46 protein-coding genes, 2 tRNA genes and 2 pseudogenes (2 of these 50 cut by a window edge) are annotated in these 57,671 nt (G+C 40.3%); 27 read left to right on the plus strand and 23 right to left on the minus strand.

Annotated elements, in window-relative coordinates:
• Window positions 1-1,503, plus strand: partial view of a DNA helicase RecQ gene (gene recQ / locus ACSQ6I_RS21890; protein WP_438892382.1) — the 3' portion only. 672 nt of this gene lie to the left of the window's left edge; 1,503 of the gene's 2,175 nt are visible here — the last part of the coding sequence; its start codon lies beyond the left edge, outside the window; its stop codon occupies window positions 1,501-1,503.
• A 630-nt stretch (window positions 1,504-2,133) separates the two neighbouring features.
• Here recQ and ACSQ6I_RS21895 read toward each other — a convergent pair.
• Complete coding sequence (locus tag ACSQ6I_RS21895) at window positions 2,134-2,388, minus strand: hypothetical protein (protein WP_438892383.1); 255 nt, start codon at window positions 2,386-2,388, stop codon at window positions 2,134-2,136.
• A 301-nt stretch (window positions 2,389-2,689) separates the two neighbouring features.
• Here ACSQ6I_RS21895 and ACSQ6I_RS21900 point away from each other — a divergent pair, with 301 nt between their 5' ends.
• Both ACSQ6I_RS21900 and ACSQ6I_RS21905 read left to right on the plus strand, forming a co-directional pair.
• Window positions 2,690-4,669: an AMP-dependent synthetase/ligase gene (locus tag ACSQ6I_RS21900; protein ID WP_438892384.1), complete on the plus strand. Its 1,980-nt coding sequence runs from the start codon at window positions 2,690-2,692 to the stop codon at window positions 4,667-4,669.
• 188 nt (window positions 4,670-4,857) lie between these two features.
• Window positions 4,858-5,307 carry a YlqD family protein gene (locus tag ACSQ6I_RS21905; protein WP_015212904.1) on the plus strand — a complete coding sequence of 150 codons (450 nt, stop codon included), beginning with the start codon at window positions 4,858-4,860 and terminating at the stop codon, window positions 5,305-5,307.
• Between the two features lie 62 nt (window positions 5,308-5,369).
• Here ACSQ6I_RS21905 and ACSQ6I_RS21910 read toward each other — a convergent pair whose 3' ends face one another.
• Together ACSQ6I_RS21910 and ACSQ6I_RS21915 are read right to left on the minus strand one after the other, a co-directional pair.
• Window positions 5,370-5,897 carry a hypothetical protein gene (locus tag ACSQ6I_RS21910; RefSeq protein WP_438892385.1) on the minus strand — a complete coding sequence of 176 codons (528 nt, stop codon included), beginning with the start codon at window positions 5,895-5,897 and terminating at the stop codon, window positions 5,370-5,372.
• A gap of 88 nt (window positions 5,898-5,985) precedes the next feature.
• Window positions 5,986-6,108, minus strand: a complete 123-nt coding sequence (locus tag ACSQ6I_RS21915) for a hypothetical protein (RefSeq protein WP_438892386.1) — start codon at window positions 6,106-6,108, stop codon at window positions 5,986-5,988.
• A 408-nt stretch (window positions 6,109-6,516) separates the two neighbouring features.
• Between ACSQ6I_RS21915 and ACSQ6I_RS21920 the strand changes: the two genes are divergently transcribed.
• Window positions 6,517-7,830, plus strand: a complete 1,314-nt coding sequence (locus ACSQ6I_RS21920; RefSeq protein ID WP_438892387.1) for a dihydrolipoamide acetyltransferase family protein — start codon at window positions 6,517-6,519, stop codon at window positions 7,828-7,830.
• 217 nt (window positions 7,831-8,047) lie between these two features.
• Window positions 8,048-9,772: a cation:proton antiporter gene (locus tag ACSQ6I_RS21925; RefSeq protein WP_438892388.1), complete on the plus strand. Its 1,725-nt coding sequence runs from the start codon at window positions 8,048-8,050 to the stop codon at window positions 9,770-9,772.
• A gap of 248 nt (window positions 9,773-10,020) precedes the next feature.
• Here ACSQ6I_RS21925 and ACSQ6I_RS21930 read toward each other — a convergent pair.
• Together ACSQ6I_RS21930 and ACSQ6I_RS21935 are read right to left on the minus strand one after the other, a co-directional pair.
• A pseudogene (locus ACSQ6I_RS21930) lies at window positions 10,021-10,740 on the minus strand (RtcB family protein); the annotation flags it as partial.
• Window positions 10,741-11,099: 359 nt separating this feature from the next.
• A pseudogene (locus ACSQ6I_RS21935) lies at window positions 11,100-11,561 on the minus strand (RtcB family protein); the annotation flags it as partial.
• A 250-nt stretch (window positions 11,562-11,811) separates the two neighbouring features.
• On the opposite strand from ACSQ6I_RS21935, the gene ACSQ6I_RS21940 reads away from it, so the two are divergent.
• The 5 genes from ACSQ6I_RS21940 to ACSQ6I_RS21960 all read left to right on the plus strand — a co-directional run bounded on the left by ACSQ6I_RS21940 (window position 11,812) and on the right by ACSQ6I_RS21960 (window position 16,462).
• Complete coding sequence (locus ACSQ6I_RS21940; RefSeq protein ID WP_438892389.1) at window positions 11,812-12,561, plus strand: HAD family hydrolase; 750 nt, start codon at window positions 11,812-11,814, stop codon at window positions 12,559-12,561.
• Window positions 12,562-12,603: 42 nt separating this feature from the next.
• Window positions 12,604-12,676: transfer RNA gene (locus tag ACSQ6I_RS21945), tRNA-Ala, on the plus strand.
• 863 nt (window positions 12,677-13,539) lie between these two features.
• On the plus strand, window positions 13,540-14,028 hold the full coding sequence (locus tag ACSQ6I_RS21950; protein ID WP_438892390.1) for a DUF6978 family protein: 489 nt from the start codon (window positions 13,540-13,542) through the stop codon (window positions 14,026-14,028).
• A gap of 163 nt (window positions 14,029-14,191) precedes the next feature.
• Window positions 14,192-15,535, plus strand: a complete 1,344-nt coding sequence (locus ACSQ6I_RS21955) for a DUF1828 domain-containing protein (protein WP_438892391.1) — start codon at window positions 14,192-14,194, stop codon at window positions 15,533-15,535.
• A gap of 351 nt (window positions 15,536-15,886) precedes the next feature.
• Complete coding sequence (locus ACSQ6I_RS21960) at window positions 15,887-16,462, plus strand: hypothetical protein (RefSeq protein ID WP_438892392.1); 576 nt, start codon at window positions 15,887-15,889, stop codon at window positions 16,460-16,462.
• A 156-nt stretch (window positions 16,463-16,618) separates the two neighbouring features.
• Here ACSQ6I_RS21960 and ACSQ6I_RS21965 read toward each other — a convergent pair whose 3' ends face one another.
• Window positions 16,619-18,805, minus strand: a complete 2,187-nt coding sequence (locus ACSQ6I_RS21965; protein ID WP_438892393.1) for a DNA phosphorothioation-associated putative methyltransferase — start codon at window positions 18,803-18,805, stop codon at window positions 16,619-16,621.
• Between the two features lie 814 nt (window positions 18,806-19,619).
• Here ACSQ6I_RS21965 and ACSQ6I_RS21970 point away from each other — a divergent pair.
• The gene (locus ACSQ6I_RS21970) at window positions 19,620-19,835 is read left to right on the plus strand and encodes a hypothetical protein (RefSeq protein WP_015212825.1); all 216 of its coding nucleotides are present in this window, start codon (window positions 19,620-19,622) and stop codon (window positions 19,833-19,835) included.
• A 40-nt stretch (window positions 19,836-19,875) separates the two neighbouring features.
• Here the strand turns inward: ACSQ6I_RS21970 and ribD are convergent, their stop codons facing one another.
• The 4 genes from ribD to ACSQ6I_RS21990 all read right to left on the minus strand — a co-directional run bounded on the left by ribD (window position 19,876) and on the right by ACSQ6I_RS21990 (window position 23,575).
• Complete coding sequence (gene ribD, locus ACSQ6I_RS21975; RefSeq protein ID WP_438892394.1) at window positions 19,876-21,003, minus strand: bifunctional diaminohydroxyphosphoribosylaminopyrimidine deaminase/5-amino-6-(5-phosphoribosylamino)uracil reductase RibD; 1,128 nt, start codon at window positions 21,001-21,003, stop codon at window positions 19,876-19,878.
• 20 nt (window positions 21,004-21,023) lie between these two features.
• A complete protein-coding gene (gene mreD / locus ACSQ6I_RS21980) occupies window positions 21,024-21,662 on the minus strand; it encodes a rod shape-determining protein MreD (RefSeq protein ID WP_438892395.1) in 639 nt (212 codons plus the stop codon).
• A 23-nt stretch (window positions 21,663-21,685) separates the two neighbouring features.
• Window positions 21,686-22,471, minus strand: a complete 786-nt coding sequence (mreC, locus tag ACSQ6I_RS21985) for a rod shape-determining protein MreC (RefSeq protein WP_438892396.1) — start codon at window positions 22,469-22,471, stop codon at window positions 21,686-21,688.
• A 96-nt stretch (window positions 22,472-22,567) separates the two neighbouring features.
• A complete protein-coding gene (locus ACSQ6I_RS21990) occupies window positions 22,568-23,575 on the minus strand; it encodes a rod shape-determining protein (RefSeq protein WP_438892488.1) in 1,008 nt (335 codons plus the stop codon).
• Between the two features lie 374 nt (window positions 23,576-23,949).
• Here ACSQ6I_RS21990 and ACSQ6I_RS21995 point away from each other — a divergent pair, with 374 nt between their 5' ends.
• Window positions 23,950-24,312, plus strand: coding sequence for a single-stranded DNA-binding protein (locus ACSQ6I_RS21995; RefSeq protein WP_015212820.1), 363 nt, complete (start codon window positions 23,950-23,952; stop codon window positions 24,310-24,312).
• Between the two features lie 110 nt (window positions 24,313-24,422).
• On the opposite strand, the gene ACSQ6I_RS22000 is transcribed toward ACSQ6I_RS21995, so the two are convergent.
• Window positions 24,423-25,166, minus strand: coding sequence for an SIMPL domain-containing protein (locus ACSQ6I_RS22000; protein WP_438892397.1), 744 nt, complete (start codon window positions 25,164-25,166; stop codon window positions 24,423-24,425).
• 441 nt (window positions 25,167-25,607) lie between these two features.
• Here ACSQ6I_RS22000 and ACSQ6I_RS22005 point away from each other — a divergent pair, with 441 nt between their 5' ends.
• The 4 genes from ACSQ6I_RS22005 (at window position 25,608) to murI (ending at window position 32,908) form a co-directional block, all read left to right on the plus strand.
• Entirely contained in the window at window positions 25,608-27,059 is a 1,452-nt protein-coding gene (locus ACSQ6I_RS22005) for a cation:proton antiporter (protein WP_438892398.1), read from the plus strand.
• Window positions 27,060-27,742: 683 nt separating this feature from the next.
• Complete coding sequence (locus ACSQ6I_RS22010) at window positions 27,743-29,659, plus strand: N-acetylmuramoyl-L-alanine amidase (RefSeq protein ID WP_438892399.1); 1,917 nt, start codon at window positions 27,743-27,745, stop codon at window positions 29,657-29,659.
• 346 nt (window positions 29,660-30,005) lie between these two features.
• The gene (locus tag ACSQ6I_RS22015) at window positions 30,006-31,925 is read left to right on the plus strand and encodes an N-acetylmuramoyl-L-alanine amidase (RefSeq protein ID WP_438892400.1); all 1,920 of its coding nucleotides are present in this window, start codon (window positions 30,006-30,008) and stop codon (window positions 31,923-31,925) included.
• A 125-nt stretch (window positions 31,926-32,050) separates the two neighbouring features.
• Window positions 32,051-32,908 carry a glutamate racemase gene (gene murI, locus ACSQ6I_RS22020; RefSeq protein ID WP_438892401.1) on the plus strand — a complete coding sequence of 286 codons (858 nt, stop codon included), beginning with the start codon at window positions 32,051-32,053 and terminating at the stop codon, window positions 32,906-32,908.
• Between the two features lie 194 nt (window positions 32,909-33,102).
• Here the strand turns inward: murI and ACSQ6I_RS22025 are convergent, their stop codons facing one another.
• Window positions 33,103-33,291, minus strand: a complete 189-nt coding sequence (locus tag ACSQ6I_RS22025; protein ID WP_438892402.1) for a hypothetical protein — start codon at window positions 33,289-33,291, stop codon at window positions 33,103-33,105.
• 890 nt (window positions 33,292-34,181) lie between these two features.
• Between ACSQ6I_RS22025 and sds the strand changes: the two genes are divergently transcribed.
• The gene (sds, locus tag ACSQ6I_RS22030; protein WP_438892403.1) at window positions 34,182-35,153 is read left to right on the plus strand and encodes a solanesyl diphosphate synthase; all 972 of its coding nucleotides are present in this window, start codon (window positions 34,182-34,184) and stop codon (window positions 35,151-35,153) included.
• A 63-nt stretch (window positions 35,154-35,216) separates the two neighbouring features.
• Here the strand turns inward: sds and ACSQ6I_RS22035 are convergent, their stop codons facing one another.
• A complete protein-coding gene (locus ACSQ6I_RS22035; protein WP_438892404.1) occupies window positions 35,217-35,693 on the minus strand; it encodes a hypothetical protein in 477 nt (158 codons plus the stop codon).
• A gap of 169 nt (window positions 35,694-35,862) precedes the next feature.
• Between ACSQ6I_RS22035 and hetZ the strand changes: the two genes are divergently transcribed.
• The 5 genes from hetZ to gmk all read left to right on the plus strand — a co-directional run bounded on the left by hetZ (window position 35,863) and on the right by gmk (window position 42,345).
• Window positions 35,863-37,053 carry a heterocyst differentiation protein HetZ gene (gene hetZ / locus ACSQ6I_RS22040; protein WP_438892405.1) on the plus strand — a complete coding sequence of 397 codons (1,191 nt, stop codon included), beginning with the start codon at window positions 35,863-35,865 and terminating at the stop codon, window positions 37,051-37,053.
• Between the two features lie 150 nt (window positions 37,054-37,203).
• Window positions 37,204-38,049, plus strand: a complete 846-nt coding sequence (locus tag ACSQ6I_RS22045; RefSeq protein WP_438892406.1) for a PatU — start codon at window positions 37,204-37,206, stop codon at window positions 38,047-38,049.
• Window positions 38,050-38,328: 279 nt separating this feature from the next.
• Window positions 38,329-40,656: a transglutaminase TgpA family protein gene (locus ACSQ6I_RS22050; protein WP_438892407.1), complete on the plus strand. Its 2,328-nt coding sequence runs from the start codon at window positions 38,329-38,331 to the stop codon at window positions 40,654-40,656.
• Window positions 40,657-40,910: 254 nt separating this feature from the next.
• Complete coding sequence (remA, locus tag ACSQ6I_RS22055; protein ID WP_012410221.1) at window positions 40,911-41,177, plus strand: extracellular matrix/biofilm regulator RemA; 267 nt, start codon at window positions 40,911-40,913, stop codon at window positions 41,175-41,177.
• 556 nt (window positions 41,178-41,733) lie between these two features.
• Window positions 41,734-42,345, plus strand: coding sequence for a guanylate kinase (gene gmk / locus ACSQ6I_RS22060; protein WP_438892489.1), 612 nt, complete (start codon window positions 41,734-41,736; stop codon window positions 42,343-42,345).
• A gap of 83 nt (window positions 42,346-42,428) precedes the next feature.
• Here the strand turns inward: gmk and ACSQ6I_RS22065 are convergent, their stop codons facing one another.
• The 3 genes from ACSQ6I_RS22065 to ACSQ6I_RS22075 all read right to left on the minus strand — a co-directional run bounded on the left by ACSQ6I_RS22065 (window position 42,429) and on the right by ACSQ6I_RS22075 (window position 43,748).
• Window positions 42,429-42,950, minus strand: a complete 522-nt coding sequence (locus ACSQ6I_RS22065) for a photosystem I reaction center protein subunit XI (RefSeq protein ID WP_438892408.1) — start codon at window positions 42,948-42,950, stop codon at window positions 42,429-42,431.
• 116 nt (window positions 42,951-43,066) lie between these two features.
• Window positions 43,067-43,213, minus strand: a complete 147-nt coding sequence (gene psaJ, locus ACSQ6I_RS22070) for a photosystem I reaction center subunit IX (RefSeq protein WP_438892409.1) — start codon at window positions 43,211-43,213, stop codon at window positions 43,067-43,069.
• A 40-nt stretch (window positions 43,214-43,253) separates the two neighbouring features.
• Window positions 43,254-43,748 carry a Photosystem I reaction center subunit III gene (locus ACSQ6I_RS22075; protein WP_438892410.1) on the minus strand — a complete coding sequence of 165 codons (495 nt, stop codon included), beginning with the start codon at window positions 43,746-43,748 and terminating at the stop codon, window positions 43,254-43,256.
• A gap of 247 nt (window positions 43,749-43,995) precedes the next feature.
• On the opposite strand from ACSQ6I_RS22075, the gene tsaD reads away from it, so the two are divergent.
• Window positions 43,996-45,036 carry a tRNA (adenosine(37)-N6)-threonylcarbamoyltransferase complex transferase subunit TsaD gene (tsaD, locus tag ACSQ6I_RS22080; RefSeq protein WP_438892411.1) on the plus strand — a complete coding sequence of 347 codons (1,041 nt, stop codon included), beginning with the start codon at window positions 43,996-43,998 and terminating at the stop codon, window positions 45,034-45,036.
• 73 nt (window positions 45,037-45,109) lie between these two features.
• Here tsaD and ACSQ6I_RS22085 read toward each other — a convergent pair whose 3' ends face one another.
• Window positions 45,110-46,030, minus strand: coding sequence for an alpha/beta fold hydrolase (locus ACSQ6I_RS22085; RefSeq protein WP_438892412.1), 921 nt, complete (start codon window positions 46,028-46,030; stop codon window positions 45,110-45,112).
• A gap of 127 nt (window positions 46,031-46,157) precedes the next feature.
• The gene (locus ACSQ6I_RS22090) at window positions 46,158-46,877 is read right to left on the minus strand and encodes a hypothetical protein (RefSeq protein ID WP_015212803.1); all 720 of its coding nucleotides are present in this window, start codon (window positions 46,875-46,877) and stop codon (window positions 46,158-46,160) included.
• Between the two features lie 1,068 nt (window positions 46,878-47,945).
• Here ACSQ6I_RS22090 and ACSQ6I_RS22095 point away from each other — a divergent pair.
• The 4 genes from ACSQ6I_RS22095 to prmC all read left to right on the plus strand — a co-directional run bounded on the left by ACSQ6I_RS22095 (window position 47,946) and on the right by prmC (window position 51,034).
• Complete coding sequence (locus tag ACSQ6I_RS22095; protein WP_438892413.1) at window positions 47,946-48,473, plus strand: GNAT family N-acetyltransferase; 528 nt, start codon at window positions 47,946-47,948, stop codon at window positions 48,471-48,473.
• Between the two features lie 282 nt (window positions 48,474-48,755).
• A tRNA-Pro gene (locus ACSQ6I_RS22100) sits at window positions 48,756-48,829 on the plus strand.
• A gap of 481 nt (window positions 48,830-49,310) precedes the next feature.
• Window positions 49,311-50,114 carry a Tic22 family protein gene (locus ACSQ6I_RS22105; RefSeq protein ID WP_438892414.1) on the plus strand — a complete coding sequence of 268 codons (804 nt, stop codon included), beginning with the start codon at window positions 49,311-49,313 and terminating at the stop codon, window positions 50,112-50,114.
• Between the two features lie 2 nt (window positions 50,115-50,116).
• On the plus strand, window positions 50,117-51,034 hold the full coding sequence (gene prmC, locus ACSQ6I_RS22110) for a peptide chain release factor N(5)-glutamine methyltransferase (protein WP_438892415.1): 918 nt from the start codon (window positions 50,117-50,119) through the stop codon (window positions 51,032-51,034).
• A gap of 479 nt (window positions 51,035-51,513) precedes the next feature.
• Here the strand turns inward: prmC and ACSQ6I_RS22115 are convergent, their stop codons facing one another.
• From ACSQ6I_RS22115 to ACSQ6I_RS22135, 5 genes are all read right to left on the minus strand, one after another.
• A complete protein-coding gene (locus ACSQ6I_RS22115; protein WP_438892416.1) occupies window positions 51,514-53,256 on the minus strand; it encodes an Rqc2 family fibronectin-binding protein in 1,743 nt (580 codons plus the stop codon).
• 206 nt (window positions 53,257-53,462) lie between these two features.
• A complete protein-coding gene (locus ACSQ6I_RS22120; RefSeq protein ID WP_438892417.1) occupies window positions 53,463-53,735 on the minus strand; it encodes a hypothetical protein in 273 nt (90 codons plus the stop codon).
• A 102-nt stretch (window positions 53,736-53,837) separates the two neighbouring features.
• Entirely contained in the window at window positions 53,838-55,103 is a 1,266-nt protein-coding gene (locus ACSQ6I_RS22125) for a glycosyltransferase family 4 protein (protein WP_438892418.1), read from the minus strand.
• 1,168 nt (window positions 55,104-56,271) lie between these two features.
• A complete protein-coding gene (locus tag ACSQ6I_RS22130) occupies window positions 56,272-56,766 on the minus strand; it encodes an RNA recognition motif domain-containing protein (protein WP_015212794.1) in 495 nt (164 codons plus the stop codon).
• A 597-nt stretch (window positions 56,767-57,363) separates the two neighbouring features.
• On the minus strand, window positions 57,364-57,671 hold the final stretch of the coding sequence (locus tag ACSQ6I_RS22135) for a M48 family metalloprotease (RefSeq protein ID WP_438892419.1). The gene runs 1,915 nt beyond the window's last position; only the last 308 of its 2,223 coding nucleotides appear in the window; its start codon lies beyond the right edge, outside the window — the gene reads right to left on this strand; its stop codon occupies window positions 57,364-57,366.

Here is a 57,671-nt window from a genome sequence, read left to right on the forward strand (position 1 = left end):
GAAATATTAGAAATTGTTAGAGAAAATGAAGGTTCAGGAATTATCTATTGTTTAACCCGTAAAAAAGTTGATGAATTAACTTTTAAATTACAAAATGATAAGGTTGCAGCTTTACCATATCATGCGGGATTAAGTGATGATGAACGCTCTAAAAATCAAACTCGATTTATTCGGGATGATGTGCGGGTAATGGTAGCAACAATTGCTTTTGGCATGGGAATTAATAAGCCTGATGTGCGGTTTGTAATTCATTCTGATTTACCGCGTAATATTGAGGGTTATTATCAAGAATCAGGAAGGGCGGGGAGAGATGATGAACCTTCACGGTGTACGCTCTTTTTTAGTTTTGCTGATGTGAAAACGATTGAATGGAGTATTAATCAAAAAACAGATCCCCAAGAACAATTAATTGCTAAACAGCAACTACGACAGGTAATTGATTATGCAGAAGGGACAGACTGTAGACGCACTATTCAATTAGGTTATTTTGGGGAAAGATTTGCAGGGAATTGTGGCAATTGTGATAATTGTCGTTATCCCAAACCTGTACAAGATTGGACTATTGAAGCGATGAAGTTTTTATCTTGTGTGGCTAGATGTAAAGAAAGATATGGAATGCTTTATATAATTGATGTGTTGCGAGGCGCGAAAAACCAAAAAATTGCCCTCAATGGACATGATCAACTGTCTACTTATGGAATTGGTAAAGATAAAACTGTAGATGAGTGGAGGATGTTGGGGCGATCGCTCTTACATCAAGGTATACTAGAGCAAACCCCTGATGGTTACTCGGTTTTGAAGCTCAACCCCCTCAGTTGGGAAGTAATGCGAAAACAGCGTACTGTCTCAATTGCAGTTCCCATAGCCCAGAAAATCAGCTTCGATGAGGGGAATATTAAAGAGGCTGAAGTAGAAGTTCTGATGCACAGATTGCGATCGCTCCGCAAACAAATCGCTGATGAGCAAGCAGTCCCACCTTACGTCATTTTTCATGATTCTACCCTGAAATTAATGGCGCAAGTACAACCCAAAACCTTACATGAATTCGGTGAACTCTCAGGTGTAGGTAGTCACAAATTAGCTCAGTATGGCGCAAAGTTCTTAACCGAAATTCAAGCCTATCGTCAAGAACAAGGTTTACAGCCATTACCAATAAATCAAGTTGATTACGCACCATTGCCTAACTTCCCCTCTGATACCGAATTAACGACATTAGAGTTATATCAACAGGGCTTGAGCATAGAAGAGATTGCCCAAAAACGCAACATTCGTCCCACCACAATTATCCGTCACATCTCAGATTTAATTGAAAAAAATCAACCCGTAGATTTAAACAAATTAGTACCTCTAGAACATCAACAAAAGATTTGGCAAGTTTTAGAAGTACTAGGCGATATTTCCCTCACACCTATTCGAGATCATTTAGGTGAAAGTTACAGTTTTGACGAAATTCGCCTAGTGAGGGGAATTTGGCGACAGAAAAAACGTAATTCTAAGTCTTGACTGCTGACCAAATAGTTAGGGAAACAACTTTTTTCCTCATCCCCTTTACTTCTTATTGACCAATGACGATTATGTAGCACTTTCGCTTTGGTCTTGCGTACCAAAAATTACAGACAGTAGCTTAGGTAATACTAGACAAGCAGCAGTATTTAAGAGAGTCAAAAGTACACCATCCATGAAACTCATAGATAATCCCCCTTTATAAAAATTGGTTCTGATTACTAATTATTATTTTGAATCAAAACAGGTGTGAGTGATGACATCTAAATTTTTGAATTTCTTTTGGTATGTATAAGTGAATTAAATGGATTAAAAAAACTATTGAAATATTTATATAAAAATACATATCTTCAAAAAACTTAAACATTGCAGAGACGTTCCATGGGTAGGGATTCTCGGCTCTACATTCTTTTCTACCAGATGTCTATTGAGGTGAATGCGGGAGAGAGATTAGGGGAGAGGATTTATTTTCAAGTCAATCTAGGGTGAAAAATGCCCAACACCAAATACTTATCCTGTCAGAATTGATCAACCCTCCCCCTACTTGAAAACCAAAATTTTGTCAAAATAGTGTTGATTTACGACTGATTTTCCCATTAAAAATCTCAAATTAGCATTTATGAAATGACACTATTCCTGTCCATTAGGAGAACACTGGGAACAAAATCGAGGACTGAATTTACAGAACTGACTACCAGTCAACGAGTAAACTGTACAATAGGGGAAACTAGTAATTTCTATCCTAGCTGTATGTAGCCTAGATTCTATCAATGATGGCTGAAGAGGTTTGACTTGAGGAGCGAGAAGCATAGATAGAAACTTGGGTAAAGCTAGACAAGCAACAGCATTGATGACTGTGATTAATAATGCATCCATTAAACCCATAACTGATCACCTCCTTGATAATTGTAGTGATAACAGTAATTCGTAATTAAAGATTTCTGCGTTTGCATCTTAGATAATTACGAATTAGCAATTATTTGGACATTGTTGTAGGGCTGAAAGCAAAACTCATGGAACCTCATGACAACTGAACCATTGAATTTTACTTATATAAACTTAGTTTAACATAAAGTTTTGTAAATATGAATGTGACGATTACGCTATTGTTATACACAGTAGGGAAAGTGCCTATTAAATACTGTTATTAACAAGAACAACCCATTTACTGCTCAATCATTGTGTTATGACAAAAATACAACCTGCATCTTCTCTCTTATCTAACGTCACCGAGCGAGAATACCGAGAATTACAGCGTTTGGTAGATTATACAAATGTGCAATCGCTACCAGAAATTTGGCCTTTGGCGGCCAAGGAATTTGGTAATACTATTGCCCTCCACAACCCCCATGCTAAACCAGAAATCCAGATCACTTATGGTCAGTTAGCAGAACAGATTCAACGATTTGCATCCGGTTTGCAAGCGTTAATGGTGAATATAGGCAATAGTGAAACGCCTACATTTAACGATCGCATTTCCCTAATTGCTGACAATAGCCCGCGTTGGTTTATTGCTGACCAAGGTATTATGACTGCGGGGGCAGTGAATGCAGTCCGCAGCGCCCAAGCAGAACGAGAAGAACTACTATTTATCATCGCCAATAGTGGTAGTACTGTCGTAGTAGTCGAAGATATCAAAACATTCAATAAAATCAAAGAAGGACTGAACGACTTACCCATTAAACTGGTAATCTTACTTGCCGATGAAACCCCACCAACCGAAAATTTTCGCGTGGTGAACTTTCTCCAGTTACTAGAAATTGGTAGTAATCACACCTTAGCCACCGTCAAACAAAGCGGCGAAACTTTAGCAACATTAATTTATACCTCTGGTACTACAGGCAAACCCAAAGGTGTCATGCTATCTCATCAGAACTTATTACACCAAGTAAAAAGCTTGGGAACAGTCGTACAGCCACAAAAAGGAGATATAGTCCTCAGCATTCTCCCCACATGGCACAGTTACGAACGCAGTGGGGAGTATTTCTTGCTTTCTCAAGGCTGCACACAAATTTACACAAATTTACGTGCTGTTAAACAAGATTTAAAAAAATTTAAACCCAATTACATGATTGCTGTACCCCGGCTGTGGGAATCGATCTATGAAGGAGTGCAGAAGCAGTTCCGCGAACAACCAGCCAAAAAACAACAGCTGATTCAATTTTTGCTGGATATGAGCCAGAAATATATCACAGCACGACGAATTACCCAGGGATTAAGTTTAGATCATATTCATGCCTCAGCTGGTGAGCGATTAGGTGCGAAGATCCAAGAATTAGCCTTGTGGCCGTTCCATGCATTGGGAGAAAAATTAGTTTATGCCAAAGTGCGGGAAGCGACAGGTGGCAAAATTAAGCAAGTGATTAGTGGTGGGGGTGCGCTACCCCGGCACATAGATAACTTTTTTGAAATTGTTGGTGTAGAGATTTTACAAGGCTATGGTTTGACCGAAACCTCACCAGTCACTAATGCACGTCGTCCTTGGCGAAATTTACGAGGTTCATCTGGACAACCAATTCCCGGCACAGAAGTGAAAATTGTCAATCCAGAAACTCGTCAGCCACTACCAGTAGGAGAACGTGGTTTAGTGCTGCTGAAAGGCCCGCAAATTATGCAAGGCTATTACCAAAATCCCGAAGCAACCAAAAAAGTAATAGACTCTGAAGGTTGGTTTGATAGCGGTGATTTGGGTTGGGTGACTCCCCAAAATGACTTGGTGTTGACTGGTAGAGCCAAAGATACAATTGTGTTAACCAATGGGGAAAACATTGAACCGCAACCAATAGAAGATGCTTGTTTGCGATCGCCCTATGTTGATCAAATTATGCTAGTAGGACAGGATCAACGCAGTATTGGCGCTTTGATTGTTCCCAATCTCGAAGCCTTGGAAAAATGGGCAGAAACTCAGAATGATAAAATTACTGCCTCAACCAGTCAAAAAATTGACTTAGAGAGTAAAATGATCCAGGATTTATTTCGTCAAGAATTGAATCGGGAAGTCAAAAACCGTCCAGGCTATCGAGCCGATGACCGCATTGGCCCCTTCAAACTAATTCTCGAACCATTTTCCATTGAAAATGGCCTGATGACACAAACCTTAAAAGTCCGTCGTCACGTTGTCATGGATCGGTATCGCGATATTATTGACGGAATGTTTGCCAAATAATTCTCCGATTCGTGGATTTTCTCCGCGATGAGAATGGGTACTAGAACAAAATGGCGAAAATAAGCTACCCATTTCAAAAGTCTAAAACCCTGACGCAATGCTAATTACGAATTACGCGTAGCGTCTCTTAGATAAGCGGTACTAGTCTTTTTAATTCTGCAAACTATAAGAGTGAACGTGAAATATTTATGGATGTCTCCAACCCTCAATTGCTTCTAAAACGTGGCGTTAATGTCAAAGTGATCGTCACTCCCCTTTGGAAAGAGGAAGTGCAACAACAACTACAAGCTCAGATCAATCAACTTGATCAGCAACTGCAACAATTAGATGTAGAAGGACAAAGAGCAGTTGCAGCAATTCAAAAACAAAGTTTACAACCACCAGGACCCCAAACCCTCCAGCAAATTGACAATATCCAACTCCAGGTAAATCAAAAGAAAAGCGAACTGCTAGAACAAAAAAATCAATTGCTACAAAATCTTCAGCAAGTGCAGTTTCTGGAGTTAGATCAAGAAGTCAACCAATTCCAAATGGAAGGCTTTTTCCGGGCAGAAATCGGGGATAACTTGATTAGCAAAATGCAGGTGGAAATTGTGCTAAGAGATGGAGTTGTCGAAGAAATTCGCGGCGATATCTAGAGTTGAAAAAGAGGCAAGGGGGCAGGGAGTAGGGAAGAAACGCTTTTCCTCCCTGTCACTTCCTAGTCACAGTTTTGGCTAAATTTATTCTGGGCTGGATTTTTAGAGAAACATTGCACCTGGGAGCCAGCCCAGATAATTTCCCAGACTGGGGGTGAACTAACTAAGAGCGATCGCCCAAAGCGGTTCATTTCTACCCGATATTTAATCGCTCCCACCGTATTATTTTTAGTCCGATTGATTTGGGTAATCGTCACTAACGCCTGATTCGGTTGAGGATAAGCCACCTTGATCTGGCTCTTTCCCTTCACTGATGTCACCTCATTCAGCATATTGAGAGCTAGATTCGCAGGATCACTGCCTTGCATGGCAGAATTGATACTTTCTAAAGGTATGGTTTGATAATTGTCACGCTCAGGGTAAGCCAGCAGTTGAGAAGAATTTTGTCCTACAGATGTTAACTGTTGTTCGTGTCCGTTGCCAGTTCCAGTCATCAATGTAGGTGGTTGATACTGAATTACATAAACCCCAGCAGCAGTGGCAAAGACGCTGAGTGTCAAAATTAAAAACAATTTGAACTTTGCCGACATAGTAATAGTATGAAAGGGGAATTTCAAACAGGTTAATGACCAATTTTGAATTTTAGATTCAACCCTCACCCCTAGCTATAGCTAATGTTCAGCTTTTGTTTGAGAAATCCGGGTGAGGAGCATGGATATCTAAGGGAATCCTAGTTTCTATCGACAAACTATCAGCAAACTGACAAGTCCGCGCTGGCGCGATCGCTTGATCTATAGACATCACCCTCAGCTTTAGGTTCCAATTGGGGATTGCCGAGTAACGAGTACCAAGTACCGAGTGGTTTACTCTTGTTTCTACTAACGGGACTTAAACCTTTTTAAGGAAGAAATAAGCCTCAAAACCTTGCGGGGTAAGGGAAATACATTAAATGCCCAAAAATGCCACCAAACCCAGATATACCAACAAACCAATCAAAACGATGTAAAATCCCTTTGGGATATACGTTTGAGGTTATTTTATCGGTGTTTTTTGCCTAAGTCCCACTAATTACTCGTTACTCATCGCTCTGTACTGACTTGCTCCCTGCTTCCCCCATCATTTTTCATCAAAAATTTTCGTGCCAAGATACAATTCAATCTGGCAGCAGCTGTTAAAGTCCATAAAATTATTGATTCTGAAACCACCATTATGAGCATTCATGAAGTATTTATGCCGGCGCTGAGTTCCACCATGACCGAAGGCAAAATTGTCTCCTGGGAGAAATCACCAGGGGATAAAGTGGAAAAAGGCGAAACAGTGGTGGTTGTCGAGTCGGATAAGGCCGATATGGATGTGGAATCCTTCTATGAGGGATTTCTCGCCCATATCATAGTTCCCGCTGGTGAAACCGCACCTGTCGGCGCAGCGATCGCTTACGTAGCCGAAACAGAAGCAGAAATCGAAACCGCCAAGGCTATGGGTGGTGGTGGTAGTGCTGTCGCTGAAACACCTGCACCCGCACCCGAACTAGTTGCCGTATCTGCCTCATTGACAACACCCGCTACAGTTTCTCAAAATGGTTCCAACCATCGAGAAGGACGGTTAGTAGTTTCACCCCGCGCTCGCAAATTAGCCAAAGAACTCCGGGTTGATTTAAATAATCTGACAGGTAGTGGCCCCTACGGTCGCATTGTTGCCGAAGATGTAGAAGCTGCCGTGGGTAAAGCGCCACAACCTACTACCCCTGCTATCACTCCCACTCAACCGACACCACCTGTTACCCCCACCGTAACACCTGCAAAACCAACACCAACACCTGCACCGGCTCCAGTGGTCAGCAGTGCCGTTCCTGGTCAAACAGTACCATTAACGACTTTGCAAAATGCAGTAGCACGGAATATGCTACCCAGTCTATCTGTACCTACATTCCATGTTGGTTACACAATTACCACAGATGGACTAGACAAACTTTACAAGCAAATTAAATCTAAAGGTGTGACAATGACGGCGCTATTAGCAAAAGCTGTAGCAGTGACATTGCAAAAACACCCTTTATTAAATGCCAGCTATTCTGACCAAGGAATTGTGTATCATCCTCATATCAACATTGCCGTTGCAGTAGCAATGGATGATGGCGGATTGATTACACCAGTCTTGCAAAAAGCAGATCAGGTAGATATCTATTCTTTATCTCGCAATTGGAAATCTTTGGTAGAAAAAGCTAGAGCTAAACAACTACAACCAGAGGAATACACCAGTGGGACATTTACCCTCTCTAACCTGGGGATGTTTGGTGTAGATACATTTGATGCAATTTTGCCACCTGGACAAGGTTCAATTTTAGCGATCGCCGCATCCCGTCCGCAAGTAGTAGCCACAGCAGATGGTTTATTTGGTGTGCGTCCCCAAATGAAGGTCAATATTACCTCAGATCACCGCATTATTTACGGCGCTCATGCAGCAGCATTCTTGCAAGATTTAGCAAAATTGATTGAAACCGACCCTCAATCTTTGACACTTTAAGAAAAAATTTGAGCAGCCAATCAGGGACTTCCAAATACAAAAATCTCCCGTAGGGTGGGTTAATACTGTCATCCCTCACCCACAATAAACTTAAGGGATAAAGGTGAGTTACGCTGCTACACGCCACTTATGACTTACCAATAAATATTACTTTGAGACTTGGAATTTAAACACTCCAAGTTTTTTTATAATTTACATAAGCTGACTAAAAAATTACATGATCAATGAACATAGTTTAATCCTGGATTTAACAATCGTTTTAATAGGTACAGCACTAGGTGGATTTTTAGCACATCGGCTGCATCAACCTGTCATACTTGGTTATTTAGTTAGTGGATTTGCAATTGGCCCTTTTGGTTTCAAATTATTAGCCAATGTTTCTGACATTAAATCTTTAGCAGAAATTGGTGTCGCCTTCCTGCTATTTGCACTAGGTGTAGAATTTTCCTTAGCAGAATTAAAACGAGTTCAAGAAATTGCCATTAAAGGTAGTTTACTGCAAATTGGATTGACAATTGCCTTAGTAGCAACAGTAACAGTAATTACGGGTTGGGCTACTGGAATCACACAAGGAATCTTCTTAGGAGCAGTTTTATCTCTTTCTTCCACAGCAATTGTATTAAAAACGCTCACTGAAAGAGGTGAAACTAATACAGTGCATGGGCAAATTATGCTGGCAATTTTAATTACCCAAGATTTAGCCTTGGGTGTAATGTTAGCAATACTTCCTGCTTTGAAACAACCAGAAAATGTTGCTGTAGCACTAGGATTTGCTCTAATCAAAATTGCACTATTTGTAGTAGTAGCAATTATATTGAGTCGCTGGATAGTTCCCCGTATTTTAAGGAATATCGCAGCTACAGAAAGTAACGAATTATTTTTGTTGGTTTTAATCGCCTTATGTTTAGGAGTCGCTTTAACAACTGCATATTTAGGTCTTTCAATTGCAATGGGGGCGTTTGTTGCTGGTTTAATGATTTCCGAAATTGATTATGCTGACCAGGCATTAGCTAAAATATTACCTTTAAGAGATACATTTGCAAGTCTGTTTTTTTCATCAATTGGAATGCTGATTGATCCTACTATTCTCATCAACAATTTTGGACTAATCTTAGGACTTGTCGCTTTAGTAATGCTAGGTAAAGCAGCAATTATTTTAGTCATTGTTTTGAAATTTGGCTACTCTTTAAAAAATGCCATTATCGTCAGTTTTGGTATCAACCAAATTGGAGAATTTTCTTTTGTATTAGCCTTAGTAGGTTTAAAATTAGAACTGATATCTCAACAAACCTATTCTTTATTATTAGGAACAACAGCAATTACACTCCTACTCACTCCTTTATCCCTCCAAGTTGCACCTTTAATTGCCGATAACTTGAATCGAAACCCCTTACTAGCAAAGTTATTACAACGCTTTTCTGCACCCAAAACAATATCTCTGCCAGAAATAATGACTGGTCACGTAGTCGTAGCAGGTTATGGTAGAGTTGGGCAAGTAATTGTCAACATCTTACAAAGCGAAGGATATCCAGTTTTAGTAATTGAAAATAGTGAAGCATCTGTACAAAGGCTACGAATGCACCAAATACCTTACATTTTCGGAGATGCAGATTCTGAATTAGTAGTAGAAAAAGCACATTTAGAAACTGCTAAAGCTTTAGCAATTGCCCTTCCAGATCCTGCCAGCACTCGCTTACTGCTAAAAACTGCCCTGACTATTGCACCTAACCTAGATGTAATTGCTCGCTCACACACTAACAAAGAAATTGACCTCTTAACCCAAATGGGTGCAAAAGAAGTAGTACAACCTGAATTTGAAGCAGCATTAGAGTTAGGAAATCATTTACTAAAAACATTAGGTGCAGCAGAAAGTTACATCCAAACTATTATCACTACTATTCGCAAAGATAGATATTTAAGTGTTAGACCTGATAAAGAATAAACCAGGACTCATGCACTGAAACGGAAAACTGTCATTCTGAGCGCAGTGAAGAATCTCTCCAGAAGTTGAAACGCCAATTCTACCGTTCTCAACTTGGCTGAGTGCGTAAGTCCTAATCTTAAATAATTCAATATCTCTGCTTCATCCCTTAAATTTAACTCTCATTCTTCTCTCTCTTCTCTGTGTACCTCTGCGCTCACCTCAGCGTTCCTCAGCGTTAAAAAAAAGTGGGCATTGCCCACCCTAATTCAACCTTTCACACACATAACCTGTTTGAGTGTTGCCACTATTTCAACCAAATCAGCTTGATTTTCCATCACCTGCTCAATAGGTTTATAAGCACCAGGAATTTCATCTAAAACTCCTGTATCTTTACGGCATTCCACACCCTGAGTTTGCTCAATTAAATCATCAAGTGTATAGACATTTTTTGCCTTGCTTCTGGACATTAAACGCCCTGCACCATGACTACAGGAACAAAAACTATGAGCATTACCTTTCCCTTTGACAATGAAAGATTTTGCTCCCATTGAACCAGGAATAATCCCATAATCTTCTGTTTGAGCGCGGACTGCACCTTTACGAGTTACATACACATCTTCGCCAAAATGTACTTCTTTTTCGGCGTAATTATGATGACAATTTACCTCTAATAAAGGTTTAGTTACTTTTCCTCCCACTAGATGTTTTTCGACGATGCGTTTAAATCGTGCCATCATGACATCACGGTTGAAAAGTGCGTAATTTTGCGCCCATTGTAAGTCTTTCCAGTATGCCTGGAATTCTGGTGTACCAGCTACAAAGTAAGCTAAATCAGGATCAGGTAATTTCTCACCTGCCATTTTCGCTAATTCTTTGGCTGTATTAATATGGCATTGTGCGAGTTTATTTCCAATGTTGCGAGAACCGGAATGCAACATCAGCCAAACTTGGTTCTCTGTATCGAGACAAATCTCAATAAAATGGTTCAATTTGTTACTGATTGCTGGTTAAGCTTATTAAGTCGCCACAGTCTCATTTCAACACTGTTTCGACTTCTACTTAAGACTTCCATTGCACACTCAATCGAATGGGTAGTAATGAACTGATCTTCATCATAAATGAAAGTAGCAATCGATCAAGTCATTTCTGCTTGATTCTATACCTTCTTGTTCGGTATAGTTCGGAGTACACCTTCATCCTAATAAATTAGCTAATATATCAGGATGCCCAAGTCCCTCTACTCTCTACGGGGCGTTTTACCGCTTCCCTCGGTATTAGCATCCCAGCTTTCACCGATTTGGACGAGTTTTTAATCTTACATTACTGTAAGATGGGGCAATCTTTCACCCCCACCAAGAGAACCCATTTGTTTCATTGCTTTGCTTTCTAAATCTTGCACACCACGATGCAAGTCTTTAAAATCGCGCCAGCGTTGCCAGTTGGAGGCTGATTTTTCTACATCTTTGTTTTCATTGAATCCTGTAGGAATTGCGGCTTCAATATCTAGGCGAATTTTCTTAAGTTTACCTTCTAGTTGTTCACCTTTAAATTGTGTTTTGATGGCACTCATACCACAACCCAGATCCACACCCACAGCCGCAGGAATAATGGTTTCTTTGGTGGCAATGACTGAACCAACTAAGGCTCCTTTTCCTAAATGCACATCTGGCATTAAGGCAATGTGTTTAAACACAAATGGCAATGATGCTACATTCTTTGCCATCTTGATTTCATCTGAGCCTAATGGATGATTTGCCCAAGATAAAACGGGTGATGGAGTTTTAATTCCTAATTGTTCGTAGGGCATAATTTGAATTGGTAATTTGAGATTTTGGATTGGAAAAATTCATAGATAGACTATTTGAGAAATTGTAAACATAATAGTCTATATTACTAGTATAGATTTAGACATGGAATTTAATGGTGTTCATAGTTTTTGTATTACGACTGTAATACAATGGTAATGTGTTTGTCAACCCTTTGCTGACATTAACGAACACCAAAATGGATAATAATAATTTGCAGGATATTGCTTCCCCCAGGTTTGGCATAGTGGCATGAGTTTAAAGGCAGTTTTGTTTGATTTTAATGGTGTGATCATTAAGGATGAACCAATTCACCTACAACTGATTGATGACATTCTGATTCAGGAAAATCTTCAACCCCAGCGGGTAAATGAACGTCAAACTTCTCTTGGACGGAGTGATTCTTGTGGTAAGCAAAGCTATCGCGCTTATTTTCAAGACCTGCTGAAAAATCGTGGGAGGGTGATTACGGAAGAGTATTTAAGTGATTTGCTCAACCGTAAAGCTCAAGCTTATGTGTTGGAATTGGAAAAACTAGAAAAACTGCCTTTGTATGCTGGAGTAGATGATTTAATTTTTCAGGCGCGATCGCACAATATTAAACTAGGGTTAGTTAGTGACTCTCTTCTGCAAGAAATACAATTGGTGCTAGAACGTGCCAAACTTACTGAATATTTTCAAATTATTGTCACCGGGGATGATATCGCTACCAGTAAACCCCAACCAGAAGGTTATTTATTAGCGGTAGAAAAACTTAACCAAGCTTATCCAGACTTGAATTTGCAACCCCAAGAATGTTTAGCAATTGAAGATACTCCTGCGGGCATTCAAGCCGCAAAACGCGCTCAGATGCAAGTTGTGGGAGTTGCTAATACCTATCCCTTCCATATGCTTCAGCGTCAAGCTAACTGGACTGTAGATTATCTGACTGATTTGGAATTAGACCGGATACAGGAAGTTTTTTTGCAGAAAGATGTGAAAACTGCCCTGCCTGAGTGTTAAGATATAGTACGGCTGTCAGAGTTAGTAACTTCAGACTAGCAAGGGGAATTAGCTCAGTTGGTAGAGTGCTGCGATCGCACCGCAGAGGTCAGGGGTTCGAGTCTCCTATTCTCCATTGATGTACATTAAAGAATTATTGTCACTTTTAAATAATTATTGTCCAATTTTACAAATCTAAGGCACATAAGTTACCCATTTGCAAGGCTTTCAGGCATTAATCTGTTTTTAAAGAATTATTGTCCAGAGTCGAAACCAGTTTTAAAGAATTGTTATCTAAAAAATAGACAACCTGATCCAGACAAATAAACTCTAGCAATCCTTTATTATATTTTCCAGATAGATAAGCTGTTACGCATTTAATTTTTTTTGCCCAAAAGCCTTACCAAAAGAACTCTAGGCTGCTAAATATTAAATTTAGGTGCGCGTCAGCTTACTAATATTTAAAATACTTATAGTTTCCTATACTAAATAGTAAAAATGTAACAAAGTTACAACAAGGTTCTTCTTAGCCTAGTATTCTATGGTATATATTTTTATAGAGAAAATTTATTAGGTATTGTGTATCTACAGCATATACTTTGACCCCCATATGGCTCATGCAAATGTTTGTTGACATTATGCAGGAGTTGTATTTGATATAAGCGACTTCTCTGGGTTACAAATAAAGGCAAAATTACTAAAATGTGCTTTTGAATTGAAGCTGCATTTTGGATGAATTTAGTTTTTGTTTAGTCGCCAAATTTTGGTGTAGCATGAGTTTTTGGCTGATTACTGAATTATATATCAAGCAGAGCGAATAATATCAAAATATCTAACCTTAGTTAGATAACATCTGTTCTTTGTAAACAAATTCTGGAAAAATTAATAGTATCTCAAACTTATTAATGAGGCATTTATTTTTTGAGGGAATAGGAGACAAAAAAGCAAAAATTTGTTGCACAGGAATTTATTAAATCAAATTACTAAACTTTTTAGATAATGTTAAGTCAAGACGAATTTGAAAATCTTATAGTAGATTCTAGTAAATGTATTCAAGGAGATATTATATGGGATAAAAATAAGAGAAATCCACCTGCTTATGAATTTCGTGTTAATATTATATCAGATGCTTCTTATCCTCTTATCGTTAAAGGATGGTATAATTATTTTGCAAATCAGCTTAGTTATTCCATTATTCATTGTGACTTTGAAGGACAAAGAATATACGGTTTAGATTTAGGTAAAGACCATCAAAATCCTGATGGTGTAAAAGTGGGAAGAAAACATAAGCATCGCTGGTTAAATCAATACTTTAAGGATAAGTTAAATAGAGATAAATTTATTGGAGATACAAAAGCCTATGTTCCAGATGACATCACTGCTTTAGCGAATGATCCAATTGGTGTATGGCATCAATTCTGCCTAGAATCAAAAATTATCCATCATGGAACTATGCAACAACCAATAATACCAAAATTAGATTTATAACGTTTGATATATGGCACTCAACGTCTGTGAAGAAATTAGTAGAAATCTGGGGGAATTATTTACTTGTTTATATGTAAATGATCTAATTCGTATTTCTACTCCTTTTATTCTTCCAGATGGTAGTTTAATAGATTTATTTTTAAAATAAAAAGAAGAATCTTATGTGCTTACAGATTTAGGTGAAATTTTTGGTTGGCTATATTTACAAACACCTTTTTATGGCATCCCAAAAAATCAAGAAATAATTATTGAAAATATACTTATTACTCATAATATTGAGTTACGCGATGGTATGTTGGTTGTCTATTTAAAAAAAGATGATAACTTATCTGAAGCTATTCTTCGCTTATCCCAAGCCATTATTAGAGTTGCAGATACTAACTCTAAATTAAAGAGTTTATTAGCAGTAAGTAACAAAGAAATTAACTCAATAAAACTAGAGAGTGTAATTGAGTATCTTTCCAGCAATGGTTGGACTGAAGAGAGAAAAATTAGTGAGGGTATCGCATCTATTTGGGTACAAACAAAAAATCATAGACAATTTTCACTGCTACTACCTCTAGATATAGAAGTGCCAGACTTTTTCATGAGGATGAAAGAGGTATTAGAAACATTAGCCTATTTTGAAAATAGATTAGCTCCAGAAATATTGAAAAGTTTCTTAAGTAGCAATTATCTAGCACAAGAAAAACAAAGAGAAATTTTAAGTATTAAGTTTAAATTTATTTACGAAAGAAATAAAAAAGAAGGGTCTGCGAAAAAAACAGGAATGATATTAACTTCATTACAGGACTTATTTTATGCTGTAGGTCAATCAGAATCAGGAAAGATGCTCAAGCGCGGAAAAATTCAAAAAGAAATAATTGACGTAACCGAGTTTTCAATAATCGAGACATTTCAAGGATCTTTCGGTGTAAAACTTGGTCTGCCATCTATAAATGAGCAGATAGATTTATACGGAAATACTTTTACTCAAAAAGTATTTATTGATATATTAAGTCTAGTTAATTTCAGCAATGAAGAAGACAAGCAAAAACTAAAAGAAGAATTAGTGAGATTAAAAAAAATATCTGCCTCAAGATACAGAAAATTTTTAATGTATTTAGTGCAATATGAAGCTAATTTTTATGCAGATTGGGGTTCAGTAAATCCAGCCAAAGGTGGTCAAGCAGTTCTGAGCTTTGAAAATGCAATAAGCACAATAATATTCATAAATAAGATGGAAGTTGAAGATCCAGAAGAATATGTGATTCATGGGGAGCTGATATCTGCAACTAAACACAAAAATAGTTTAAATAGCGTAGAAATTGAAGATTTGGAATCGAAAAAAAAATATGCCGCCCGACTCAGCATAAATACTGCTATTGAGTTAACTATTGGTCGATATTATTCAGCAAAGATACAAGAAATATCTTCTGTTAATCCAGCGACAGGAGAGGAAAAAAGCGATTATACAGTAATAGAACTATCTTTTTTTGAAAAAAGAAAGATAGCAGTTTCATCATAAGCTGTCACAGATAATTTGAAATATATCTCTTCTTCTGAATTTACAAGTATAAAATAAACTAATAAAGCGTTAAAGTGATAACAGGTGCAAGTAATTAAAAACGGTGGAGACTCTTGTTAAACATGAATTTCAGCGATAACATTACTGACGATATTAATTTATTAAGACTACATATATAACTGGAGTTTAGACTAATTTCCCCTCTTAATCCGCCAAAGTCTCTCTAGGCAAGGCTTTGAGTATTTTCAATTTGTTTTAAGTCTTGTAAGTCATAAGCCTTATATAGCAAAGATTTCAGCCTACAAGAAAAGATTTAGTCTAAACTCCACATATAATTTATTTGACTGACATATGAATATTAAAGAATTAAAACTAGGTAAATATCTCACCCTAGAAGAATTGTGTACCTGCACCCAGACATATGATAAATATGCCGAACATATCAACCCGTTTCCCCAAAATATAAAAGAAGTAATTCCCGCCTTACAAGATTTAAATAAATATATAATCGACCCAATTATCGACAATTACGGTATAGCCAACTTTCATCTCACCTATGGATTTTGCTCACCAGATTTAAAAAAATATCTTGAAAAAAAAGACCCAGTAACAGGTCAAAAAAATGGTCGTGTTGCACCCAATTTAGATCAACACATGAGTCATGAAATTAATAAAAATGCTAAATACTATTGTGAAAGATTGGGTGCTGCTTGTGATTTTATCATTGCAGAGTTACCTAGTGAATCTCTTGTTGAATGGATTTTGCAAACCAAATTACCTTTTGATTCTCTCTACTTTTACGGAAGCGAAAGACCAATTCATATTAGTTATGGACTTCAGCACAAAAGAGATATTTGGACATTCGGTAATCTTGGTCAACCCACAAAAAAAGGAATTGAACACTGGGTTAATTTAGCCAAAACATAATTGTCATTTGTAGGGGTTTAGCATTGCTAAACCCTGCTAGTAGTTACGAATTACGTAAGTATTCAGGCTAGAGAATACTCCAAGTCAGGAAAATAAAGGCTTTTTGAGTCAACTTTGATGATTTTGAGCAAGTATTAATTCTTTCTATTCCTGATTTCATAAGCATTCTGAACCGCTGGTCTGCGTAGCGTCTCCTGATTCCTGAGTTTTTACCGAATTACATCTTTTATTTTTACGACTTCTCATAGCAGACTGCAACACTTTCACTTTATAGGCATCAGCATCTTTACGCCAAGATAATTTATAACCTTTAAGTATTGCACAGTGGTCTTCTAAACATTTACTCCACCCAGAAACATGACTAATACTGCGCCAATTTTCCAACAAACCCCAATCTTCTTCTTGACGAGTTAACTTAGCAAACTTTTCATACTGGGGATAGTCAGGAGTCACCAAAAAATCTATTTGATGTAATATTGGTGGGTCATCCTCAAGATCATATTCTCGATAAGTAACTTGTAAATCCCGCAAATCAATTTCCATTCCTCTGTATAATGCCGGATGGGGATTAGTATCAAAATCAGGATAAAACAAATAGGAAATTTTAGGTGTTTTGAGATGAAATTTAATCACATTTGCAGCTTCTAATCTCCCAATAGTACGACTAGCACAACCTTCATAAAGTCGTAATAAAGGATCAAGGGCTTGTAATGCAGAAATATGAACCCAAAGAGAATTAGGTAATTTTTTACCAATTTTGCTTTCTTGACAACGTTTGATAATTAGTTCTGTATTTCCCAAACTGCGTAGCATTTGGTCTGCATCCAGACAAGCTTGTTTATAACTACTAAATAAACCAAGTATATCTTCTTGTACTGCTGGTGTTAATTGTCCTAGTTTGGGACGATGGCCAAATTTACACAAGGCTAAATAAACCATCAAATCTTGACGACGTTTATCTGCGATCGCATCCCACTCGTCAGAGTCCGTAGCCTGTATAATTACATGAAATGCTCGTCGTAAACTCCCAAACTCCGTACAAATTTCTCCTTCTTGTGCCAATTCACCCTTGCTGGGAAGTCTTCCCCGTTCAGTAATAAAAGCCATCAACGGTGCTAAAAGTTCCTGATACTCTTCAAACCGCTTGACACAAGCCCTGACTCTAGGAGTAGTAGCGCGAGAACGAAAACGAGAAGCCCGAAATAACTCTGCTTCAGCTTCATCTCGAAACACAAAGTAAACTCCCAAAGCCACAGGAATTGCATCAACTCCTAACACTTGGTCAATGTAAACTTTTAATTCTTCTTGTTCATAATATTTCTGAAATGTGTTGCGGTTAGTAATGATGCCATCACCATAAGCAACTACACCTCTTTTGCTGTCAGAAATCAAAACTTGGGCAGACACTAACAGCACATTCTGAGCTAATTCCCAGGCTTTAATCAAGGCTTCCCGTCGTTCACCTTGGTCTTCAATAACATTAATTACAAAGCCAATGTTAACAATATCCGCAGATGTGTGGGGAGTATCTGGTGAGTAATAAGGGTCCCAGCCGCAACTAATATAACCTTCTTCCGCGATACGTTTTACATCACCACCATGTCCACAACCATAATCAAAAAATGTCGTTTCTGGGGTAAATAAGCCAGATTCAATCGCTAAACGCACAGGACGGGATAAATCATGGCGAACAATAGCCGCTTTATGTCGTTCTATTTTGGGAATAAATGGTGCTGTAACAGTACTTATTGGCTTCTGAATCAAGCTATGCCCCTGTATTTCTACACCATAGGCTTGTAAACGCTTTTCCCAACCCAATTTTGTCCCGATACCTCTGGTGTTATCTAGTAAACCTAACGCTTCTTGAGCGCGTGTTAAGGCTGCAAACTCATGATAAAGGGGATAGTCAGGAGTAACGAAGGTTTCTTTGCGATGAAGGATAGGAGGATTTTCTGTATCTCTGTAATCTCGAAAGCCAACGATGAGAGTTTCGACATCAACTTGAATACTGGCTTGTAAAGCGGGATGGGGGTCAGTATCAAAATCAGGATAAAATAAGTAGGAAATTTTGGGTTTATTAGTGCTAAATTTAACTAGTGTTGCTTTCTCTAATTGAGGCGCAGCAATGCGAGCGCGGCTTTCATATTCCTGAAGCTTCCTATCAAGGCTATACAGCGCCAAAATATGGATGTAAAAAGCATCAGGTAAAAGTTTGCCAAATTGGCTGTTGTGGCAATAAGTAGCGATGCCTTCGGCGGGCGTAGCCATCGCACTAGGTGAAATCTGCTCTGGAGTTAAGCAAATTTCATCAAGGGTATTCCAGTTGTTTTCAGGCTTAACCATTGCACTTATTATGTAGAGAAATGTCGCTTTAAATAATTAAATAATCTTAGAAGCGAAGTTTTTATTTCAATTCTCTAATGATAATTATGATTTGATATTTTTTTGCGCGAGAAAATTTATTATTGGGCTATTCCACCTCAATTGAGATTGCTAGAAGCTTGATTCTAGATATGTTTTTACTTTTAACGTTAACGTGAGTTCGCCGAATTTGTAAAACCCCTATCCAAACCTATCCCTGCACCCCTCCCTAACCCTCCCCTACAAGAGGAAAAACTTTTAATATGGGAGAGGCTTAAAACTCTTAATTTTTGGTTCTTCACAAAAGATTTAGCTGTCCCTTTCCTCATCGGAGCGACGACTTTCGGCGATTTGAACTTTTCAAGACAGAGAGGTTAATCGAATTCACATTAAATATATATTTTAAGCATTTTTACCATAAAACTATGTAAATTTAATTACTGATGCTAATTAATTCTAATATGTATCTACAGTAGTTTTACTCTGGTTAATTCTTGCTTAAACACCTTAAATTTGACAAGATAGACTATATAGCTCTAGTTCAAACTAATGAATCTCAAGAGTTATAATTAGATACAATACTTTTTGCTGACCAATAACTACAAGTCTTTTTTAGCTAAGTGAATTTTTGTTAACTTAATCGAGCAAGATTGCCGATTCTTAATCTTTATAAAGATATAAATCTGTTTATTAAGTTTCTAATAATACTTGTCTCAGCTTGTGGATTTATTTCGTCAGCTAATATCGAAATTGTGTAATCTGGAAACAACTAAGCTAATAATTTAATAGAGGTCTGATGACTCCCACGATTATGCGTCAGCTTTGGTCTATAGTTGAAGCCGCCCAAACCGTGACTCTTTTGCAGCTTGACGATGCTAGCTTGGTACAGTGGTTAGTTAAACAAACCACAAAGCAAGCTTTATTAGATCCCAATGAAACCGATTTTCTTTGTGACTATATTCGCGCCAGGTTAAGTCTTATCCGTGATCTTGCTTATGAACGTCAGCAGTGATGAACAGGGAAAAGGCCAGAAAGTAGCCAATGACCAATGACTAATGACTTTTTTGTGGCAAATAACCTTCTACTAAACAGTCAGAACCGACCACACGCCAGTGAACACGTTCTAAAGATAAAGCCTCATTCATGGTGGTAAAACCTAAGTCACCTACAGGTGTAGGAGCATGACTACCACCAATGATTTTGGGGGCTATAAAAGCCAAGATTTTTTGAACTGCCCCTTGAGCGATCGCACTTGCTGCTAAAGTACCACCACATTCCCAAAGTACGCTACAAAAACCACGCTCATATAAATAAATCATTACCTTGTCTGGTGTCAATGATGCAAACTCCAACACTTCCACCCCTTTTTCGAGCAACAGCTTGTGAAAATCGGGTGAACTACCCACTTCAGTCAGCACCACAGTTGGAGCCTCCGCAACTTCCCACAGACGAGCATTTTCTGGCAAATTAAGACTACGACTCATTACCACTCGCAGAGGATTATTGCTTCCCTGCTGATGGCTAGTTAAGTAAGGATTATCGTATCTAACGGTGTTTCCACCAACTATTACAGCATCACAAGCAGCCCGCAATTGATGTACTTCGCTGCGGGCTTCTTGATTGGTTATCCAAGCGCTATGACCTGAACTAGTAGCAATTTTGCCATCCACAGTCATAGCATATTTCAAAATTCCTAAAGGTCGTTTGTGGAGAATACGATAAATAAAACCTTCATTTAATTGACGACAAGCAGCTTCTTCTACCCCTACTAGCACTTCTATTCCCGCCGCACGCAAACGAGCAATGCCACCTCCGGCTACTAAAGGGTTAGGATCAACCATACCCACAACCACCTTAGATACACCAGCCGCTATCAATCCTTCAGAACAGGGTGGAGTACGTCCGTAATGGTTACAAGGTTCCAAGCTGACATAAATTGTCGCTCCACGACTTTTTTCTCCTGCCGCTCTAAGAGCAAAAACCTCAGCATGAGGTTCACCAGCACAGGGATGAAACCCTTCTCCGACAATCTCCCCATCTTTAACAATCACTGCCCCCACTAATGGATTTGGTGAAGTGCGTCCCAAAGCACGCCGGGCTAGTTGCAAACACCGTTGCATCATCAGGGAGTCAAATTCACTACCTACCATATTTGAGGAAACTGTTACTGGGGTTAACATCCCTATTTTCTACCTACAAATTACGAATTATTAATTAATTTCATCTGTTGCCACCAGCGATTTAAGGGATAGTAAACTACAGGGGCCCACAGGCTACTGAGAATAGCAGAAGCTAAAGCAACACGTTGATAATATGTCCAGATATCTTCAACTTTGCGGAGGCATTGTTCACCGCAGCTACCACCCAATATAGATAATTGCACAGCAAAAATAGTATCTGCCACCACCGCCATCCCAAAGACGATCAAAGCAATAGAAATGAAGTCTTCTTGAATAAAACGCTGCTTCTGAATTAGGCTAGTTAGCATTCCTACTATTCCCAAGCTAATAGCATGGGTAGGGTTAGGTGATGTCATAGCGTCTTGTAGTAGACCGAGAACAATACCCGCCAATGCACCCTCAAAAACAGAGCGTTTTACACTCCAAGCTACCACCCAAATTAGTAACCAGTTAGGCCCAATACCTAATAATTCCATACCTGGCAATCGGGTTGGCAACATGAGTAAACATAACAGCACAGATCCTGATGTTACTGTCCAATCCAGGAGTTGACGTAACCAGGGATGCCAACTTGTCAATTGAGGAATTAAGGATTTGGATTTTCGATCTGGCCTTGTTGCTATTTTATTTTTGCTGCCAGGAAATCCAGGAATTTTCATTGTTTTGCGAAATTTTCAGGAGTCTAATCAGATTTTTGTTTTTCCGGATCTAGGTTTTCTGGCTTAGGATATACAGTTACCCAATCCAAATAACGAATTGGTGGGAATAGCTCAACTTTAGCCACTGATGCGGGAAGTTTCTTTAAATCTAGAGACTTTATTCTTCCTACTGGTAAGCCAGCCGGAAATTTCTGACTATAAGTAGAAGTTGAAACTAAGTCGCCTACCTTAACATTAGGAACTTTTTCATAAAACTCTAGCACTCCTTCAGATGAAGAATCACCCCGCACAATTCCCTTGGCAGCTGTACGGCTAATAGTGACACCAACTTGACTTTTCAAATCGCTAACTAACAATACACGACTAGTGTTAGGAGTAACACTTTCTACCAAACCTACTAAGCCACCATCTGCTTTGACAATAGAACCTTCCTGAATACCAGCGTTTGTGCCACTATTTAGAGTTACTTGTTGCCACCAGTGGTCTGCGCTGCGTCCCACTACTCTTGCTACAATTGGGCGTGCTGAAAGTGGTTCTTTTGCTATGTAACCTAATAAACTTTGTAGTTTTTGATTTTGACTTTCTAGATCGACTATGCGCGTTTGTAACTCTAATAGTCGAGCATCACGGATACGTTCTTCAGGACTTATCCCTGGCTGCAACGTTTGTAACGGACGGGTAATCCCTTGATATATCTCCATCACCAGCGTCCCTTGCGTCTGTCGCAGTGTCCAAGCACTACCAACGACTAGAGCTAACAAACCTATTTGTAACCCCTTATGTTCCCACCAACGGCGTACAGTAAACATTGATACCTGTATTATATATTCTGTAAATTATTGAGATAATGGATGCCATATTTTAGTAGATACAGTATCCATTATCTTGTTTACGCTTTTGGTTATCTACATATTGCGAGAACGACCACTAAAGACTCGTTCTAGCTGCTTGAAGTTTTCTAACACACGACCTGTCCCCAAGACAACACAACTGAGGGGATCAGCAGCAATGTGTGTGACAATACCCGTCTCATGACTGATAAGCGTGTCTAATCCTTTCAATAATGCACCACCGCCGGCTAACATGATTCCTCTATCAATTATGTCAGCTGCTAGTTCTGGGGGTGTGCGCTCCAGTGTCCGCTTAACTGCTTCAATAATTACTGATAGCGGTTCCAACATACTTTCACGAATTTCTCCACCCTTGACAGTCACAGTTCTGGGTAAACCAGAAAGCAAGTGTAATCCCCGGACTTCCATGATAGCATCGGCATCATCGTTGGTTGGATAGGCAGAACCAATACGAATTTTGATATCTTCGGCAGTACGTTCTCCAATTACCAGGTTATTAACTTTCTTCATATACTGGATAATTGCTTCCGTCAATTCATCTCCCGCGATACGTACAGATTCGCTAATTACTGTACCCTGAAGACTGAGTACAGCTACTTCTGTTGTCCCACCACCAATATCAATGATCATATTACCAGTGGGTTCGGCTACTGGTAAGCCTGCACCAATTGCTGCTGCTACAGGCTCATCAATTAAATATACTTCTCTAGCCCCGGCTTGAGTAGCTGCATCCATTACGGCTCGTCTTTCTACCCCAGTTACACCGCTGGGAATACCAATGACAATCCGGGGTAAAATCAGGGATCTGCCCTCATTTACTCGCTGGATAAAACTTTTTAGCATCAGTTCGGCAGTATCAAAATCAGCAATAACACCATCACGCAAAGGACGGACAGCTATTACATTACCTGGTGTCCGACCGAGCATTTTTTTGGCATCTTCTCCAACTGCCAGGGCTATTTTTTCATTTTTATCAATGGCAACCACTGAAGGCTCTTGGAGTACAATTCCTTTGCCAGATACATAAACTAGGGTATTGGCTGTACCGAGGTCGATACCCATATCCCATGATGAGCGAAAGTTCCTAAAAAGACCCACGCGTGTCTTTGCCCCCTATTTGCGCTAATTTGTAATGATAACAGTGAGAGTTAATTCTGCTAGATTCGATGATATTTTTCCGCCTGACTCCAGTACACTAGACTATTTTTAATCTATAATTTTTGTTAATCTTGATGGATGTTTCAGGCATCTTAGTTTCTCTATTCCAAAGTTACTCAGTATAACCGTATAATTTTGGCAATGATGCCAAGTATTTTTTGAATCATTGTTTGATATTAATCATATTGCTAAACACTTAACATATTTTAAATAATTTTACAATTAGCTATTATATTATTCACAATAAATAAGTACACTTGTACTTAAAGGTCACACCCATGAGCATTAATGTTGTCACCCTGGTCGGACGTGTAGGCGGCGACCCAGATATGAAGTATTTTGAGTCTGGTACAGTTAAATGCAGGTTGACTCTAGCGGTGAATCGCCGATCGCGTAACAACGATAAACCAGATTGGTTTAATCTAGAACTGTGGGGTAAAACGGCTGAAGTTGCAGGCAACTATGTACGTAAAGGCAGTCTAATTGGGGTTAAAGGTTCCTTGAAGTTTGATTCTTGGAGCGATCGCCAAACCGGAGTCAACCGTTCTAGTCCAGTTATTCATGTAGAGCAACTAGAATTACTAGGTTCCAAGCGCGACGGAGACGGTGGTATGGCTGATATGTCTCCAGAGAATTTTTAATGTAGTCAGTCAGGAGTCAGGAGTCAGGAGGAAGAATAGAAGAATAGAAGAAAATCAGAATCATCTATAACCTTCCAAATGACCAATGACTAATGACCAATGACCAATGACTAATAACTAATTTGCAATGTCACAGATGCTTGTACTTCTTGTTCACCACCAATTACGGGGGTAGAAGCATCTGCATTAGTTAATTTAGCCTCACTACGATAAAGCATAGGTGGTGGGGGCGCACTTGCACCATTAACTTGAATACTGACTACTTCTTTAGCTTGCAATCCTAAAGTATTTAAAACAGCTTCAGCCTGTTTTTGGGCATCCTGGGTAGCTTTTTTGAGGGCTTGTTTTTGGGCATTTGCGATCGCATCATCACTAGCGATAAAACTCACACCGCTAATTTGTGTCGCTCCAGTTTTTACAGCTTCATCCAATAATGTGCCTACTTTATCAGTAGGAACGCGAAAACTCACCGTGTTACTGGCAGCATAGCCAGTAATTCTTTGTATATTATCTGTGTAGCTATAAACTGGGTTCAGGCGAACACCTGTCGTAGTCAATTTGTCTACATTCCGGTTTTTGAGTAAAGCAACCACTGCTGATGACCTGCGGGCTGCCTCTTTTTGTACCTCCTCAGCCATTTTTCCTTGAATTTCTACACCCAAACTCACTTGGGACAAGGTTGTAGGAATTGCTTCCATACCACGACCACTCACCGTCAAAGTCCGCCATAGTTTTTCTTTTACCTGCGCTGATGCAGGTAAAGTAAAAATCATAAATAATATTAAAGTCAAAGATAGTGCTTTCCCAAAGTTCCTGGTCTGAACACGAGAACTAGATAAAGTATTTCGATGCATTTAGATGTACACTCCTCAAAAAATTTATACCAAGTTTCCAGGTTTTAGCTAACTTTCACCCGGAACTTTTCACAATTACAACCCAATTCAATTTGCATATTTATACTTTGACACTCCCTCAATCAAAAAGTTTCTTGGTTACATTTTTGGCAACTAAAAAAATGACTCTAAATTGATCAGGGCTGATTGGCTGCTGAAAACATAACCAGAAGTTTATTCTTACTTTGATTTAGAACAACTTCGTAATGACTATTCAGTAATGGTTTTAGAGTTTTCTAATGGTCATCTGATTGTCGGAGGCATCAATTACTTTATACCTATTATCAGTAGTGTATATATATCTAATATCTTATGATTGCTGTTAGCAGTAGGTATATATCTAGTCTATGAAATGGTTTCGATAAAAGAGTAAAAATAAAGAGAAGGATATTCACAGAACCAATGCAGTTTTTCAGTGCAATCAATTTTACTGTTCCTCTGTTGGCAAGTGCCACAGAATCAGCAGATAGTTCAATGGTGGTAGCAGCCGTGCTACTGAGTTTAGTAGTAATTTACCTCGCCAGCAAAATTGGTGGAGAATTATCGAACAAAGTGGGTTTGCCCCCGGTTTTAGGTGAACTTGTGGGTGGTGTCATAGTTGGCACATCTGTATTACATCTGTTGGTATTCCCAGAAGGTGGTACAGACAGTTCTAGTTCATTAATCATGACTTTCCTGCAAATCACTGCTGGTTTAACTCCAGAAGCCACTCCACAGGTGTTTGCTGCACAGTCAGAGGTAGTATCTGTTTTAGCAGAACTGGGCGTGATTATCCTGCTATTTGAAATTGGCTTAGAGTCCAATTTAAAAGACCTAATGGATGTGGGTATTCAAGCTGTAGTTGTGGCAATTGTGGGGGTAGCAGTACCCTTTGCCGCAGGTACAGTTGGCTTAATGACTTTGTTTGGTATCAGTGCTGTACCGGCGATTTTTGCAGGGGCAGCTTTAACTGCTACTAGTATAGGGATTACCTCCAAAGTCCTCTCAGAATTGGGGCGTTTGAATTCTAAAGAAGGGCAGATTATTCTCGGTGCGGCGGTGATAGATGATGTACTGGGAATTATTGTCTTAGCTGTAGTGGCTAGTTTGGCGAAAGATGGCGCAGTAGATGTGGGTAATGTCATTTATTTAATTATCAGCGCTACCGCTTTTCTCGTTGGTGCAATTGTTTTGGGGAATGTTTTTAATAAATCCTTCGTTGCGATCGCTGATAAACTCAAAACACGTGGCGAATTAGTCATACCGGCATTTATCTTCGCTTTTGTCATGGCCTATCTTGCCGCTGTTATCCACTTAGAAGCAATTCTCGGAGCTTTTGCAGCAGGGTTAGTCCTAGAAGAAACCGATAAACGCAAGGAACTGCAAAAGCAAGTTATTCCTATTGCCGATATGCTAGTACCTGTGTTCTTCGTCGCCGTTGGGGCAAAAACCGATTTGGGAGTTCTAAACCCAGCAATTCCCAGTAATCGCGAAGGTTTAATTATGGCAATTTTCCTGATTACAGTTGCCATTATTGGTAAAGTGATCACAGGTTTAGCCGTGTTTGGTCAACCCAATATTAACCGGTTGGCAATTGGTGTGGGGATGATTCCCAGAGGTGAGGTAGGCTTGGTATTTGCCGGTGTTGGTGCAGCTAGTGGCGCTCTCTCAAAACCCCTAGGAGCAGCAATTATTATGATGGTAATTCTGACTACCTTTTTAGCTCCCCCTCTGCTAAGATTCGTCTTTCCCGAATCAAAAACCGCAGCTACTTTAGATGACGGTGCCTCGGATACATTGTTAGCAATTGCAACAGCAAATGACAGTAAGAATTTGGAAGTCACTTCAGATTCTCAGGAGAGCTTGAATAAGTAGAAGTAGTCTTTATTGTGGTTTGTACTTGTCCATAATCAACTGTGGACAAGTATACTTTGGCTACTTTTTTTCAGTACCTTATATCTCAACAATATTCAGTCCAGCTAATTGCTATTTCCCAATCCCCAGTTCAGGACAGGCGTGTTTACAGCAGTTACCTCGACCCCTTACTACTTAACGGAAACTTATATTTCTCAATCGCCGTCTCCTGTGATAGTTAATTGTCGTTGGTTTTATCGTTCTTGTTAGGATTCGGAATGACCTTGGGTTCTATCCTGCCTCTACTTATTTGTGATGGTGTGAAAGTTTTCTAGTCATGAGGGAGTAGCTCCCACTAACTTCACTTGTACAGTTGACAGCGGTGGGTTTTATTGTAAATTTAGATTCAATGACGCACCTAAAAATCAGTTTTTTCTGCCGTCAAGTGTCACAAAATAGAGTTGTCCAAACGTAATTAATTCTGACTACCTTTTTGTGGCTATCATCTAAAAGTCATTTATTATGTATTTTGATTTCAGTAGCAGTGTCAAAGTTTAATATTAAATTTGAGATTTCGATAATAGCCTTGTGGTGAGAGATTTTAATTGACAATCCAAAATTATTATACGTGGTGATTGTGTGCAGATTTGCCAAAATTTTGAGATATTAATGACTTACATAAATGTAAATCAGGAGAAATAACTTTGAAGCTACACTACTTACTACCCAGTACAGTTGGAACTATTCTTTTACTATCCTCCCCGACTTTAGCTGCGAAATTGGAATCTTGGCGGTTTGATAGCAATCAAAACCGACTAGAAATTAATACTTCGGGCGCTGTCCAACCTCAAGCGCAACTCATTTTTAACCCCACACGGTTGGTAATTGATTTACCAAACACCGAATTTGGGCGATTCCTTCGGAGCGCTTCGCTATCGCAATTAACTCAACCAGTAGGTGGTGCAATTCGTTCCATTCGTGTTGGACAGTTTGACAAACAAACGACGCGCTTAGTTGTGGAACTGGCACCTGGTTATACTCTCGACCCCAATCTGGTTAAATTTGTAGGTATATCGGCTAACCGATGGACAGTACAATTGCCAAAACTAGAATTTGAGCAAGCAGCCGCACCCCCTGACACCAATAATAATACTTATAATTTAGTCACCATAGACTCCCAAGATTCCCAGACTAAACCTGAGTTTTCCACAGCGGCCAACACTACAGCCGGGATTACTCAAATTCAAAGATTACAAGTCACAGGAGATGGTTTTTTTATTCGTACTAATGGCGGTAATTCTCAGGTTAAGATAACCCGTAGCCGCGATAGCGAAGCGCTGCTGCGAAGCGCAGATCGCACTACCATATTTATGGATATTGCTGGTGCAACTTTATCACCTAGTCTATCCCCAAGAAATTTATCAGTAAATAAGCATGGTGTCAGCCGCATAGAATTCACCCAGCTGCGAACTAAACCAGCATCTGTCCGTATGACATTACGGGTGAACAAAGATAGCCCCGACTGGCGAGCAAGTATCAGTAGTGTGGGCGGCTTGATTCTACTACCGACTAAAGGTGTTGTCCGCTTACCTCAAAACAGTAATCAATCAACAAGCATTTCTGCCAACCCTAGCAACCCAAATGTTACCAACGCCCCAGCTACTATTCAGTCTGTGGAATTAGCTGGTAATAACACCCAACTACTGATTAGAGCTAATCAAACTTTATCTGCTCAGGGTAGTTGGGATAGAACTACTGGACTATTTCGCATCACTATTCCCAATGCTAAATTAGCTCCCAGTGTCAAAGGTCCTACTTTTGATGCCAATAGTCCTGTTCTCCGGGTACGTCTGCAACCACAAGCACCGAACACTGTAGTTATTTTTGTCCAACCAGCATCGGGAGTGAGAATTGGGGAACTCAACCAGGTCGGCAATCAGCTTCTGGCTTTACAATTACAACGATACGCTCAAGTCAGACCCCCAATTAGTTTACCTCCCTTACCATCACCAAATAGCGGACAATTACCAGACCCAAATATAAAGACTCCTCAGCCCAGACCCCGCCGCTCAGTTCCTAAAGGTAAATTATTAGTTATGATTGACCCTGGACACGGAGGTAAAGACCCTGGAGCGGTCGGTATTGCCGGCATACAGGAAAAAAATCTTATCTTACCCATTAGTAAAAGGGTAGCCGCGATTTTGCAGCAAAACGGCGTACAAGCAGTTATGACTAGGGATTCTGACTATTTTGTTACTCTCCCAGGACGAGTAGCAATGGCAGAAAGAGCTAATGCCGATGTTTTTGTCAGCATTCATGCTAATTCAGTCGGTCTGAGTCGTCCTGATGTTAGTGGCTTAGAAACTTATTATTACGAAAGCGGTCTGAGTTTAGCTCGAATTGTTCACAACAGAATTCTTCAAAGTGTCAATGTCAGAGATCGGAAAGTACGGAAAGCTAGATTTTACGTCCTGAGAAAAAGCTCTATGCCCTCAATTTTAGTGGAAGTAGGTTATGTAACTGGTAGAGAAGATGTTGCCAAGCTCAGGACTTCAGCTTATCAAAATCAAATGGCAGAAGCGATCGCTCAAGGAATTCTCCAGTACCTAAAGCAAAGGTAAGTAATTTAATTTCCAGTATTCAGTAAATAGACTTAATGATTTATTGAATATGAAATTGTATTTATCAGCAACGTTACCTGATTAGTCGTTCGGCTGGGAGAAATGGAATTTTCTGATTCCGGTTAATGTTGATAGCTCTTTTTGGTGTAATCTGATGCTTTGCAGGCTAAATTAATTTACTCTTATAGGATGGCAAAATTTACAGCCTATGCTATAGTGTTACGCCATTAGCTGTGTCTCGATACCAGCGCAAAGCCAAAGTTTGGGCGGTAAAGGTAGGTGTGAGGATTTACCAAGATGTTGAGATATTGACGGCTCCCATGAATGCGAATCAGGAGAAAGGACTGTGAAACTACACTGGTTAATACCCAGCACTTTTGGAACCATCTTCATGCTATCGTCGCCTGCTATGGCTGCGAAATTGGAATCTTGGCGGTTTGATAGCAATCAAAACCGACTAGAAATTAATACTTCGGGCGCTGTCCAACCCCAAGCGCAACTCATTTTTAACCCCACACGGTTGGTAATTGATTTACCAAACACCGAATTTGGGCGATCGCAATTAACTCAACCAGTAGGGGGGGCAATTCGCGCTATCCGCATTGGACAGTTTGACAAACAAACGACGCGCCTAGTTATAGAATTCACTCCTGGTTATACCATAGACCCCAATCTGGTCAAATTTACCGGGGCTAGTAGTAGCCGCTGGATAGTACAATTACCAAATTTAGAAGCGGAAGCAGCACCTGCCTCTGGTTATATAGGTCAGCAAGCAGCAGAAACCCCCGCACTCATACCTCCCTCATCACCATTTACCCCAGCAGCCTCCCCCAAAAATATTTACAATATGGTGACAACTACTCCTGTCACCTTACCGAACCAAGACATAGCAGCTAAAATAACAAGGGAAGTAGTTCAAATTGAGAACTTGCGGGTAACAGGCGATGGGTTTTTCATTCAGACTAGTGGTGGTAATCCCCAAATTCAAGTTAATCGCAGCGAAGATAACCGCATTATCAATCTTGACATTACTGGCGCAGCCTTATCATCAAATCTGAAACAACGAGATCAGTTGATTAATCGCTATGGTGTCAACCGGATCGAATTTACCCAACTTTCTAGTAAAACCCCTACTGTTCGCATGACTTTGCGGGTGGATAGCAACAGCCCCGATTGGCGGGCAACATCTGGTGGTACTAGCGGTTTTGTTTTACTGCCTAATCGTCTGAGTAGAGTTAAAGAAAATCAACCTGCTATTTCAAATGTTAGTGCAAATGTTAGCAACTCCCCAGCTACAATTCAGTCTGTAGAACTGGCTGGTAATGGGACACAACTACTGATTAGAGCTGACCAAGCTGTATCTGCCACTGGAAACTGGGATAGAACCACTGGACTATTTCGCATCACTATTCCTAATGCTAAGTTAGCTAATCGGGTAACAGGCCCTGCTTTTAATGCTAATAGTCCCGTCCTCAGGGTACGCCTACAACCCCAAGCAAACAACACTGTATTGGTCTTTGTTCAACCTGCATCAGGTGTGCAAATTGGAGAACTCAATCAGTTTGGAGAGAAGCTTTTAGCTCTACAGTTACAACGCTCTCGTCAGTCAACGCCTCCAATTAGCTTACCTCCCTTACCATCAGTTAATAGCAGACAACTACCAGACCCAAGTACAGACAATTCGCAAATACGCAGCCAGCCTCAACCACGTCAATCAGTTCCCAGAGGGAAACTACTAGTAGTAATTGACCCCGGACATGGTGGTAAAGATTCAGGCGCTCCCGGTCTGGGTGGTTTGTTGGAAAAGGATGTTATTCTCCCAATCGGCAAAAGAGTAGCTGCTATTTTGGAGCAAAATGGCGTTCAAGCTGTGATGACGCGAGATGCTGACTTTTTCGTGGAACTACAAGGGCGGGTAGATATAGCAGAACGAGTCAATGCAACTTTGTTTGTTAGCATTCACGCTAATGCAGTAGATAATCGTCCTGATGTTAATGGTTTAGAAGTATATTATTACGACAGTGGTTATGGTCTAGCCGAATCTGTTCGCAAGGCTATCCTTCAGGATATTGGTACTATCAAAGATAGAGGAACTCGTAAAGCTAGATTCTATGTCCTCAGAAAAAGTTCTATGCCCTCGATTTTAGTGGAAACAGGCTATATGACTGGTAGGGAAGATAATCCTCGTTTAGGATCACGAGAATACCAAAATCGGATGGCTGATGCGATCGCTCGTGGTATTCTCAAGTACTTACAACAAAGATAAGAATACACTACGTTAAAAATGTAGTCCAAATTACTAATTACAAAAAACAGAATTTAGTGGTCAACCAGCAGATTGTCTGCTAAATTCTGTATTTTAAATAGCAAAATCTAAATCAATATTTGCCTGTGTATTCATCCTCTATTTTTGAAGGTAATCTTGACGATTTCTCTGATAAAGAACCTCAACGCTCTCCCATTGGGGTGTTTGACAGTGGTGTAGGTGGACTGACAGTACTGCGACAAATTTATAAGCAACTTCCCAATGAATCAATTATTTACTTTGGGGATACAGCTCACCTTCCTTATGGGATTCGTTCACAAACAGAAATTTTACAATATGTCAGGGAAATTCTGGACTGGATGCAACAGCAACGGGTGAAAATGGTGATTATGGCTTGTAACACCAGTTCTGCCCTCGCACTAGAAAATGTCCGTCAAGAATTTAATTTCCCTATTCTGGGGGTAGTCCTACCAGGAGCGAAGGCAGCCGTACAGCAAGGTAAGCGAATTGGTGTCATTGCTACCCCAGCTACTGCCAAAAGCAATGCCTATCGTCAAGCTATTATGGAAATACAACCCGATGTCCAAGTCTGGCAAGTTAGTTGTCCAGAATTTGTGCCCCTAATTGAGCAAAATCGCATTCACGACCCTTACACAATGGAAGTGGCAAGATCCTATTTAGAACCGTTAATTAAACAAGAAATTGACACTTTGGTCTATGGTTGTACCCATTATCCCCATTTAGCACCAATATTGCGATCGCTCCTCCCCTCACACGTTAAACTAGTTGACCCAGCTGTTCATGTCGTGGCAGCTTGCGCTCAAGAGTTAGACCTATTAAGTATCAGAAATAATTATCTCCCAATGCCTACTCGTTTTGCTGTTAGTGGTTGTCCACAACAATTTGCTCAGTCTGGATTGCACTGGTTAGGCTATACCCCTCTGGTAGAACAGGTATACCTGACTGATGCCACAGTATCCTAGTACCGAGTACCGAGTACCGAGTTGAAAGTCAATAGTCCATAGTTAATGACAGAAGAGCCATTGCGTTGCAAGGCTTCCCCCCGTTGTCGCAACTGGCGTAGCGCTCTAGAGAGGAATCAAGAGTGTGGTCTAAATACATGAAAACTGCGGTAACTTTTTTACTCAACACTCAGTACTCGGTACTCGGTACTTTTTTATTGGCTATTGACTACCTCAGTCACCTTTGTTCTTAATCCTCTTTCCTGCTTCTGCATAGCTTTAGACCCACTTTTAATCACACTATTTCCACCTGTTCGTTTTGCCAGTGCTAATAATAAGTAGACGGTGAATAAATATCCAGCAGCTAAAATAAATACCATCATAGGCATATTTCCATAAATCATTGTTCTACCAGCTCTGCTTTCAAAGGAAGATCAAATTGCATACAAAAATAGTAGAACTCCAGCCAATTAAGTACATTCTTAATTGCTGTAGCTGGCTATGCAAAGCCACCCAGTAGAGTTTTAAAAAACCCTCTGGTCAACCAATTTATTATTTAATTTATTTTTTCGCAGACCACACATCCGACAGCAGTTAAATTGCTCAATAGCAACTTAAAACTGCACTCCTCAGCAGTCTACCCAGTCTGCGTTATTTACCCTCACACCAATCGAGTAAGAGCTACACTTATGCTCAACCTTAGCTGAAAAGGTGTAGTGGCTTCCCTAACAGAAAGCACATAATCTAACCCAAAAGGTCTGCTGATCGCACAGCAAACAATTAGGAATCATTCCCTTCATTCTGTCGGCGACCTGTTATTTTAGACTCACAACTCGAATGAGTAAAATCACCTAATGATGATTTACTTTTTTTGGGAGTGAATATCTCAAAGATTTAAAATTCCTATACATTAGCGTAACACAACAGATATGCATTTTCAGCTAACTTCCAGACTAAATTTCAAATTTTCTCAAAGTTGACACACAATTTTTAGATCACCCAGTCTCACCCGGAAAGAAGTAATGTGTAATTAGTTAATCAGTGAAGGAAAAACCAATTGATTGATGTTCAGATCATGGACAGGCTTCTAAATGACTGCCAATAATAAATTTTTTTCTTGCCAATAGAAATTTATGTAATACAAGTAATTCAAGATAGCATTAGCTTTTTCAGGGTTTTTACGATGAATTGAGGATGGGATTCCCTGAGGAAAACTTTGCGCTGGCACTGGGTTATCTTAAAATGAGTAAAGGATATGTAAACTTTCGTAACCTAAGTCAGAGTCCACCCATCCATGACCCCAGCCACCTCCCTGTTCACCCCTGTGGAAGCAGACCTGCGAATACTAGCAGATAACCTCACACAGCTAGTTGGAAATCGCCACCCCATACTCTATGCAGCAGCCGAACATTTGTTTGGAGCCGGGGGAAAGCGTATCAGACCAGCAATCGTGCTGCTAATATCACGGGCAACCATGCTAAAACAAGATATTACGCCCCGTCATCGTCGCCTAGCAGAGATTACGGAAATGATCCACACAGCCAGCTTGGTACACGATGATGTAGTGGATGAGTCCGACGTACGCCGTGGTGTACCTACTGTTCATAGTTTGTTTGGTAATCGCATTGCTGTACTAGCAGGAGATTTTCTCTTTGCTCAGTCGTCTTGGTATTTAGCAAATCTGGATAACTTGGATGTAGTCAAACTGCTTTCAGAAGTGATCATGGATTTTGCATCTGGGGAGATCCAACAAGGGTTAAATCATTTTGACACTAATCTTGCTACGGAAACTTACCTGAAAAAGAGCTATTACAAAACAGCCTCATTAATTGCCAACAGTTCTAAAGCGGCTGGATTACTTAGCGAAGTTTCCCCAGAGAGAGCCGAAAATTTGTATAACTACGGTAAGCATATTGGTCTGGCATTCCAAATAGTAGATGATATTCTAGATTTCACTAGTTCTACAGATACTTTAGGTAAACCAGCCGGATCGGATCTCAAAAGCGGTAATCTAACTGCACCAGTATTATTTGCCTTAGAGGAACAACCTTATCTAGAAGCGTTGATTGAAAGAGAGTTTGCCCAAGAGGGAGATTTAGAGCAGGCACTAGGGCTGATTTCAGATAGCCAAGGCATACAGAGAGCTAGAGAATTAGCTGCTCATCATGCTAAGGTGGCGGCTGAACATATTGCTACTCTAGAACCCTCAGATTCACTGCAAGCATTAATTAATATGACTGATTATGTACTGAGTCGGCCCTATTAGAGAATTTTGGATTTTGGATTTTAGGTTCAATCGCAAATCCAAAATCTAAAATCTAAAATTGATTCAAGCAATATCAGGAGGCACTTGCTGACTGGGTCTGTGTTGTTGCAAGTTTTGCTGAATTAGGTTTTGCAGTTCAGTTCGCTGCACTTCAATCGCATCGCTGGTTGTGCCAGGAGTCTCAAAAAAAACTATACTATCTACTGGTGCTAATGCCACCAGTTGAAACAAAATATGAATTACTGGAACGGCTTTAGCTACTGCTTGAGGGTCAAGCCCAGCAGATGAGAACAGAGAAACATCCTGTAATCTAGGAAAGGCGTAAACTACGTGCTTTTCTAATTCTGGATTTGCCCTGTTCCTCAATGTAGTTAAAATCCAGCTTGACTGCAAATTTTGGAGAATATAGTACTGGGGGTAGCGTAACTTTTGGGCGATCGCACTCAGCACAGGGGCAATTGTGGCTACAAGTTTTGGTGTCACACCATCCTGAGGTGCATTCTTAATTAATAATTGAATTTGTACTTCTAGATCCGTCATGACTTGTAAATAGCTCCTGAGTAATGTCCAAAATATTAAAGCAGGAAACAGTGAACAGGGAACAGTTACAACTGACCACTGATAGCTTATACGCAAAATATATCAAGCTAACACCCACAGCCCTACAGGTTGTGTTTAAGTATGTTAGGGTCTTTTTAAAATTCAGACTATGAATTCAGCCGCAACTGCAACTACTCAGGGAGAGAATTCTATCGGCGTGGAGGTTATATTTCAATTCCTATTGAAGGAGCTACAGCAGTCAACCAAGGCTTCTGAAAAGAATTGCCACAATGTGGCATTGCGAATTGCTGGTGAAGTCCTGCGAATTTGTAATGAAAGTAAACGCATCCAAGCTTCCGGTGAAATAGAAAGTGCCGCCATGACCTTAGCCCGACATCGGCTGCAACAGTGTCTCAGGTACTATCAATTGGGTTCTAATCGGGGCAGGGTAGAACTACACAGTACTCTAAGTGCAATCATCTATCGCTATATTAATCCTCCTCAAAAGCAATTAAGCTATCAAGGGCGGCTGACTATCATAGAAGATTTTCTCCAGAGTTTTTATCTGGAGGCATTGAATGCTTTCCGCAGGGAGAATCAACAAGAACCGACCTACCGCCCCCAAACCTTACTAGAATTGTCCGAATATATGGCATTTACCGAGCGCTATGGTAAACGCCGGATTCCTTTACCAGGAAGACAACAACAGCTAATTATCCTGCGAGCGCAAACTTTCTCACAACAGCAACCGCCAGAAACTAGTATAGACATAGAAAAAGCTGCTGAAGGTGGTAGTGGTGAATCGGATGGATTTTGGGAAGATCCAGCCATACAACAGTTGAGATCAGCAATGGCGATGCAACCTGAACCTGAACCTGAAGAAGACACCCTGCGGTCTGTTGTGATTACCGAATTAATGAATTATCTCGAACAACGACAACAATCAGACTGTGCTGATTACTTCTCCCTCCGGCTTCAGGATTTATCCGCGCCGGAAATTGAGTCGATTTTGGGTTTAACCTCACGTCAGCGAGACTATTTACAGCAACGTTTTAAGTATCATTTAATTCGGTTTGCACTCTTGCATCGTTGGGAATTGGTTCATGAATGGTTGGAAGCTTCTTTACCTACTAATTTAGGCTTGACCCCCCACCAATGGCAAGTCTACACAGCGCAGTTAGATGATCAAGAAATGTCATTACTAGAGTTGAAGCAACAAAGTCAATCTGATGAAACAATTGCCAAAACTTTAGGATTGTCAATGGCACAACTACAAAAACGGTGGTTTAAAATTTTGGAACAAGCTTGGGAAATTCGTAACTCATTAGTGTCCGGATCTAGTGCATCTACCCATGAATAGTGACTCACAACCCTTACAATCCGAGTAACTCAATTGGTTTTTGGCAGATAATGTCAAACCGGCGAGCATCCCTCGGTAGATTGTGAGAAAATTGATGGGTTAGAAGACCCTCTCAAGGAAGCCACTACATTATAAAGTGGTGAGCCAGAGTTGGGAGGAAAACCCCAAACCTTTCAACTAGGAGAAATTCCTACTGTGCAAGAACGTTTTCAAGCCGTCCTTAAGCGTCGGTTACAAGTCGAAATCCAAGACCACCCACCTTTGTTCCCTTGGGAAAGCCAATTAATAGATTATCCAGAATTTGTCGAAGAGCCGTCGATTGCCTTAGTTCCTGCCTGGGGGTGGTTGGCACAGCAATCGAAACTCAATCTGCCAGTTACTTTACCAGACAAAATTTTCCAACAATTGATGGAAAAGTGTCAGTTATTACTGACATCTTCTCTACCCTTAGGTCCTAAATTGGTTCAGGCGGTAGAGAGCTTTTTTCCTGAAGATTACCAGTTAATAAATGATTTAGCTGGGTTGGTACTCAGAAGCGCCTATCGTTCCGTAGATGCTCTGGAAACAATACCCAATATTCAGAGGGATTACTCAGATTTACAACCACGTCAGCAAATGGCGTTGTCGTTAATGGCAGCTAAACAACTGCTAGAAAATCTGACTCTGCCAATTTCATTCACCAATCCGGTGATAGAAAAACAATGGCAAACTACGGCTGGGACTCTAAGTATCAGAGTAGAATTACAGTTGTTGGGTAAGCTAACTAAGTTACGTATTCATAGTGAGTTACCTACTCAAGGAGTTTTGAAGCTGCGAATGAATGGTACTCAAGGTTACGCTTCTGGTACACCAGAGGTAGTTGCACAATCTTCGGTTTTAGCTAAACCGAGTGTTGAATTATACTGTGAGCGTACTAACCAGAATTATACTCTGGAAGTTAAATGCCCAGAACTAGAACAACAGCCATTGTTATTGGCAATTAATCTCACGCTGTAATTCAAATTACCGATCTATCACTCTCAGTTGATTAACGCTGATAAAAAGATGATTATCCTGGTTTTCAAATTTACTCCTCTTTGCAAAAACACTAATTAAGGCATCTATTAGGAAGTAACTATGAGCAGGACACTTGCAAAAAATGCGTAGATTCCCCTAGATGCTTGAAGGGAGTCTATGGCTAGGATAGGGTTGGGCTAAGATAGAAGACAAGGTAATCAGTTTTTTGCCCTAGTATTGTGTCCGTAGCGTCTACATCATAGTTCTACTTACCTAAAAATGTTAAATTTCTCCAGGATAAATCGGTTTTTTCGCGTACCTGTAGGTGATGACTGGCCGCAAGCTAGACAGCGGTCATCTTTAGCAGAAGTGGAAGATTCAATCCTTTTACGGTTTCTAGTGTTAGGGTTGGTAATTTTAGGAACTGTGGCGACGGATATTGCATCTGAGACTACCTTTAGTCTTTGGGCAGTGCCTCTGAGTATAGTGGGTACAATTTGGAGTTACTACCGTCGTCGCAATGCTAATATTCCAGTCAAGTTTTGTATTGCCATAGGAATGTTAGTGGCTTTGGGTGCTTTTTTTGGCCGATTCCTGGGTGATTGGAATGATACACGACTGAGTTTGGCACAGTTACTAATTGAGCTTCAGGTGCTGCACAGCTATGATACGCCCCGGCGTAAGGACTTGGGGTATTCAATTGTGATCGGTTTAATACTATTAGGTGTAGCTGCAACATTAAGTCAAACTATGGGGTTTGCACCTGTGCTGCTGTTATTTTTAGGACTGGCTCTACCGACTTTAGTTTTAGACTATCGATCGCGCTTGGGTTTAAAACCAACAAAAAAAGAGAAGTTTACCAAAAAGAATACTGCTAGTTCCAATTTAAAAGTTTTAATTGTCAATTTTTTAGTAATTTTGGGGATAGGACTAGGCATTTTCGCTATTTTGCCCCGATTTCCTGGTTATCAACTACGTTCTTTTCCTGTCAGTGCGCCGATTGAATTAAAGGGCAATTTTACAGGACGCAGTATTATTAACCCTGGCTATGTCCGTGAAGGTAATGGTGGTAATGGGAATGGCACTGGACAGGGAAGCAGTGGTGAAGCAGGTAAGGTAGATAATAATTTTTATTACGGTTTTAATAGCGAGATGAACCAAAACCTGCGGGGGGAGATGAAACCCAAGGTAGTGATGCGGGTAAGATCCCAAGCAGAAGGCTTTTGGAGAGTTCTAGCTTTTGACCGTTATACAGGTAAGGGATGGAAAATTTCTCGTAATGATCAAGTTACTACTTTGAGGAGATCATCTTGGAATTACAGAATTTTTGTTGATCTCCCACTAATGAGAACTCCAACAAAAGAAGTAGTACAAACTTATAATGTGGTGTCAGATTTGCCTAATCTGATACCTTCTTTGTCTTATCCCAAAGAAATCTACTTTCCTGGGCCTGTAATCGCGGTTGATCCAGAAGGAGGTTTGCGATCGCCTGTACAATTATCAGAAGGGATGACTTATACGGTAGTTTCGGAAGTTCCCTACCGCGATCGCACTTTGTTAGGTAAAGCTACAAATAAATACTCAACAGACATTAAAAATCATTACCTGCAAATCCCGCCAGAAATTTCTGAAAAAGTCCGCAAACAAACCGAAGAAATTCTGGCTAACTATAATCGCCAACGGGTTTCCCGAACAGAAGATACTAGAACCCTCAATTCAGCTTACGAAAAGACTCTTTACCTAGCTCAGTATCTCAAACAAAATTATTCTATTCCTGAAAACCCTTTAGGATTACCTTATTTAGATGAAAAAGATGATTTGGTAGAATCCTTTTTGTTTAAAAATCAAGGAGGCTATCCAGACCACTTTGCTACCGTGTTAACTATGATGCTGCGTTCGATTGGTATTCCAGCAAGGTTAGTAGCGGGGTTTGCACCAGGAGAATTTAATCCATTTACGGGGATGTATATTGTCCGTAACACCGATGCTTACTCCATGACAGAAGTTTATTTTCCTCAATATGGATGGTTCGCTTTTGATCCAATTCCCAATCATCCTTTAATTCCTCCTTCCATTGAAGAAGATCAGACTTTTAGCGTGTTGCGTCAGTTTTGGAGTTGGGTAGCTGGTTGGCTACCTTCACCGGTGACAGGGTTGCTAAATAATGTATTTGGGACAATGTTTAGCTGGTTCTTGAGAGCGATCGCTTGGTTTTTAGCTTTATTTTCTCAAGGTTGGTTAGGTGTATTAACTGGCTTAATTGTCGGGACAACTACAGCCTTCCTTGGTTGGTTGAGTTGGGTACAATGGCGAAAATGGCTCAACCGTAGTTGGTTAAAGAAATTACCCCCAATGGAAAGCCTGTATCAACAAATGCTGCAATGGACAGCCGAAAAAGGTTTAGGTAAACATCCAGCACAGACACCTTTGGAATACGCCCAAGTTTCATATCAACAACATCCCAGAGAAACTGCTCAGGTGATAGATGAAATTTGCCAAGCTTATGTGAGTTGGCGTTATGGAGGTCATATTCCTAATTGGAAGCAATTACAGCAACGGTGGCAAACAATAAAAAAAGCGGCAATAACTCAAACACGCAAACAATAATATATATCGGTTGAGGGGAGAGAAGGAAATTTAACTCTCCTCATTTCCGCCTAATAGGTTGTTTGATTATAATTTTTCCTATATCTTTAGAAAGATTTTTAGTAAATTTAGTTGATAAATAGCTAAAAAAAAGCAGTTGTTATTAAAAAACTCAATTTAGCTAGACTTTAGGCGTTGTAACTACGATTCTTTAGATATAACATGGGAATAAGTTTATCACAAGCTTTTTCTAGCGCCTTTAGCGTCAGTTTTTTATGGAAATTCAGTTAATCAACATCGGTTTTGGCAACATCGTATCCGCCAATCGAGTAGTTGCCATTGTCAGTCCAGAATCTGCTCCAATTAAGCGCATCATTACCGATGCTAGGGATAGAGGACAACTGATTGATGCCACCTATGGTCGTCGGACTAGGGCTGTAATTATCACTGATTCCAGCCACGTAATTTTATCGGCGATTCAGCCGGAGACAGTAGCAAATCGCTTTGTCATTTCCCGTGATCATCAGACTGTAGATAATTAGTTAGAGGTGGGGCTGTCAACCCCCCCTATTTGCACCATATCGGCATTAGGATATGAATTAGATAGGTGTTCTGTCACCATTGCTACAAATTCTTTAGTTACAGCTTGCTCTGGCAACTAACACGTAAACAATGCGAGAGATTGGTAGCCCCGTCTTTTGAAAGCGGGGTGGAAAATCGACTCGCGCGGATTTATCCGCAATCAAAAATGGTAAACTATCTGTAGCAAGTAGGAATAACCATCTACGTGATGAAACATCCTAGTAAGGTGAAATCCCTGCAACGTAGACCCGACTATTGATTAGCACGACTAAACGAGCAAGTAATGGCAGGATGTTGAGCGTACCTTATTGGCATAGTAATGGACGTAGGATCGCAAAATAATTAGTGAAAGTAAGCGCAATGACAGCATCTTTTGATAGTTGTTTTGAGCGTCTAGGGGGATGTTTGACTATCCCTTTTGAGCAAGTCTTAAAGAATCTGCCTCTCTTTAGAGGGCAGAGGGTGAAAAGACTAATGAATAATGTCTATTGATGAATTAATTCACAAGTTGAACGGATAATGCAAGTTTTACCCATCCCTAGTGGTGCTACTACGAAAGAATGCCCGTCTCTGGGTAAGCTGATTGTTTTGACAGGTCCTAGTGGAGTCGGCAAAGGTACTTTAATGCGATCGCTTCTCCAGCGTCATCCAGAACTGTATTATTCAGTATCTGTAACGACTCGTTCCCCCCGACCAGGAGAAACCAACGGCGAAAACTATTACTTTATCTCCCGCAACGATTTTGAACAATTAGTTGCTCAAGGGGAATTCTTGGAATGGGCAGAATTTGCTGGTAACTATTACGGTACACCCCGTGCAGCTGTGCTTGACCACATTCAGTCTGGTAAGTTGGTGGTGCTAGAAATTGAACTAGAAGGAGCTAGACAAATTCGGGCTTCTTTCCCTAGCGCCCACAGCATTTTTATTTTGCCGCCGTCATTTTCAGAATTGGAGAAACGGATACGCGGACGAGGACAAGATTCTCAAGAAGCGATCGCTCGTCGTCTCCACCGCGCCGAAGAAGAAATCAAAGCCGCAAATGAATTTGATACTCAAATCGTGAATGACGATTTTGACACTGCTGTCAATCAAATTGAAACGGTTGTATTTGAACAAATAACGATTTAACAACACACTTATTCTGGTAATAGGTAATAGGTAATAGCAATAAATCAATCACAACTACCCATTACCCATTACCTGAAATCAAATTAACCCACTAGACCTTGAATGAGTCCCAAATTACCAGTCAAAAAGTAAGCAACTACTGCACCACCAATACCACCAATTAAGAAAGCACTGGCAAAGTTATTCCAGCTTTCTTTGGAGTTAAAAGCATCTACTGGAGGATTGGGAACAGTAACGCTGGCAAGTGCTTTGTCAGGATTACTATTGGCATATAGGGATAGACAGGCTGTGAGAATTACAACCAAGCCAATACTACCCAGCAACCCAGCTAAATTAGCATTAGGTGCATCCCGCAGTGGACCCAATTTAGCAAATGGTCCAAATAACAAATAACCATGCGCCATACCGACTTCTAGACCCCTTCTAGAAGGATTTAGACCAGGGCGATAAGCGGGCAAGTTATTAATAAACCACTTGACCAACGGAGAAGAATTAATTGGGGTTTCTAGATTTCCATCCTGTGGATCACGTCCAGCAGGTCTAACTGTCTCCCGATTTCTGGGGTCACTGGGAAGATTCTTGGATCTATCTACTGCTTGCGCCATATTTTTATGTTGCCTCTAAATTCAGAATGGTGGCATTTATTTTCAGTAGTAGGGGCGAATTGCAATTCGCCCTTACTTATCAGTCTGTTAACCGATATAAATCTCGGTTTTTCACCCTATGGTAGAGGATGGAAAAGTAAGTCCGGGAAAAAGCGGTTAAATTCGATCAAAATGCCTGCTGTGATTGTCAGCCAGATGGTAGCTGCCACAGGTGCTGTAGAAATAAACTTCATCAAATAGGATGATTCGCTTTTGTCAGCCATGAATTTAGTCTCCAAAAACAGGTGAATGAGTTCAGATGAATTAGCGTGGAGAAACAGTAATTTCTGAATCTTTCGCTGTTAATTCGCCTGAGAGAAGTTCTTTAATTGCTGCTGCTGGCCAAGCAAACCCAGTGGTAATAATGGGGAGTGCTATACCCAAATCGATTTGGATTTCTTTTTGTTCAGCATCCGAACCCTTTTTGATCGCTTGTAGATAAGCGCGACCAACCCAACCAATCCAACCAGCAATATAGAGGAAGAGAATGCTGGGGATTAAAAAGTCACCAGCGCGGTCTAGGCGACCATCTACAATCAGGTGAGGATAACCTTCTGGTCCACACAGCGCCTGAGAATAACGCTCAAACCGCTTTTTGCCTGATTCAGGGTCAGCAGTGGTGTTACGGGCATTTTGTGCTAGTGCTTGAAATGCGGGAGAGTCTTTACAGGGTACAAGGTTAGCGCCTAAAGCTTGAGCTTGAGGAGCAAAATTGAACCAAAGACCAATCGCTAAAATCAAAGCAAACAATCGTCGCATGGAGTTGTTTCCTTTTATTACAAAACAAGAAGTTCTTTGTACAAAACGAAGCGGCTTGTACAGTGTTTTAATTTGCATAACTAGCAAGTCATCATACTCTTGGGCGGGAACCGAGTAAAGTTTAAGTAAATAAAAGTTAAAGCTTCTCAACCAAAAGTAAGAATTGGGGACTGGGAACTGGGAAAAATTCATCACAATCACCAATCTCTATGCCAACCGTTTTAGCAATCACCAATCACTAATCCCTATGTCAACCGTTTTAGCAATCGAAACCAGTTGTGATGAGACTGCCGTCGCAATTGTTAACAATCGTCATGTTTACAGCAGTGTCATAGCCTCTCAAATTCCCATTCATCAGCAGTATGGTGGGGTAGTGCCAGAGGTCGCATCGCGGCAGCACTTAGAAATTGTTAATCAAGCTATAGCGCAGGCTATGGATGAAAGTCATATAGAGTGGGGGCAAATTGATGGAATTGCGGCTACCTGTGCGCCAGGACTCGTAGGAGCGCTGTTAGTGGGGTTAACAGCTGCTAAGACCTTAGCGATGGTACATCAAAAACCATTTTTGGGTGTTCATCACCTCGAAGGTCATATCTATGCGACTTACTTGAGCGAGTCAACTTTAGACCCCCCATTTCTTAGCTTACTTGTTTCAGGCGGACATACAAGCTTGATTTATGTGAAAGATTGTGGTAATTACGAAACTGTGGGAGAAACCCGTGATGATGCTGCCGGTGAAGCCTTTGATAAAGTGGCGCGGCTGTTAAAGCTGGGTTATCCGGGTGGGCCAATAATTGACAAGCTGGCACAAGAGGGGAACCCCCAAGCCTTTGCCCTACCAGAAGGAAAAATTTCTCTACCAGGTGGGGGTTATCATCCCTATGATAGTAGTTTTAGTGGATTAAAGACAGCGGTATTGCGCGTAGTACAGCAGTTAGAGAAAGACGGTGAGCAAGTACCTTTAGCAGATGTAGCGGCCAGCTTTCAGGAAACTATAGCGCGATCGCTGACCAAAAGAGCGATCGCTTGCGCCCGTGACTATGGTCTAGATACGATTGCCGTCGGTGGTGGCGTAGCAGCCAACAGTGGACTCAGAAAGCACTTACAAGCAGCTGTGACCCAGCATAATCTACAAAGAGTCCTCTTCCCACCATTAAAATTCTGTACTGATAACGCCGCCATGATTGGCTGTGCCGCATCTGATCATCTCTCCCGTGGACACACATCCCCCCTCACATTGGGCGTTCATTCTCGGCTACCCCTGACGCAGGTAATGCAGTTGTATTAACAACCTATTGGTCATTGGTGAGTACCGAGTACCGAGTAGCGAGTGGTTGACTCTTGTTCCTACTCATTACTCACTACTCATCGCTTTGTACTAAACTTGCCCCCAGCCTAATGACCAACGACCGGATATGATCAGCAACTGCCTCTGGCTGCTCTAACATCCCCAGATGTCCACAATCAGGAATTTCCAGAAAATTATCACCAACATATTGGAAAAGCCGATGAAAACTTGCTAAATGACGTACATACTTAGGTTCCATCACCTTATCGTCAGCACCAGCTAAAAAATAAACTGGCTGCTTTAGTTGTGACACTAACTGAGGTAAGCGGTTAACTTCTTCCTCCGTAGTAGAATCTAAAAGTGTCCCCAGTGCAGCTTCTGGATCAGCAACAACGAAATCAATTACCCTTTGACGCGCCCAATAGCGATCCAAAGGGCGTGCTACACTTGCTCTACTGAACAACAAATCAATCAAAGGCAATTGGAACAGCCAACGTGGGCGAACTTGCAAAAACTTCTGACCTGCCAAGCGAAACTGCTCAAATGCTTCTTTCAGATAAATACCACCACCGGCATTAATACAAATAACTCCTTTAACACAATCAGGTAATTGAGCAGCAGTCCACAGGGCAATAGTGCCTCCCAAAGAATGACCAATTAGCCAAACACTAGAAATATTTAAGTGTTCCAGGAGTATGACTAAATCCTGAGCATAGGCAGAAGGAGAATATAGAGAATCAGCAGGATCTTTAGCATTGAGCTTTAAAACAGTTTCTGCTTGCTGCAAATCAAATTTAGCCTGAGACTGGGATTCACCAAAACCTCGCAAATCATAAGACAAGCACTGGAAATCAACTGATAGGCGAGAAATCACAGGTTGCCAGTATCCACGGCTATTGAGCCAACCGTGGATAAATACTAAAGCATGAGGGCAAGACGTAGGAGCCGTTAGCTCATATGCGTGTGGAACGCCTAAGATTTCTATTGTTGCCATACGTATATCGTACCCCTAAGAGCGGGTGCGACTAAATACGGAGAAAGACAAATTCAAAATCCCCTGTGAGAAGTCGCTGTGCGTCTACAAAATTCAAACAAAATTCAAAATTCAAAATTTGTTATACTCATCGACCTAGTAACCTTTGTCGCACTCCTTCAGCAATCTTATTACCCAAATACTCAGGAATCAGGCTTTCATTTGGCCCCAACAAATAGAGTATCAACCGTGTCCGTCCGCGCCAAACCAACAAATTGGCATTGACTACGAGCAGGTCTTCCTGCCAAATGCCATACATGACTTTATAAAATAATCCTGGTTGATTATCAGCTTCAATGACTAAGGCTGGGAGATGAAAAACTGGATCTACATAGAACTCGGTTTGTACCTGCTCTAAACCAGCATTAAGGTTAAACTCCACCGCTAACATCTCTTCTACCTCAAACCGATTACCCAAAGCCTCACGAATGGCACGACAAACATTTTCTGCGGTTTTTTCGGTCAGGGCTTTGCTGCCACGAGACACCAACAGCTTAATAAACACTAACATTGGTGGTCGGATCTGACCATATAGGCTCAATCCATGAATAGTCAAACCATAAGCTGCCAGCACACCAAAAATATCGCTGAGGAGAAAAGACTGATTGCGGTATGCAAAGTGCAGCGCACTTTTGCTACCTTCAGGTTTCATCTCTATAACTGCTCGTCTGGTTTTATATAGACGGTAAGCCAGTCGTAAATTTTGCAGTTGAATCTCACTACTAACAAATTGCTCATAAAATTGGGGAAACGCTCGGTTAAAGCGCTTTAGGAGTTCCAGTGTCGAAGATTTTAAACCAGAAGTCATTGTTGGTGGTAAGACTTGCTTGCTTTGTTAAAAATAAAGCTAAAAACTACGTTATCTACTACTTTGTTCTCATATCTTTCTGTTTGAGGACTTAATCATAGACTTTAGTTAATGGCGAGAAATGTGTTGGAAGTTTGATATCATACCAGCTGCAAACGAACAATATACATAATTTATAAGAAACTTTGAGTCTCTTTACCTTGAAAAGGCATCAAAATTATAGACTTGGGCAAGGTAGAATACCTCATGATGTAGTATCTTGATTTGAGCTAAATCCGACAGGAACAATTTTATACTTATATCCTTTCGGGAAAGCAAGCTACAACTGTGCAGAAAATCCTTTCATGCAGCTTAAACAGAAATCAATGCTTTACTTAGAGAGCAAGACTATTGTAAGCGGTAACTCTGGAAGTATGTCACTGTGCTGAAGCAATCAATCACTTTTAAAAACCAGGAACCAAGGGGCTATGCATCTCTAAAAAAAATCTCCGGTGCTTTATTAGCTAGAGGAGTGTGAAAACAAAGTGCTAAAGTTAGAAATGATTAGTGTGAAAAATTTAGCTAAAACAAAAAGAAGCCTCTCACTCACCCAGAAGGGAGTAATGAGAAAAGTTTTTGGGAAGTAAGGAGTCCCACCTCGACTTATAATGAATACCACTAGTGGGTGATACTTCAACAAGCTCTGTCACCACGAATCGCCAAGCCCCTGATGTATTCACGAACTCATCAAATCTGATATAATTTGATTAATTAGGTGTAATCCAAATTAAATGCTGAAAAGCAGCCTATTTAACTTTCGTTGAATAATTTTACAAAAAAGCTCCTAGGGCATAGGACTTTAAAGCTCAGTTAATGTCTTCAAAGAAGAGTCGCTGAGAAACCCATACTCACCTGAAAAGTAGTGTGTGGAGTATGTCACTAACTAGCTGTGACTATTGTCAAAACCCAAAACACTAAAAATTCAAATTTATGTGTCTGGATATACAATAAATACAGTTACCTTAACTTGTGAATCAACACTCTCAAAGAGTGGCAACAATTCAGTCATATTAACCGAACCACGTTGGCATGGGTTTTTGGAAAACTTGGTTTAGTACTTCTGAGTCTGTAACGACAAATAAAACAACCGCATTTGAAGAGTATACAGCAGGAGATAGAGGCAACTCTAACGCCAGTAAAGATAACATTGTTTTCAGTACTGAGCGCGATATCGACCTGTATGAACTAGAAGAACTCTGTGACGCGGTTGGTTGGTCGCGTCGCCCTCTGAGAAAAGTAAAAAAAGCCATTGAGCATAGTTTTCTCGTCGCCTCTATGTGGCAAGTACGAGGAAATCACAAAAGGTTGATTGGTTTTGCCCGTGCTACCTCAGATCATGCTTTTAATGCCACTATCTGGGATGTAGTGGTTCACCCGGACTTCCAAAGTCAAGGACTGGGTAAGGCATTGATGAAATATGTCCTCAAAAAACTCAGGAGTGAAGAGATTAGCAATGTTACTCTTTTTGCTGATCCCCATGTTGTGGATTTTTACCGGACTATGGGATTTATGCCTGATCCAGAAGGTATTAAAGGGATGTTTTGGTATCCTCATTAATCCTCAAGTGAAAACAAACAAAACAGGTTGCTGCTATAAATTCTGCTAAAATATCCAAAGTGTGTTAATATCGTTTAGTTTAGCGGAGAGCATTTGTCTAGCAAAATTACATCTAGTCAATGTCAGTTAGCGAAAAAACTCTTAATTGAAGAGATAATCAGATTTTTTTCAGGTATGGGGGTTCGCAATCGGCTTTGATTATGATATGATGGTGGAGATGATTAAGCAAAGCATAATTTTGGTTATGTGAAGCTAAACTATCGATAGCAAGACCGTTTTTTTCGGGATGTAGCGCAGCTTGGTAGCGCGCCTGCTTTGGGAGCAGGATGCCGCAGGTTCAAATCCTGTCATCCCGATTTTTTGATAAATGTCAATTCTCCCAGCTTGTTAATAATGATGTAGATGAAATATATTTTTCTATGTTGTTTTTACAAAGATTACTGGTCGGTAATTATACAAAATTAATTACTAATGGATTGATTAGTGTTAATTTTTCAGGTCTGTCAGAGAAGCGATGCCTGCGGCGAGCGTAGCCATCGCAATTGGAACGATTAATTTCATCATAGCGTCACCACTAGCTGAGAAAAACAATAAAATAGCATTGTTCTGATCAAGAGTCCGGGAGGTCATTCCCCGCTTGAGAAGAAATATAATAGGCCAATACAGCATTTAGTCGTGAATGGCAAGAAAGTTAAAAACAATTAGCTCAATCTATAAGTTATTTAGACACCAAATAGCTGGATAGATAACTAAATTCAGGTGTTGTTGTATAAATTCAAACCGATTTTCTGATTGTCTAAGTTAATTCAACTATTAATATTGAAGTGAGGAGTAGTTATGAAATCATTGGTTCGCTTGGGCGCAACATTAGGTCTAGTGGGTGGTACGTTGCTTTTAAGTGTCGTAGGGATTAATATTCCTGTGCAGGCATTAACAGAACAACAAATAAAAGATAAATTAGACTCAGTACCTGTTTACTTGATTACCAACGATAAAGGTCTACCCCTAAGTCGTAACTTGCCTGATGGTCAAAATGGCCAAAAAGGTGGATCGGTGACAGGAGTATATATGAGTCGCCAAGAAGCTTTAGCTTTTATCAAAGAACTGCGGAATGTGAAAAATAAAGATCCAAAACTGGAAGACATGGCCAAGAAACTACAAGTTACAGCCGTGCCTTTAGGTGTGATTTATCAACAATTACAACAAACTAAAAATCAGACAAATCGGCTCTTATTTGCCTTTAAACCTGTAGATCAAGAACTGAAAGGGGCTTTAGAGTTGCTACGCGCCAGTGGTCAAAAAGTGGATCAATTTAAGAGTGTACCAGTTTTTGCGGTAAGATTTGCACCAGATAAAGGGTATGTACCAATTCAAGTGACGGCTGATAAACAGCAACTAATTCCTCTATTTTTGAGTAAACAAGATGCACAAGGTTTATTGAACCAGGTGAAGCCAAAGTTTCCTACGGCTGATATTCAAGTCATAGATGTGGATGGGGTGATTAAAACTTTAAAAGATAAAAGTGATTCATGGTTAAACCAAGTGGTCTTGGTGCCATCAGCAGAGTCTAGAGAATATATTAAGACTCTACCTAGAGAGAATGCTCCTAAGCCGAAAAGTTTACCTTCCAAGCAACCTTAAGCATGACGAGTCAACAGCCAAAGATGGTTTGTGGTCTAGAACTTTGGCAATGGCGAAATAAAGCAATTGAGAGTGCGATCGCTCACGATATCCTGCCCTTAGAAGTAGATTGGCTGTTACAGGAAATAGCAAGTTTAGACCGCTTGGCGCTGCGTTTGGAGTCTTTTAAATCATTGACTCAAATAACAATGCAGTTATCTCTAGATGAGTTAGAGCAGTTGTGGCAAAGGCGGTTACATGACCGCTTGCCAGTACAATACATCGCTGGGGTGACACCTTGGCGATTGTTTAAACTCGCAGTGTCCAATGCGGTTTTAATTCCTAGACCGGAAACAGAGTCTTTGATTGATTTAGCTGTAGTGGCTGCTAAAAATAGCCGAACAGAAGGTTTAGAACAAGGACATTGGGCGGATTTGGGGACTGGTAGTGGTGCGATCGCACTCGGATTAGCTGATGTATTGACAAATGCCACAGTTCATGCTGTTGATTTGAGTCCAGAAGCATTAGCCGTTGCTCAAACCAATGCTGAAAATTTAGGTTTTGCAGAACGGATTAAATTTTATCAAGGTTCTTGGTGGGAACCTCTAGAATTTCTGAAAGGTCAGTTTAGCGGCATGGTATCAAATCCGCCATATATTCCCACCAGTACCGTACTTACTTTACAGCCAGAAGTAGTTAATCATGAACCCCATTTAGCCTTAGATGGTGGTGTTGATGGTTTAGACTACATTCGTCATTTAATTGACGTTTCCCCTCATTATTTACATCCTGGTGGGGTGTGGTTGATTGAAATGATGGCAGGACAGGCAGATACAGTCAGAGAACTGCTACAAAATCATGGTTGTTATGAAAACATCCAGATTCAGGCTGATTTAGCGGGAATTGAGCGTTTTGCTTTGGCTTATAAAAAAATAAAGTAACTTGCAATTAAGCATTGTCTGAATCAGGATTTTCAGGATGAGGAGGATGATTATACTACAAACGTGTTAAATCTGGACTTACGCCACGCTGCGCTATCAGAATGACACTTTTAACCCGTTTTTAGTATAATAATCAATCCTGGGCGTTGCTGAAACCAATTATGAATTTAGTTAGGTGTAGAGACGAGAATCCCTACCCATTAAACGTCTCTACAAAGGTTTTCAACCCTTGATCCTGATGAAGAAGAAAGTTTTTCAAACATCAGAAGCAGTAAATCGGGCTTTACGTTGCTTATTATCAGCTATCCCTGAAACATAAAGCGATATATACAATAAGCTATGCTAACGCTCATCTATCGTCAATGATTGTAGGGGTTTAGCATTGCTAAACCCTGACGTTTTGGGTACTTACCGATATATCGCTTTGGTAATAACAAAATTCATCTTAAAGATGACTAAATAATCTCACAATTTCGATTCTAAGCTCCCCTTGAGGGATGATTACGAATGATTTCCGGTTGTCCCCAAATAATTGTTTCTTGCTTGTAAATCACAAGTCCTGGTTTAGTGCCTTTGGGTTTGTAGACGTGCTTTGGTTGAGTGTAAACTACTGGGACTTGGTCACTTTGACGAGCGCGACTGAAGTAGGCGGCAAGATTGGCGGTAAACTGTAAATCAGCTTCTTCTGCAACTGTTCCCGGTTCAAGACGTAGCAGGACATGGCTTCCAGGAATTTCTTGAGCGTGAAACCACAGGTCATAATCGCCGGCTACCCGAAATGTTAATTGGTCATTTTGGATATTGTTGCGACCGATTAAGACTTCAAAGCCGCTAGGGGTGCGATAACGATGAAAATTGATACTTGCAGTTTCGTTGGTACTGCGGCTGCGGTATTCTAGGGCTTCTAGATATTTTTGCCCGATTAGTTCATCACGGATTTCTTCTAAGGCTTGTAAATCTGCTGCTGTTTGATATTTCTCGATTTGGGAAATAGCTGCTTCTACTTGTTCTAAATAATCAATTTCTGATTGCACTTCAAATAGTAATGGTTCGACAGCAGCACGAGCGCGTTTGAGTTTTTGGTGCTGTTTATAAAGCTTCTGGGCGTTTTGAACGGCGTTTTTATCTGGGAGAAGTGCGATCGCAGTTGGTTTACCAGTTTCAAAATCTGAGAGAATAATTTCTTTCATCCCCGGTTGCCAATTTTGCAAATATGCCATTAATAAGTCAGCTTTTTGGCGATATTCATCGGCTTGATCTGACTGCTTTAAGCGATCGCTAAAAGTTTGGGCTTTAGTCCGCAATTTACCCAGAATATTACTCAATTTCTGAATCAACTGATGACGCAATTGAGCAAATAACTGTTGATTTAACTCGTCAGTATAATATTGATTGAGTAATTCTTGGATATCTTTGGCTGGTGCGACAACACCCCAACCCATTACAGTATATCCATTTGCCGTCCAAGCCGGTTGGAATTTCCCCGCTTCCAATGCTTGTAGCCATTCTTGCCAACGTGTAAATAACCTGTTCCAATCATCGGTAGTCAGGACATCAGTGCTTGTTTCTGGCTCTATATCTGCTACTAGCAACATCGTATCTAGCAAAGCTGCACTCAAACCCCGATAATTTTTCAGCAGTTGCCGCTTAATTGCACCTGGTACTAAACTAACTCGTTCTTGCCAACGTGCTTGGGATTCACTCAAACTGGGGATAGGGCCAGTCTGTTTAGGTGGTGGTTCATAAGACTGTCCAGTTTGGATAGGACGAACGCTGGATTGTTGCTGACTAACTTGATGAGCAGCAGTGATAATAAAATTGCTGGCATCGGTGAGAATAGCGTTACTGTACTTACCCATCACTTCCACATACAAGTGATAGAGGGCATTTTCACCGGGACGACGGGCAAATTGTAAATCTATCACACGTTCCCAAGGAGCGATCGCTTCAATTGCCACTAAGGCCAAACCACCCAACTGATGGATTAACTGTTGACTAAAGGTAAATGTATCGGGTGTGCGTGGTGGTGGTTCACCAATACAAATGCGTGTAGCTTGGGGATGCCAAGAGACCTCTAGCCAAACCCGTTGTTTTAAGGTGCGTAAGGCTATGGCAATAGTATAGCGATCGCGCTGGTATACCTGTTCTGTCCGCGAGGGAAGCCAGTTAGCGCGTAGTTCGCTACAAGCAGCTGTGAGAGTAGTAAAATCAACTGGTTGCAAAACGATTACTCACTGGCATTTATAAGGTCTATCTCTATTAAATCAATCGGAAGTAGTAACGAGTAACGAGTATTGAGTACCGAGTGTTGAGTAAAAAATAAAATTAATTACATACTGCTCAACGTCCTGCTACCATTCTAAACGCAGCCATACCCGAAAGCTTTACAGCACTAAGTACTCGTTACTCGTTACTCAGTACTCGTTACTCATTGCCAAGGTGAAGGAATAGCTGTGGTTGAAAGCACTTCTTTTGCCATCAGCCTTAAACCTGTTTTACCACAACTGGGGCATTCAATCTCAAGATACTCGGAAGACGTGACATCTACCTCACTCAAAAGACCCTGTTTACAATGCCAACACTCAAAAATGACCCGACTAACTGGTTGGTTACAGTCTAGTATCTTGATGTGTTGAGAAGCTGTTGCCTCTGCTTCTGTTCTTCTGGGCTTAGGAAATTTTTTGAGTTCTTGAACTTCCATTGTTTTACCTGCCTAACTCTTTATTGACTTTACCCCAATCTCAAGACATAGGGAGTCAAAATATGGATAGGAAACAGGCTGAAACCTTAACCATTTCTATGTTTAAAGGGTAAGCAACGCCGGTTCTTTCACTGGTTGCATGAGTTGGGTGTATAGCTGATCTAGCTGCATGGCTACACCATCCCAGCTAAACTTACTCATCACCCGTCTATGACCCGATTGACCCAGTTCTGCTCGCCATTCGGGATTGCTGAGAATGCGGTCAATGGCATGACTAAAGGCTGCGACATCTTGGGGTGGTACTAATAAACCAGTGTTTTCATTGACGACGGTAAACTGAAGCCCACCAACATCACTAGCTATGACTGGTGTGCCACTTGCCATTGCTTCAACTGCTACCAATCCAAAGGGTTCGTAGTGACTAGGAACAACGCAAACATCAGCAGCGGCATAGTAAGTTGGGAGGATTTCCTGACTCAGACGACCAGGAAAACAAGTACATTCGCTCATTCCCAATTCGTTGACAATAGACTCGATGCGATCGCGTTCTCTACCATCGCTGTTACCTGGGGTACTTCCACCACCAATAATTAACTTTAGGTCTTGGGAGCCATAAAACTGCGACTCACGCACTGCACGCACTAAGGTCTCTATGCCTTTGCGCGGGTCAAAACGCCCTACATACAAGACAACTTTAGCGTCTGGTTCAATTCCTAATGCTGCTCTAGCTGCTTCTCTTTCTACTGAGCCAAAACGCCGAATATCCGTACCGCAGGGAATAATGTCAATATCTCCTTGATTAGAAACAAGCGATCGCATATGTTGCTTTTCTTGCGGACTTGTCGCCACAATTCTATCCGCTGTTTCCAAAATTTCTTTTTCTACTGCTAGGCGTTGACTAGCAACCAGAGGAATGCTTTCTATTGCATTGTATTTAACTATTCCTAAAGAATGATAGGTGTGAACCTGTTTACTTCCTTGGATTTGTTTCAACTGCAATCCTACCCAGCTAGAAAGCCAGTAATTAGTGTGAACCAACTCATATTGAATGCCGTTTTCTTGTTGAAATTGCAATAACTGTTCCACAAATTCTGGCAAGTATTTAAAACCGTTATCCCGTGGTACAAACTCAATCGGACCGGCTGTTAAACGAATGGTTCGACATTGAGAGTTATGTTGAACAATCGTTTCTTGTTCAGCACTCACTCTGCGGCTAAACATATCAACTTTCCATCCGAGCCGAGATAGTGCTTCACCCACTTGGAGTACATAAACATTCTGTCCTCCAGCCTCCTCTTTCCCAATTTCAATCGCCGGATCACCGTGAACTGAAATCAAGGCAATGCGTTTGTCAGTGGTAGAATTCATAAGTTGTGTTTTGCTTATTTTCACAAGGTAGTAGGCAGTTTCAAGCTGGCGTTATTCACGCTTTCTGAATAATCTAGAAGGTCTTAGTAATTTTTATTTTAATTTAATTATGTCAGAAAAAATTTATATATTGTTCATAATTCGGTAGTTTATTTCTAGTATTTACATTTGATTTATTTATGATTTATTTATGATTTATTTATGATTTATTTATGATTTATTTATGATTTATTTATGATTTATTTGTAGTAAAAATATCCAATAATTTTGATAGACAAAGCCCTATTTCTTATGGAACAATACAGCAAAATTTATCAATTATGACATATCAATTAGCCATAAATAAACTTTACTGTAGAAATACCACAGCACAATAAAACTGAATTTTAAATCTTTTAATTTCGCATTTTAAACTAGCTATTCATACAAATGAATAATGCTAATTACGTGTAGATTTGCTCCCATTAACTGTCAAGAACAGAGGGATTTTTGACAACCTTATTTTTTTAGTGATTGTATTAACAGATACTATTATGAGAAAATATTATTTTTTGTTAAATAAGATACATTCTTGTAAAAAACTTATAAATATCTCTAAGAAACTAAGAAAATCAAACCTTATCAAACTTGTCCGAAATGTAGATATCAATAAAAGAAGACACAGGGACTTCCAAAAACTTTCAAAAAATATAGCAGAATTTAGGAGTCAGTAGGGGTTAGCACTGCTCATTGGTGTCAAATTAACGTAAAAGCCTTGTAAAAACTGGGTTTCATTCTTCTCATTCCCATGCTCTGTATGGCAATGAATTCTGGAAGACTCTGCCTACGCTCTCAATGAGAGTAGAGGCAGAGCCTCTGTGATAGCATTCCTAGTCTCTGACTAGGAACGAGATATGGTAAAGATTTGAGCTTATTTAATTACACTTAATAAATTAAAATTGAGCAGTGCGGAAGGCCTAGTCTGGCTTTCGGTACTGCTCAATACCTTTTTGATTGGTGTTGGTTTGCACAAAGAACAGTCCCACATGGGGGCTGGTGATTTCAGTTTTAGATTAGTGGCTGGTGTTTATCATCAGCAAACAAGCCAACTCACTCAGATAAAAATAATTAAAAATTAAAAATCAGCATAATTTGCGATTCTTAATTTTTAATCTCTTTGCCTAAAGGATCAGTTTGTAGTTTGTGCAGCCAGCATCTGTTTCAGCTTTTCTAAGTCAGCTGCCCAACGGGGATCTGGACGAATAGCGTCTGAATCAACATTGCTAGTTGTTTCACGTACACTACTACCGCCACCACGCCGAGACTTCTTAGCGCCTTTTTCACGACGACTTTCTTTGTTGATGCTAGGTGTGGGGATACTAGTAGCTTGACTAGCAACTTTGGGAGCTTGTTCATCACCCTCTTCACCTTTGGTGCGAGGTAATGCCTTCTCTAGCTTGATGGCAGTGTCTTTGAACATTTGACCATTATACTTTTCAATAATTTGGTCTGCTTGTTCGTCATTGTTCACCGTTAGAAAACCGAAACCGCGACATTTACCTGTTTTGCGGTCTTTAATCAGTTTAGTGGTGACAGCATCGCCTTCTTCTGCAAATACTGCTTGCAATTCTTGACGATCTATTTCTTCTTTAGGCAAATTACCTATGTATAGGCGAACGGACATGAACTATACCTCCAGAGTTTAAATGAACTTGTCTTGACAAAACAATTACCTTGGCTTTGGCTTTTAAATAGATGCTATTAACTAAAATCGCCATAAACCAATTTTTTTAATCCAAACTGCCAACCTATACAATACAGTTTTTTGTTGGGATCAAGCTTATTTAAGACAAAAGGGCTACTGCGCCCAGCTAATACCACCTTAATTCTAAGAATTGTAAATTTAATAGCCCACCGTCCGCCACAGTAAATGAATTCTTTCTAGGTTTTATCGGCAGGACAAAATACCATCTCTTAAGATTATCACGGTATTTTTTACGTAGCTAGTTCAGCACCTACATTTTTGCCGATAGTATTACTGCATCGTAGCATAAAACACAATTGTTGGACAAGGTGTAGAAGTTGGAAACAAAAACCAGCCACTGGCTGGTTGATTTGCTGCTGTGTTGGGAGGAGAAAAGGGGATGGATTAGTGGTGACAGCCAGACAAATAATCAATTTGGGGGGCTGAGTTACTAATTGTGTAAATAAATGTAACATTTTTGGAGCTAACCTGCAACTTTTGTTTACGTTTCATGTGATCAGTCAATAAATAGCAGTGTTATCTTGCTAAAGATTGCGCTGTCAACATGATATATGCACCCCATGCTTGGGCGACGACTGCCAAAACAGTAGACCAAATGGGATGAGGACTGTTGATGGTTTTGCCACTTTGAGTTTCTAAGGTTTGGATGTCTATCCAAGGTGTTGCCCCTCTTCGTAACCAGCCTGTAACGATAATTTGGCGACCAATCCATTCAGTCGGGTTGATTGACTGTCCTAACCAAGGAATGTGGTGTAATTTCACTAAACCTGTGCTGGATTGTAGGATGAGGTCTTGTCCGAGACAGTTGGCAGTACCCCGACGGC

Origin of the sequence: Anabaena sp. WFMT, from assembly GCF_051781005.1 — a bacterium.
Classification (GTDB): Bacteria; Cyanobacteriota; Cyanobacteriia; order Cyanobacteriales; family Nostocaceae; genus Anabaena.

Coding starts and splice junctions, on each gene's coding strand:
- prmC (WP_438892415.1), top strand. CDS start 50,117: ATGACGAGTCAACAGCCAAAGATGGTTTGTGGTCTAGAACTTTGGCAA.
- ACSQ6I_RS22130 (WP_015212794.1), bottom strand. CDS start 56,766: ATGTCCGTTCGCCTATACATAGGTAATTTGCCTAAAGAAGAAATAGAT.
- ACSQ6I_RS22075 (WP_438892410.1), bottom strand. CDS start 43,748: ATGCGACGATTGTTTGCTTTGATTTTAGCGATTGGTCTTTGGTTCAAT.
- ACSQ6I_RS21940 (WP_438892389.1), top strand. CDS start 11,812: ATGAGTTTAAAGGCAGTTTTGTTTGATTTTAATGGTGTGATCATTAAG.
- remA (WP_012410221.1), top strand. CDS start 40,911: ATGGAAATTCAGTTAATCAACATCGGTTTTGGCAACATCGTATCCGCC.
- ACSQ6I_RS21895 (WP_438892383.1), bottom strand. CDS start 2,388: ATGGGTTTAATGGATGCATTATTAATCACAGTCATCAATGCTGTTGCT.
- ACSQ6I_RS21965 (WP_438892393.1), bottom strand. CDS start 18,805: ATGGTTAAGCCTGAAAACAACTGGAATACCCTTGATGAAATTTGCTTA.
- ACSQ6I_RS21900 (WP_438892384.1), top strand. CDS start 2,690: ATGACAAAAATACAACCTGCATCTTCTCTCTTATCTAACGTCACCGAG.
- ACSQ6I_RS21990 (WP_438892488.1), bottom strand. CDS start 23,575: ATGGGTATCGACCTCGGTACAGCCAATACCCTAGTTTATGTATCTGGC.
- psaJ (WP_438892409.1), bottom strand. CDS start 43,213: ATGGCTGACAAAAGCGAATCATCCTATTTGATGAAGTTTATTTCTACA.
- ACSQ6I_RS21905 (WP_015212904.1), top strand. CDS start 4,858: ATGGATGTCTCCAACCCTCAATTGCTTCTAAAACGTGGCGTTAATGTC.
- tsaD (WP_438892411.1), top strand. CDS start 43,996: ATGTCAACCGTTTTAGCAATCGAAACCAGTTGTGATGAGACTGCCGTC.
- ACSQ6I_RS22090 (WP_015212803.1), bottom strand. CDS start 46,877: ATGACTTCTGGTTTAAAATCTTCGACACTGGAACTCCTAAAGCGCTTT.
- ACSQ6I_RS22125 (WP_438892418.1), bottom strand. CDS start 55,103: ATGAATTCTACCACTGACAAACGCATTGCCTTGATTTCAGTTCACGGT.
- ACSQ6I_RS22050 (WP_438892407.1), top strand. CDS start 38,329: ATGTTAAATTTCTCCAGGATAAATCGGTTTTTTCGCGTACCTGTAGGT.
- mreC (WP_438892396.1), bottom strand. CDS start 22,471: ATGTTTACTGTACGCCGTTGGTGGGAACATAAGGGGTTACAAATAGGT.
- ACSQ6I_RS21920 (WP_438892387.1), top strand. CDS start 6,517: ATGAGCATTCATGAAGTATTTATGCCGGCGCTGAGTTCCACCATGACC.
- ACSQ6I_RS22065 (WP_438892408.1), bottom strand. CDS start 42,950: ATGGCGCAAGCAGTAGATAGATCCAAGAATCTTCCCAGTGACCCCAGA.
- ACSQ6I_RS22095 (WP_438892413.1), top strand. CDS start 47,946: ATGGGTTTTTGGAAAACTTGGTTTAGTACTTCTGAGTCTGTAACGACA.
- ACSQ6I_RS21970 (WP_015212825.1), top strand. CDS start 19,620: ATGACTCCCACGATTATGCGTCAGCTTTGGTCTATAGTTGAAGCCGCC.
- ACSQ6I_RS21960 (WP_438892392.1), top strand. CDS start 15,887: ATGAATATTAAAGAATTAAAACTAGGTAAATATCTCACCCTAGAAGAA.
- ACSQ6I_RS21995 (WP_015212820.1), top strand. CDS start 23,950: ATGAGCATTAATGTTGTCACCCTGGTCGGACGTGTAGGCGGCGACCCA.
- ACSQ6I_RS22105 (WP_438892414.1), top strand. CDS start 49,311: ATGAAATCATTGGTTCGCTTGGGCGCAACATTAGGTCTAGTGGGTGGT.
- ACSQ6I_RS22085 (WP_438892412.1), bottom strand. CDS start 46,030: ATGGCAACAATAGAAATCTTAGGCGTTCCACACGCATATGAGCTAACG.
- sds (WP_438892403.1), top strand. CDS start 34,182: ATGACCCCAGCCACCTCCCTGTTCACCCCTGTGGAAGCAGACCTGCGA.
- ACSQ6I_RS22025 (WP_438892402.1), bottom strand. CDS start 33,291: ATGATTTATGGAAATATGCCTATGATGGTATTTATTTTAGCTGCTGGA.
- ACSQ6I_RS22005 (WP_438892398.1), top strand. CDS start 25,608: ATGCAGTTTTTCAGTGCAATCAATTTTACTGTTCCTCTGTTGGCAAGT.
- ACSQ6I_RS22000 (WP_438892397.1), bottom strand. CDS start 25,166: ATGCATCGAAATACTTTATCTAGTTCTCGTGTTCAGACCAGGAACTTT.
- ACSQ6I_RS22120 (WP_438892417.1), bottom strand. CDS start 53,735: ATGGAAGTTCAAGAACTCAAAAAATTTCCTAAGCCCAGAAGAACAGAA.
- ACSQ6I_RS21925 (WP_438892388.1), top strand. CDS start 8,048: ATGATCAATGAACATAGTTTAATCCTGGATTTAACAATCGTTTTAATA.
- ACSQ6I_RS21950 (WP_438892390.1), top strand. CDS start 13,540: ATGTTAAGTCAAGACGAATTTGAAAATCTTATAGTAGATTCTAGTAAA.
- ACSQ6I_RS21910 (WP_438892385.1), bottom strand. CDS start 5,897: ATGTCGGCAAAGTTCAAATTGTTTTTAATTTTGACACTCAGCGTCTTT.
- hetZ (WP_438892405.1), top strand. CDS start 35,863: ATGAATTCAGCCGCAACTGCAACTACTCAGGGAGAGAATTCTATCGGC.
- ribD (WP_438892394.1), bottom strand. CDS start 21,003: ATGTTAACCCCAGTAACAGTTTCCTCAAATATGGTAGGTAGTGAATTT.
- ACSQ6I_RS21915 (WP_438892386.1), bottom strand. CDS start 6,108: ATGTCTATAGATCAAGCGATCGCGCCAGCGCGGACTTGTCAGTTTGCT.
- mreD (WP_438892395.1), bottom strand. CDS start 21,662: ATGAAAATTCCTGGATTTCCTGGCAGCAAAAATAAAATAGCAACAAGG.
- ACSQ6I_RS22035 (WP_438892404.1), bottom strand. CDS start 35,693: ATGACGGATCTAGAAGTACAAATTCAATTATTAATTAAGAATGCACCT.